Raw genomic sequence first — 57,671 nt, 5'->3', positions numbered from 1 at the left:
TGACTGGCGATACAAAGCATCATAAATATGCAGGGCTGCACCGCCCGGATAACCATAAATATACTCAACGCCTTCATCGCTTAAAGCGCGAATCAGCATATCTCCGCCGGAAAGTAATTCCACCTTTGAGTCCTCTAAAAAGAAACCGTGCGTGTTAACGCACATTAATTACATATACACCGCGCAAAACCAGCAGTGTTTCATTATGATGTACCACATTAGCAGAGCAATAAGACAGCAGCGTAAGCCGTATTAATACCCCGATAACGCTTTTTTGGCGTTGTACCCGATTTCGGCGGTTGACCAAAGACGGATAAAGACAGGTTCCAAGAACTATGCGGCTTCTTGCTCTTGGACCCAAATTAGGATGTTCTCAGGGATTGCCCGAATATCCTGACTTATATTTGGGCTGAATATTCTGACATCACGCGGAATAAAGTCAATAGATATAACAAACTCACTGTTGATATATCATACAATTTATATAGATTATCCTTAATAGATAACAAACGACTGAGCTTTAACCTTATGAAAACACCTAAAATCGCCTTTTTCGCTACCGTAATAGCACTCAACACCTTGCTTTCAGCGAATGCAGTAAGTGATGTCTTTTATAAGTGGGTAGATGAAAACGGAACAACGCATTACGGCAGCAAGCCATCAAAAGAACATCAATCAGACAAAGTCAGAACACAAGGCCGTTCCTCTGGCCCTGTATCTAAAATGGCTCCAAAAGCCCAAGCCTCTGAAACAGAAAGTGCAAGCACTAACTCAGAAGGCACCATTGCTTACGACGCAGAAGAGCTAGCAAAATATTGCACAAGCATGAAAGACCGGCTTTCGCTTATGACATCAAGCAATCAAATAAAACAGAGAAACAAAGACGGCAGCGTCGTCATGCTAAAAGAAGAAGAAAGACAAGCACAAATCAGCGAAATCAAACAAAAGATTGCAGACACATGTAACTGACAGACACTTTCATAAGAATGGCCGACAAGTCATTGACCCCAAAATCAAATAAGATATGTTTGTATTCGAAAATGTGCACTGTTAGCCAGTTTATGACTAACGGCCACATAGAAAAGTTAGGTAGTATTAAATAAAACTATAACAACAGGCTGCTTAGAAGGAGCCAATAATAATGATAAAAAATATACGAATAGCACTATTACTCTCTCTGACCTTAATCCTAGCTTCAGGCTGCTCCAGCTTTGGGTCAGCAATGAAAGCAAGTCCGTCAGGCATTCATGCCATGGGATTTGCGACCATCAGCGCCGAAGACATCGAAGACAAATATACAGACGAAGATTCAAAGTGGTTTGCTTACAAGGGTCTACGCGTTCATTACAAAGATAAAGGCGAAGGCGAACCCATTGTATTGATTCACGGAATTATGTCTTCGCTCCACACCTGGGATGACTGGTCAAAAGAACTTGAAAAAAACTACCGTGTCATTCGTATGGATCTTCCCGGCTTTGGCTTAACCGGCCCTTTGCCCGAAGAGCTTGAATATGAAAAAGGCGAATTCATTGCTTTTCTACACTCGTTCACCACTGCTCTTGAGTTAGAGAAATTTGCATTAGCGGGTAACTCTTTAGGTGGCTACATGAGTGCTCATTATGCTTCGGAGTTCCCGGATCAGGTCAGCAAACTGATTCTACTGGACCCAATTGCGTACCCTCAGGATGTCCCTTGGGTAATCTCTGCAGCAAACCTTCCCGGAATTTGGCACATGTCCAAAAAAGTCGTTCCACCTTGGTTAGTTTCCTTAAACGTTGAAGAAGTTTATGGCGACAAAACCCGAATCAAACCGGAACACATGGAGCGTTACGTCCAGTTAAGCATGCGCAAAGGTAACCGGGAATCCTACGCAGAAGTGCTAAAACTCATTTACGAGAAAAGCCAACCGGGCAGCGAAATATTTCCTTTCCAACAGATCACCGCACCAACCTTGCTTATGTGGGGAGAAAAAGACAAATGGGTTCCGACTTCTCAGATTCCACACTGGGAAAAAGACATCAGTGATATCCAAACGCTTGTTTACCCGGGCGTCGGCCACGTACCTATGGAAGAAACGCCTAAGCAAACCGTTAAAGACGCAATTTCATTCTTAAAGTCTGAACTTAAAATACAAACAGAGACCACCAACCAAGCAGCAAAAAACCAACCAAAAATTGAGAAGGCCGCCACCAATACAGAAAGTTCAACAGAAAACTCAGGCGCTTAAACCTCAAAACCCGCCAATGAGCCTGAAGACTTAAACCTTACAGGCTCATTGACAGTTAAGTTATCAATTTAAGAAAAGACCACCTTACCTTCCACTATGTTTGCCTGAATGGTATCACCAGAGATAAATTCTCCAGCCAACAGCGCCTCAGCCAGTGGGTTTTCAAGGTAACGCTGAATGGCCCGTTTTAAAGGTCTTGCGCCATACACTGGGTCATAACCGGCCTCACAAATGGTCGACATAAGTTCATCCGACAGCTCTAGTTTCAATTCTCGCTCCGCCAAACGCTGGTACAAACGCTCCAGTTGAATGGAAGCAATACCAGAGATTTGATCTCGTGCCAGTGAATGAAATACTACAGTTTCATCAATACGGTTAATAAATTCAGGCCTGAAGTGCTGACCAACCACATCCATCACCATGGCCTTCATTTCTTCATAACTGGTCTCATCCGTTTTGGCTTGAGTTGCCTCCGAACCAAGGTTCGATGTCATCACGATGACCGTATTCCGAAAATCCACAGTTCGGCCTTGACCATCCGTAAGGCGGCCGTCTTCCAGTACCTGAAGCAATACATTAAAGACATCAGGATGGGCTTTTTCTACCTCATCCAACAGCAGTACTGAGTAAGGTTTTCTTCGAACCGCTTCGGTTAAATAGCCGCCTTCCTCATAACCAACGTAACCCGGAGGCGCACCGATCAGTCTTGCCACCGAATGTTTCTCCATGAACTCCGACATATCAATACGAACCATGGCATCTTCTGTATCAAACAGAAAAGAAGCCAAGGACTTACAAAGTTCGGTTTTACCCACGCCGGTTGGCCCTAAGAACAAAAACGAACCATTGGGTCGATTCGGATCAGACAAGCCAGCCCGGGATCGGCGAACTGCGTTTGCCACCGCAATCACAGCCTCATCTTGCCCGACCAGACGCTCATGCAGCGCATCTTCCATCCGCAACAGCTTGTCTCGTTCGCCTTCCAGCATTTTAGTGATGGGGATTCCGGTCCAACGAGAGACAACCTCTGCCACTTCCTCTTCCGTTACCCGGTTTCGTAGCAGCGTCTTTTCCTGCTCCTGGGCTTCGCTGGCCCGCTCTAGCTCTTTCTCCAACATCGGGATCGTCCCGTATTGAAGTTCAGACATTAGCGACAAATCACCGTTTCGTCTCGCCGTTTCCAGATCCTGTCGTGCTTTTTCCAAATCCGCCTTAACCTGATGCTCCCCTTGTAACGACGCTTTTTCAGACATCCAGATTTCTTCAAGATCGGCGTATTCTTTCTGCACATTACTGATAGTGTTCATCAGCTCTTCCAATCGCTTTTTAGACGCTCGATCACTCTCCTTCTTAAGCGCTTCGGCTTCGATTTTAAGCTGGATGAGCCGACGTTCTAGGCGATCAAGATTTTCTGGTTTTGAGTCAATTTCCATCCGAATTCGACTCGCCGCTTCGTCCACCAAATCAATGGCCTTATCCGGAAGCTGGCGATCCGAGATATAACGATGCGATAACTTCGATGCGGCGATGATTGCCGAATCAGTAATCTCTACCCCATGATGCACTTCATAACGCTCTTTCAAGCCCCGTAAAATGGCAATGGTGTCCTCTTCGGTTGGCTCTTCCACCAAAACCTTTTGAAAGCGGCGTTCAAGCGCAGCGTCTTTTTCGATGAACTGACGATATTCATCCAACGTGGTTGCACCGACACAATGCAACTCGCCACGGGCTAATGCTGGTTTCAACATATTCCCGGCATCCATAGAGCCTTCACTCTTGCCCGCACCAACCATAGTGTGCAATTCATCAATGAACAGAATAATTTGACCTTCTTGCTTGGCAAGTTCATTCAGGACGGCTTTGAGACGTTCCTCAAATTCGCCTCGATACTTGGCACCAGCAACCAACGCCCCCATATCCAGAGATAAAACTTTTTTATCTTTTAGCCCTTCAGGGACTTCGCCGTTAATAATGCGCTGGGCCAAACCTTCTACGATGGCCGTTTTACCAACGCCTGGTTCACCAATCAATACCGGATTATTTTTCCGTCGACGCTGAAGAACCTGAATGGTTCTTCGAATCTCATCATCTCGACCAATCACAGGGTCGAGCTTGCCTGACTCTGCTTTTTCCGTCAGATCTACGGTGTACTTATCCAAGGCTTGTCTTTGCTCTTCAGCTTCCGGACTCTTCACTGACTCACCTCCACGCACCTCTTCAATCGCTTTCACCAACGCATCACGAGTTAACCCCGAAGCACGCAGCGCATCCCCGAGCCGACCTTTATCTTCCACCCCAGCCAGCAACACCAACTCGCTTGAAATGTATTGGTCGCCCTTCTGTTGGGCCTCTTTATCCGCACGATTCAACAAACGCCCCATATCATTGGACATATGCACATCGCCATCACTGCCGGATACCGTCGGCAAATCCCGCAACTGAGTCTCTAGTTCTTGTTCGAGTTTAACTAAGTCCCCTCCCGATTTTTTAATGATCGCTTTGAGGCCATTGCCATCATCACGCAACAGCGCACTCATTAAATGCGCTGGTTCAATAAAATTATGATCTTTACCAATCGCCAACGACTGTGCATCAGACAATGCCACTTGGAGCTTGCTTGTTAGCCTATCAATTCGCATAACAATTCCTCTGAAAATAAGCCTTTACGTTAGATCTGACGAATAGGACGTAAACGGCTTAATACCTATGTTAAGGAATTTATTGGGGCAACTATTTTTAGTTTCAAGGGAGGTTTAAGAGAGATAACCAAAAAGATTGATTATTTTTTGATCCAAATCATCGAAGCCATACGACCCGTAGTGCCTTCTCGACGAAATGAGTAAAAGCGTTCGTCTTTCCAAGTACAAAAACCGCCACCAAACACCTGATGGACACCGATTAAGCCTAATCGAATTCTGGCAAGCTCGTACAAGTCGGCATAATATTTACCACGGGATTGGTAATCCGGCTGAAAAGCTTGGTCTGTAGCAGGATGGTGCTCTACAAACTCTCTTCGCACTTCACCGCCCACTTCAAATTGATGACGCCCGATGGCCGGCCCCATCCACGCTAATACGGATGAAGGGGCCACCCCCATGGTTGCCACCGTTTTTTCCAACACGCCCGACGCTAAACCTCGCCAACCGGCATGTGCCGCAGCAACAACAGACCCTTGCTCATCGGTGAATAATACTGGCAGACAATCCGCCGTCATAACCACGCACGGCAAGTTAGCTTCATGGGAATACACCGCATCCCCTTCGCGTACTTTGCCGTCATCCTTTGCTTCGACAACCTGCGTGCCATGCACTTGAGTTAACCATTGCCCCACTCGTTTGAGTCGGCAAAGATGTAAAAAACGAGCCCGGTTTTTTACCACGTTTGCAGGCGAGTCTCCGACATGATCGCCCATATTAAATGAATCATAAGGCGCAGGGCTAAATCCACCAATACGAGTACTGACGCAAGCTTTTACGTGATCCGGAGCGGGCCAATCCGCCCATATGAGACTGGACAAACTTGAACTTGCATCCGTCATACACTCACCTTTAGTTATCTTCTTCAGCCAAACACGCCAACAGTTCCACCATATCTTGCGGTAATTCGACTTCCCACGCCATATCTTCTCCCGTGATTGGGTGAACCAACTCCAAGCGCTTGGCATGCAACGCCTGTCGCTTAAACGACTGAAGCATATTCAAAAGAGCAGGAGAAGCACCTTTCGGAATCCTCATTCTGCCTGCGTATACCGCATCACCAATCAACGGGTAGCCAAGATGAGACATATGGACACGAATTTGGTGAGTACGACCCGTCTCTAGTTTCAGGCGAATGTGTGTATGGTTCTGATAACGATCCATCACACGATAATGGGTGATTGCCGGCTTACCTGAAGCGATAACGGCTTGCTTCATGCGACTCACCGGATGCCTGCCGATCGGCTCGTCCACAACGCCCCCGCCGGTCATGACACCCTGAACGACAGCCTCATACTCTCGCCCCATTTCCCTGGTCTGCAACTGATCAACCAAATCCGTTTGAGCCTCAATCGTCTTTGCAACGACCATTAAGCCAGAAGTATCCATGTCCAGGCGATGTACAATTCCAGCCCTCGGCACAACTTCGATGCCCGGATAATGATACAAAAGCGCATTCAACAAGGTACCGTTATAATGACCTGCTGCAGGATGTACCACCAGCCCTACCGGCTTATTAATCACCAGAATATCGTCATCCTCATAGACAATTTCCAGCGGGATATTTTCAGCTTGCCATTGATTTACGTCTTCTAGCTCGGCTTCAATTTCCAACAGTTCCCCACCCCAAAGTTTTTCTTTGGGTTTGAGTGTTTTACCATCGATGGTCAGCTCTCCGGATTTGATCCAGCCCTGGAGCCGGACTCTTGAATATTCGCTGAACAATTTAGATGCAATTTGATCAACTCGCATACCACTCATATCTTCAGGGACAGTTTGTGACTCAGATATTTGACGGGACATATTTCTAAACTTTTTCCTTCATTAATGACAAAGCAACTTCGACAACAATTTGTGCTTCAAATCTCTGTAACCACGATGCGATGTATGCTTAAATGCTTGACCTAAGTTCTTATTATATCTGTTGACTGTGTATGATGTTAAAAAGATTCTCATTTATTATTGTTTTATTTGCACTTTTGGCTGGTTGCTCCAGCGATGATAAAAAACCGGACGAACCCGAAAAAACAGAATTAGAGTACTATTCTGACGCCCAGGAACTGATGGATACTGAACAACATTTTCAGGCCATCAAAGAGCTGTCAGATCTGGAAAACTATTACCCGTTTGGCCGCTACGCGGAACAAGCCAAACTTGAGCTGATGTTCAACTACATCCGCCTTGATGATTACACTAACGCCCACGCAACCGCCGAGCGTTTTCTGCGCCTGCATCCGAGACACCCAAAAGTAGACTACGCATATTATGTACGTGCTCTCTCAACTTACTACATGACCCGTGGTTTCTTCGATTCTTTCATATCCATTGACCGAGCAGAACGAGACATGGGCATCATTGAAGACGCCTTTACCGAATTCAGTGAGTTCCTGAGCAAATACCCCAAGAGTCAATACGCTGTGGATGCCCGTCAACGGATGCTGCACCTGCGCGACTACCTAGCCAACCACGAAATTTATGCTGCGCGCTATTTAATTCGTCGCCAGGCGTTTGCTGCTGCCGCCAATCGAGGTAAATACATAGTCACCCGATTCCAAGGAACAACGGCTGTGCCAGAAGGCTTAGCAATCATGGTCGAGTCTTATCAAAAACTTGGGCTGGACGACCTTGCAAATGACTCTCTGAGTGTTCTGGTGGCCAATTACCCGGACTATAAAGATCTGGACGAAAACGGCCAACTTAACATTAAAGATGTACACAGCAACGACCAACGCTCTTTCCTGAACATTTTAACCTTTGGATTACTTGGCTAGCATTTAAGCCACAACATAAAACCACATAAAAAAGGGAGCTACGCAGCTCCCTTTTTTATGTTCATCAATCGGTCTCTTCCATTACTCTCCAATATGCCAACCGGACGTAATCGGATAACGGCGATCTTTGCCAAACCCTCTTTGCGTAATGCGAATACCTATCGGTGCCTGACGGCGCTTGTACTCGTTTAAATCCACCAAGCGCACCACACGATAGACTTCATCCTTATTAAAGCCTTTTGCAACAATACCATCCGCGCTGACGTCTTCTTCGATGTACAAGCGTAAAATTTCATCCAGTACATCGTAAGGCGGTAGCGAGTCTTCATCTTTTTGGTCAGGCGCTAACTCAGCAGAAGGAGGCCTGGTGATGACTCTGTCCGGGATGACTTCTGAGAGCGTATTGCGATAGCGGCTCAACTCATAAACCAATGTTTTTGGTACATCTTTCAAAACGTCAAAGCCACCGGCCATATCACCGTATAAGGTCGAGTAACCAACAGCCATTTCAGATTTATTACCGGTAGTTAATACCAAGTAACCTTTCTTATTGGAAATAGCCATCAACAGGACACCCCGGCAGCGTGCCTGTAGATTTTCCTCAGTGGTATCACGCTGAGTCCCTTCAAACTCACTTTCCAGCATGGTCATGAAGGAATTATAGGGTTGCTCAATAGGAATCACGCTGTAACGCACGCCCAGCGTATTGGCTTCAGCTTCTGCGTCATGCAAACTCATTTGCGATGTATATTTAAAGGGCATCATGACAGCTTCGACCCGTTCCGGCCCAAGTGCATCGACGGCCACCGCAAGCGTCAGTGCGGAGTCAATACCACCTGAAAGCCCTAGAACCACGCCTTTAAAACGGTTTTTATTAACATAATCACGAACGCCTGTGACCAATGCCTGATACGCAGATTCGTGATGGGTAACCCCCTCATGCAGTTCTCCGGAAATTTCCAACGAGTCATGCTCCGCCTTCACGGTCAAAGGAATAAGTGCTTCTTCATAAAATGGCCCTTGAGCGACTTTATTCCCTAACGAGTCTATGGCCATTGATGCACCGTCAAACACCAGTTCATCCTGACCACCCACCTGGTTTACATAAAGGAGGCCCACATCATGCTCACGGCACTGTTTCTCTATTAATTGATAGCGCTCTTCCGACTTATTCAAATGAAACGGCGACGCATTAAGATTCAGAATACACTGAGCACCGGCTTCCACGGCCCTCAAAACAGGCTCTGGATGCCAAACGTCTTCACAAATCGTTAACCCAAACGAAATGCCTTCTATATCCAATACCGTTGCTTTACGTTTACCCGGCGTAAAATAACGTTTTTCGTCAAACACCTGAAAATTCGGTAGTTTTTGTTTGTGGTAATGAGCCAATTCAGCACCGGCGTACAACACCACAGCCGAATTATACAAATGACCTTGTTCGGTCAAAGGCAATCCGACAACGGCATACACATCCCGAGGCAGCTCCAATTTCATTCTGTCTAAAGCGGAGTTAATTCGGGTGGTTAAACTGGGCCGAAGCAAGAGATCTTCAGGCGGATAACCGGTTAAAACCAGCTCCGGGAATAAAACAACATCCGCATTATAAAGCGCTTTTGCCTGTTCTACTTTCTCAATTACCAATGAGGTGTTGCCTTCAACATCACCGACCAAAGGGTTAACCTGAGCCATCACTACAGTTAACGCTGTCATTTCTTATCCTTTGATAGTTTTAATAAAGCTGGTGCGCATTGTCTTAAATCTTATACCATTTAGCAAAACAGAATACACAACAAGCTAAAATCAAGACATTCAACAAAAGTGCCAGGGAAATAAACCACGTTATGCCTCAAAAACTATGGCTGCCAAACAGGCGGTTGATTGAAGTTTACAATTATTATCGGTTGCTATTATCACTCAGCTTAGCCATTGCCGTGACTGAGCTGATCAGCACTGACATTGTAGGGGGGCGCTCCCCGGAACTGTACCAGACCACCAGCTACATTTATTTATTCTGCGCGCTCGTACTCACCGCAGTGTTGATGGTGCTGCGAAAGGTTTATATCTGGCAGATCATTACGGCCATCTCCATCGATATCACCTTTCTGACCATTCTTATGTACGCCAGCGGAGGCATTCAAAGTGGTTTAGGTAATCTGGTAATCATCGCAGTGGCGTGTGGAAACATCATCACCACGGGCCGGTTTGGTATTTTGTTAGCGGCCATTGCCACCATCGCTACACTTTACATGGAGTTTTATCTGCAACTTCAACACAGTGCTTCAGCTTCAGGGTATGTACGCGCCGGATTACAAGGGCTGATGTATTTTGGTACTTCACTGCTCATTCAAAACATCACCAAACGCATCGATGAGAGTGAGTCTTTAGCCAAAAAACGCGCCAAGGAAATTATCAACCTGGAACAACTGAACAAGATGATCATTCAACGAATGAGAACCGGCATCATTGTTTGTTCAGAAAACGGCACCATTCACTTAGTCAATGAAGCAGCAAAAGAACTGATGCCTGCCGGAGATCCCAGCAGCCAAACTTTTTATTCCTCAGAACAACTCCCTCCACTGATTCATCAATACCTGTCTGACTGGCGGCTAGGCCTGAAACATCAATTTGCAACCTACACATCCTTAGGCGGACACTCAGAAGTTCGATGCAGTTTTGCGCGCCTGACGTCACACTCTAATGAAATACTCATTTTTCTGGAAGACGCATCAAAACTTAAACGAGAAGCACAACAACTCAAACTGGCATCACTGGGTCGTTTGACCGCTAGCATCGCTCATGAAATCCGGAATCCGCTGGGTGCAATCAGCCACGCGGCCCAACTGCTTCAAGAGTCGGAAGGCCTCGACAAAGCCGACCTCAAGTTGTCTAACATCATCCAAAGCCATTGCTTACGGGTGAACCGTATCATTGAGAATGTATTACAGCTGTCCCGAAGGAAAGTAGAAGCGTCCGACACCATTAATTTATCCTCCTGGCTGCCAGTCTTGTCGCAAACCATCAAAGAAGAAAACAAAGACTGTGAGATTACTTTAACGATCCACCAGGACATCACAGCACAATTCGTGGCGAGCCAACTTGAACAGGTGGTTTCTAATTTAGTGAACAACGGACTGAGATACAGTAAACAAAATACCAATAAATCAACCATTGAATTGGCCACAGATATCGACAAACACAGCGGCCTGCCCTATCTTGATGTGATTGATGACGGTCCCGGCATAACCGAAGCCGAACCTCATAAAGTATTTGAGCCGTTTTACACGACCGACAGTACATCCGGAACGGGGCTGGGTTTATTTATTTCAAGAGAACTCTGTGAACTCAACCAGGCGAACCTCGAATACATAAAACACCCGAATAAGGGCAGTCAATTTCGTATAACTTTTGTCCATCCTGAAAAGATAATTTAAATCATGAATCAACAAGTGCTCGTAATCGATGATGAACCAGATATCCGTGAATTATTAGACATCACATTAATGCGGATGGGCATCGATGCTGTTCTGGCCGAAAACATCACTCAGGCAAAGAATATTCTGGCCAGTCAAAGTTTCGATTTATGCCTGACGGACATGAACTTACCGGATGGAAATGGCATTGAGCTTATTTCGCACATTCAGCAGACAAACCCGAACCTGCCAGTCGCCGTCATTACCGCTTACGGCAGTATGGAAACAGCGGTGTCGGCCCTAAAAGCAGGCGCATTTGACTTCATTTCCAAGCCCGTGGATTTAAAACATCTACGCGATCTCGTCCAGTCTGCATTCAAACTGCCTTCTTCATCAAAAACATCGTCCGGCCCGGCGGAACCCATCTCGAGTGAAGCTAAAACCAATAAAATCCTTGGCAATTCCAATGCCGTCGCATTACTGAGGAAACAAGTAACCAAACTCTCTCGCAGCCAGGCGCCTGTTTACATCCACGGCGAGTCCGGCAGTGGTAAAGAGTTAGCGGCCCGTCTGATTCACGAACTCGGCCCAAGGTCTGATGGCCCCTTCATTGCGGTTAACTGTGGCGCCATCCCGAGTGAGTTGATGGAAAGCGAATTTTTTGGCCATAAAAAAGGGGCGTTCACTGGCGCCACTGAAAATAAAGAAGGTTTTTTCCAAGCCGCCAGTGGAGGTACTTTATTCTTAGACGAAGTTGCAGACCTCCCGCTCGCCATGCAAGTAAAATTACTTCGCGCCTTGCAAGAAAAGTCTGTCCGGCCCGTTGGTGAACAAAAAGAAGTCTCCATCGACGTTCGAATTTTAAGCGCAACACATAAAGATCTCGCCAAAGAAGTCGATGAAGGGAACTTCCGCCAAGACCTTTTTTATCGAATCAATGTGATTACACTGAACGTCCCCTCACTGAGAGAAAGGAAAGAAGATATAGAGCTGTTGGCGTCTAAAATTTTAGAAAAGATTGCTCAGGAATGGCAGATGGATCAAATCCAACTGGACCCGACATCAATGACCGCCCTGAAGAATTATCATTTCCCCGGTAACATTCGAGAGCTCCAAAACATTCTGGAACGGGCCTACACCTTGTGTGAAGGCGATGTCATCAGTCCTGAAGACCTTCAGTTACCCTCCACGACGAACGCTTCAACCCTTGATGAAACACAGGTCGACATTTCGGAGATCGAAGCCTTAGACGATTATTTAGAGTCCATAGAGAAAAAAGCCATTCAACAAGCCCTCGAAGAAACCCGCTGGAATAAAACGGCGGCGGCTAAGCGGCTGGGCATCACCTTCCGGGCACTGAGATATAAGCTAAAGAAACTAGATATGGAATAAATAAGTGCACTAAATTACATACCGTTTCAAATAGTCACCAATCATCATATGAAAAGAGGAACCAGTACTCATTATTATGGGTAGAGAAAGCCATAATAAAAACAAGTGCAGACGACATCTAATATTATGAACAAAAATATTCGCGGTTTTTCTCTACTCGAACTGACTATTGTGATTGCAATTGTAGCTGTTACCGCCTATTTGGCGGCACCATCCTTCAACCAATGGCGAAATAAACACAATGTGGAAACGGCCGTCAGCACCCTCATGGACGCAATCAACTTCACTCGCTATACCGCCATAGAAACCGACAGTACCATCACCTTATGCCCCACCAAAGATCGCCAAACCTGCTCTTCAGACTGGCAAGGGGCAATTATGATTTTCAAAGACTTGGATAAAAACAGAACTCTGGATCAACAAGATGAACTCATTCGGGTAGAAACCTTAAACCTTGATGGCTTCATCAAATCCGAGTCTTGGTTCGGCAGCAACCGATATTTACAAATGACACCAAATGGACTCACCAATAACCAGAACGGCCGATACACCATTTGCCCCAAAAATGGCGATGATCAGCTCGCTCGGCAGATCATCATTAACCGTAGGGGCAAAGCTCGCTTGGCGAAAGACTGGAATCAGGACGGCATCATCGACGGCAACAAAGGCAACCCGATCAGTTGTTCCAATAACGCAGCTTAAATGCCATTATTACCAAGCAATACAGCCTGACTCGGATTCAAGCCTGCAGCCATTACCATGGTGATCGTACGTTAAACTGCCATCGCTTTTGGCACTGGTCGTCAAAGCCTGAGCAACCAATAGATAAGAACGATCTACATTCTCTCCTTCGATCTCAATTTGATAATGCGTAACCTCATCATTACGAGGTATTTGAGTTTCACACACTTGATCCAAGGCTGTGGTCACTTCCACTAAAGAACCCTTTTTGGTTTTAAGCTTTGCTAACTTAATGCCACATGAAACCAAGTACTGCTTCGCAAGTTCTCTTCGGTTTTCAATCACAAACTTCTGATAACTGGGCACCGACATCAACATCAAGATGCCGATGAGCGAAACCACAACCATTAGCTCAATAAGCGAAAAACCCGACTGATCTTGATGACTCAATGCACTCTCCAGGATAAAAGGCGATGAACACGGACAGTGCTCAGCGGGTTAGCAACACAAAGTAGACAGGCGTCTTCGGTTGCCGTCTCGATTTGCTCAACGCTGTATACCTCAAGCCACTGGGATGATCGGTTATGCTTTTGATACACAATATCAAACCGATAAAAGCGCTTTTGGGCCATTAAAGTTTGGGAATGTAATTCCAGGCTCGGCTTGACTAGCGCATTAAACTCTGCATCGAGTGAACGATCTAGGAGCTCACCCCTAATACTCCAATCGGCTTGATTCGATTCACTACATACTAACAATTGATCTGAGTTACCCGCCAAGTCCAGACAATATTGAAGCCCCTGAATTACACCAGAAGAAGACGCCAAAGCCTTAACAAGCCGGGATCTCACACCTCGATATTCTCGCTTTACCGCTAAGCGTTGGTCATAAAATCCGACAATTTTTAATTGAGAAAAAGTGGATTTTCCAACCGCTAAAACCGACGACGTAACAATCAAAAGCAAAAACAACACCCAAAGCAGAACTGAACCACGCTCTCTAGCCATTGGGTAACACCACCAATGTTGTAAACTTTCGCGACATAAAGTCCTCTGGCGAAGACCTCTGCCAGTAATTACTCTTAAACGGATTGCTTTCAATGGGTTTATACGCCGTAACTACGACTCTTAAAGCCACTGGGTTCATTAGCTCGGGATTAAACTCGGACGCACTGACGTATTGATCCGGCACACCATCCAAACGACCGGACTCAAATACAGTTCCCAAAAATGAGCCCTGATCCACTGCGACCTCATAAGATATATCGTCAATACCTTCTGTAATCCAATCCACCAGCCGACCGGACGAGCATTTAAGCTCTTTCCCTCCTAGCTCATACGCTTCAACCGACAGTTGATCCACCACCAGGCTATGACTTATTTTATTTCCCAAACAATTCCTCACTTCTCCAATCAAAGGAAGCTCAGACTGGTAACGCACTATTAAGTCATCACCTGAAAACGAAATTGCAGGCTGATCACCAGTTCCCGCTCCGGCCTTTTCTATATTTATCTCCATGTACCTTAGGACGAAGCGGCCTATCTCATTACTTTCAATCGAAACCTGTTGTGATCTGGTCAAAGACAAAATCGAAATAAACCACTCCGTTGCCGCAACACTCAGCGAAACGGACAACAAAGTTGCTAACATCATTTCAACCAAAGAAAAGCCTGTCTGGCGCTGTGCTACCATACCGGACGCTCAATACAAAATTCAGTGGAAGCACAACTATTCACATCCGCATCGAACCAGGCAACTGCCATACAAATTCCCTCAGGACAAGAAAACACTCTGGCACTGGCTCCGGGAAAGGTGCTTATTAGTGTGTTCGCAAGGTGGGCATGGTCTAAAGAAACCAGCTGTTCTGGAGAGCAGGGGTTGCAGCTGAATGAACTTACACGACTAAGATCATCTATAAGATAGCGCTGACCATTTTCAGAATTGAGATAAATACGTCGAGAGGTTTCTTCAATCAGTTCATAAGCCTGACCTACATAGTAGGCATGATCAATATCACTTTGGGTTTCGATTTGGAGGCGAGCGATGCCTACCACGGAAACCGACACAAGCACCAATGAAACTTGAATCTCTAAGAAGGAAAATCCAGAAGAATTCGGCATAAATCACAGTCCTTTGTGACATATCAGGTGAATAAGTAACCTGAATATAGAGCCGAATTTTTAATATGTAACTCCCTCTTTTTTCGGAAATTACAGCTTTCTTTCAAAAATAATAATTACTGCTTACATGCACCTGGGGCAGTCCCCCCTCCCGGAGGGCTGTATTCCAAAGTTCCGTTTAATCCAATGGTGATCGTTCCACAAATATCAGAGCTCTGACTATTTTTCGGAACCGCTTTCAACTGAAATGAATGCTTATCAGCAGCAGAAATGGTAATTGTATACAGGTTCGTAATTGAATCATCCAGTTCCATGAGTAAAGTCGAACTAGGAGTTCCAGTGTCTCCACCACCCGACGCCAATCCTTTATACGTTGTATTTTCAAAATAATACTGGCGCATTTCCAACTCAAGGGCCGTTAATTGCTCCAGAGCATCTGCTCGATTACCTTGCTGCAGGAACAACTGATACTGAGGGTAAGCAACAAAACCCAGCACACCGATAATAGCTATTGCAATCATCAGCTCAATTAAAGAAAAGCCTTTCTGTTTTTTGAATTGGCTAGTCATTATTTAACTCCTTTAACCGCCGCTTACCCTCTGACGCTGAAATTGATTTCATCTCAATTACTTGTGAGTTAGCAATGTTTTTTCCTAAGAGTAAATTAACTTCAACCCAAGAACCCGTTGAGATAGAAGAACAAGAAACTAATTTTTTCCCCTTTTTATCAAAGCAATTTATTAACTTTGAGACAGGAACAAAACGATCCGACAGCACTAAATGATCTTCGGTAAAAACATCTACCTGCCCAACCAACACCAAGTTCTCCTGAGTTGATTTATCGACAGGAGCGGCATAAGCATTTGCTGTTAACGACAGTAACAGAATTAATAAAAACTTCATGGTAATCTCCTACTTCAGCTCTTCCCATGACATTCTGTCTGGGTACTCACCAAAGATGTTAGATTTAATAAACTCAGGCTTATCAAACGTTGATTGCCCAATGCCTTTATTTCCTAGCACCGTCATTCCTCCTGGCGGAGAGTCCAGTTGGTAACCTGCAATATTTTCATCTATGCCCAAATCAAATACAGCGGCATCAGGGTTCGAACCAAACAATAATGATACAGCCATGGCATAACCAGTGGCACCAAAGGCACATGGGTCTGATTCAGGAATTAACGTGTTAAACAATAAAAAATCAGTAAACAAAATTGGATGGTGTACAACCCGTTCTCCCGCCGCAGGAAGCCTTATATACCACCCCATTTTCTGTCCCGTTGAAGAACCATAGTCAAACGTCGCTTCATCTTCATTTTTAGGTTCAATAAAGCGGACATTAGTGGTCTCACCGTCTACAGAGACTGATTCACTCTTGATCACGCGCTCTGCAAATAAACTGCCATTACCAGATATTGATAACTCATATTGGCTATTAGCATGCATCACCCCATAGAAATGCTCAATATCGGTAGTTTCATGATCACCTTCTGCAATGAATTGCCCAGAGCCAAAAAATAGCAATTGATTTGGCCATGTATCAATTGACGTTTTGACCGGATTATTAACCGCAATCACTTTAGTGGTGATAGGTCTTCCTCCCTCAGTTTTAAAAACAGGGTCAATGTCATTACCGGAGTAGCTTTGTGGAATACCATCCTCGTATGTAACTTGACTGTCAAACACCCACTCGCCCGGCTTACTCGAAGCAACATTAATCGCCCAAATATTACCTTTTAAATCCCCTGCATAAATAAAGTCAGCAGTACCATTACCATCAATATCCGAAATAGAAGCCGCTGACATCCCATTACAGGCATCAGAACAATTACCACTGGTTAACCCTCCGGTTCCAGTATCAAACGTCTTTATTAAAGAGCCGTCTTTAACATCCAAGATAAATATTTTAGCTTTACCGTCTACTGTATTGTGATAACCGTTTGCAACAACCACAACCCAGCGACCATCATTCATCTTTACAATTTTAGGCTGAGGGTAGGTCAGACCTAAACCATTACCAGCTAAAGATGTTTCCCAAAGCACAATCTGACTTGCATCGGATTCTGAATAAGAAGACGGGTTAGTTACATCTAATGCAAAAATACTTTTTCCTCCCGCCCCTAAATTACCAACCAAAACCGTTTTCCAAGTACTGTTTATGTAGGCATCCGCTATTTCAGGCGTGCCATCGACGTAATATCTATGGTTATAAGCCTGATCAACTAAATAATGAAGCCCTCTGTCTGATTCCGTTGAGGCCAATGACGCAGGGACATAAGAAAACAACTCCTCCCCGGTATCTGCATCAAAGGAGTGAAGCATCCCATCATTCGCACCTACAAAAATCATAGGATCACGAGATGACATACTTCTTAGATAAGATAAATAACCAGGTTCAATGAACGAAGGCCAGTTTGACATAGCACCTTGGACAAACACCGGAGTTGAATTAATGATGTCTCCTAGGGCGGTTGATCTATCTCTAAACTTACCCGCAGCTGCGCCCTCATTACTTCTATCGCCTCGTAAATAATCAACCGCATCATTCAAAAAACTGGAAGAACTCGAATAATAAGCAGAATATTTCGAGCTATATAACGACGTCAGGTCTGAAGTGATTTCTGAAGGTAAAGACGAGACTCTGAACGGAACGCCCTTACCCGCTGAGGAGTCATAAGTAATAATTTCTCGTTCCGAGTTTCGATTATCCAATTTGTCACTCGCAGACCAAATAACATCACCAGCTTCTAAATCAGCAGACAATTCTTGAGATATCAACTCACCAGCCCAGCTACCTGAATTAAACTGAGCATAGAAAAAATGCGCATTGTTTTTATAACTGGTCGAATTAAATGCAAGCGCAGACGCAGTACCTGTCCTGCTTTCAATCTCATCGATCGACGCAGCTAAAGCATCAATCAAACTCTGGGGATTTTTAGCACTTAAATAAAGACCTCTACCATTCCAGGCCGCATGCCTCACATCATCAATGGTTGAATCCGTATTACTTGAAGGCTTAGGCCAGGCGAATGATTGATCAGGATTCAGGGGCATCCCGTTCGCGTCTGTCTCTCGTCCAGGCGTTGTGTCGTTCGGTGCGACATCGCCATTAATACCAAACGCTACGGTAAACGTAACCATATGCTGGGCATCATTTTCATCCACGCCATCAATGGTTGGCACTTCATTATCTAAGATGGTATCTAAGTCTGTTGCGTAATATTTCATAGCAACATCTGCCAGCGTACTCGAATAGCTATCTTTATCGGAAGCACGAACTAATGAATTCGAGGATGTTCCATCAATATTTCCTACGTTGGGTGAACTTCCGTTCCAATAACCGTCTGTCATCAAAATTGTATAGTTTTGCTGACAAGATCCACCATCATCTTCACTCTGTATAGGAGAGCTACTTCCTTCAAAATACTGACCCGCTGTATTCAATGCTTGCCTTAAAGGAGTACTTCCGCTTGCTTCAACATCAAATACCTTATTCAACAAGGAAGCTTTATTTGATGCATCTTTCATATCTTTTACGGAATAAAGCTGGCCATCATTAATCGCAGCGAGCCCCATTCTAGCCTCAGAATCAGCTACAACTTCTGAAATCGCTTTCTTAGCAACATTTTGACGCTTTCGATAGTAGGTATACCAGTTTCTAAAGTTTTGCTTCTCATCTGATGTCATCGTGGAATAGAAAACTCTATCATTGTTATCATTGGAGCACTCTCCAATTTCAAACACGCCATCGCCATCATCATTCCATGGTATATAACCGAACGAACTGGAAATTCCAACCGAACTATCGAGATACCCTACCCACGGAGTGTATTCAATATTGGGATCATAAGCTGTAGCATTGTAACCAACACACCACTCAAGCAGTTCATATGCAGAATAACCGTCTTTATCGACGTGAAGCGGGTATGCGGCAGCAAGAGCATCAGGATCATATACGAGACGATCAAGACCTAATTTATCTGGTGTTGAATCTATTGTTCTCCACGAACCATCATAAAGATACACATAATTAGTTCTTGTTTCTAAGTCATAACTTCCAGAGCAGTTTGCAACTTGATCCTTTGTATAGTAACGCCATGATCCATCTTTCTTCCGTCGACAGTATTGATAGGTAAAAGTGTAATTTCCTTCTGGGTAATACTTATTCGCATCAGTTGTTTTCGTTACATCCCAAGCCATACTGCCTGAGTCGTCCACAACAAAATATATATTAGGCTGCACACTAAAGCCCAAAAACAACGGTCTTTCTTTAATGTTTCCAGGAGCTCCATACCCAACATTTACACCAAACATGAACGTTGAAAACAGACCAAAAGATAAAGCTCGTTTTAAATTAATCATACTCACCTCCATCATCGTCTCTAGTATCAAATAGCTAAAGCGATGTGAGAACGTAAAACTGTAGAAGCAAGGCCTTGAGGCCCCCAGCCAATAGCAGAAATTCTGAATACATGTCGACCTTGAGGTTGTCTAGAAGCTTGGTCGTTATACATGTCTCTACCCATGTACTCAATAATGACTCTGGGTTGACGCTCTAAATAAGTTGGGCTGTCTTCATCGTCATCGTATTCAATTTCTATGTAGCTAAAGGTATTAAAGTTACTTACAGCAACCCAAGTGTTATCCAGCCAATGCTGAGGATTACGGTAATTAAAATCCTTCGGAATCAATTCAATGTCCACAAACGTTGGCATAGCCCCTATCACTAGGCTGTAACGCCCTTCTGTTCCGTCGTATAAAGTTGGTATTTGATCCACCGTAGTAACCTCAGTTCGAACCAAGCTTTCGGCCTGTCTAAGAGCAAACTCTGTTGCTTCAAATGCCACCTGTTTAAAACGCGCATTCTGGTTTGCCTGCAAACTGATACTGGTATTTCTTGTGGCGGAGACGCCCCAAATAGTCATAATCAGCATAAGCGCCAAACAAACCATTAACACATTTCCCTGCTGCCGATGGATATACTGAAAAGATTTCTTAGGCTTCATCTTTACATTCCTCGATTGCGAACTTTGAAGATATTCTCAATTTTTTCAGTTTGTGTGCCCGATGATATTTCCAGTGCAACTTTTACAGCCACAATGTCATTTCCCATGTCAGAAGTCGCATCCACAAAATTATCCACGACCCCATCAAAGTTCGTATCCTCACCAAATTCGAGCTGAAAATCCTGAACAAAACGAACCACTTCATTAGATTTCGAAACTGCATCTCCGTTTTCCAAACGAAATAAAGATTTAGTTGCACCACCATCAATCTCGGAGTCTGCGACTACATAAGTAATATGATGAAATCGATTGACCATACCTGCGCCACCTGCAGGATCAAATCCAAAATTTGTAAATGTAGTTTGGGAATTGGAATACCCACTAAAAGCGGTTGTATCGTGGAGTAAAATGGCAATTTCATCATCTGCCGTAAAACCGTAATAACGACTTCCAGAAGTAATTGCTTGCTTAGTAGGGTTAGCGGTTAAAATAAAGGCATGTCCCTTAGCACAATCAGAAATGGTCAGCCAATCTCCGACACTGATTACTGAATTACCTGCGCTGTCGTACACATTCATTGCCTCAACAATCACACCCGCAGTTGCAATCTCAGAGCCTCCCTGAAAGTCCAGAACTCGAATATCCAGATCCTCCTGATAAAACAAACTCAAACTATCCGGGTTAGAGCCGCCTTCAGAACCGTACACGGCAGTCACAAAATTCTCTGCCCCCCCCGTGATATGAGGCTCTGTTCTAACATCTCGTAAATCTTCGTTCTCTTTGACCGTACTCTTAATGTCTGTTATGTCCGTCATAACACACCCTAAGTAACCTGCCTGAGTCAGATCCTCCTTAATAAAATTCATCGCGGTTCTTGCCGTTTCCATGACTTTTAAGGCATCAGCATTTAACTCATAGGTTTCTCCCACTCGAGTAAACAGCCGAATGACAGCCAACATTAAAATCGAAGCAATGACCATCGCCACAAGAATTTCAATTAACGTAAATCCCTGATCTTTTCTCTGCATTATCATGTGAGTCTCCTGAGAAAATTAAGGTAAGACAATGGTTTTCATACAACTTAAATCAACTTTAGGGTTTCCACTACAACCTGTTCCCAAGGCGACATAGCTTCCATCGGTATTTTGGGCTAACTGACGGTCGTCCCACATCACCGTCACCTCGTAATATTCCGTAGAAGTTCCTGCACCATCAACATCTAAAGTAGCCGTTTTTTTTTCAATTTTACCCCTGCCATGAGGCAAGTTTTCGCCTATCATTTTTTCCCAGGCCGCTAACATGTGTTTCACCATTGCATCCCGACTACAACCGGAGCCACAAGACTCAACGAAATGACTTTGATAATTGGAACTCTCCCAATATTTTGCTTCAAAATCATCATAAACAGCATCAATAGATTGCCCGACAGAAAGTTGAGAACGCAGTGCATCGTTCAATAAATTTAAACTCTCCATCGCCTGAGTTTTGTGCATAGCACTGATGTTTTTTTGCATCGAAGTGCTTTGTAAAGCCCCCAAACCAAGCAAAGACACCATCATAATTATTGAAGCTACCAACACTTCAAGCAAAGTAAAGCCACTGTGACAATTATTAGATTTCATCTACGAACCACCCCAATTACCCACTTAATTAAGAACAGTTTTCTTTTGACGAGATAACAGGACTACCAATAGCAGCCATAGCCAGATTTCTGGCTTTATCCCCATTGGCTTCAGCAAAACAAAACTCAATATCTACACTGGCATTCGCAGCACCCTGCTCATCCAAAGTAATTGCACTGATGGTACTCTTAGAGGTAAGTCGGTCGTAATCACCATTAAATTTCAGAATATCTTCACCATTATCAACAATACCGTCAGCATCTATATCATCAAATACAATCCAGCCATTTGCCCACTCTGTGCCACTCGCACCACACTGGTTTTCCACATTGGTTTTCATGGCACAAATAGTAACTGACGACCTCCGCTTAATCGCTTCGCTCTTCGCGAACAAAACAGCTGTTAACGTATCATTAGTTTGCGTTTTAAGTCGTTGTCCTGTAATCAGCTCATTAAAGCCAGGAAAGGCTGCAACTAATAAAGCACCAAGAACACCAAGAGTTACCATTAGCTCAATCAAACTGAAACCTGTTTGACTGCTATATTTGTTAAAGTGATTTTTCAAAGCCATCGCCCTAGTATCAACTTAATGATTTAGTCATTTATCAATACTAAAAGTATATAAACAGGACGTTAAAAGGCTTAGCCATATCAGATTAATGGCTTATTTGCGGGAGCGAGTGGTAAAAAGAAAAACAGAAGGCAGTCAAGGAGATAACTGCCTGTGACGAGCGTCACAATCTTTGCAAAACTAGATCGATTTTGTTGGAATGCGAAGTTCTTTCGGCATCGAGAACACAACATTCTCAGGCTGGCCATCCAGCTCTTCGGGCAAGTCAGCACCTAACTCTTGCAAACGGGAAACAACCCCCTTTACAAGCACTTCGGGGGCCGATGCGCCTGCGGTTATTCCAATGGTGGAGATACCGCTCAACCAAGCTTTTTCAATCTGCTCTGCATCATCAATAAGGTAAGCGGAGCAGTTCATTCGTTCAGACAGTTCACGTAAACGATTCGAGTTAGAGCTGTTCGGGGACCCTACCACTAAGACCAGATCACAGTCTGCCGCCAATTGTTTTACCGCATCCTGACGATTTTGAGTAGCGTAGCAAATATCATCTTTCCGAGGACCTTCAATACTCGGGAAGGTTTCTCGCAACGCGGCAATGACCTTCGCCGTATCATCCATCGACAAGGTTGTCTGTGTCACAAACGCCAGCTTATCCGGGTGATTCACTTTTAAATCATAAGCGTCTTGCTCATCTTCAACCAGATATATATCACCACCGAAGCTGTGATCGTATTGCCCCATCGTTCCTTCCACTTCCGGATGACCCGCGTGCCCAATCAAAATGCACTCTCGTCCGTCGCGACTGTATTTCATAACTTCCATATGAACCTTGGTCACCAAAGGACAAGTTGCATCAAAAACTTTCAAACCACGACGTTTGGCTTCCTCTTGAACCGCTTTGGAGACGCCGTGAGCACTGAAAATCACCAGGTTATCATCAGGCACTTCATCCAGTTCATCGACAAAAATAGCACCACGCTCTTTTAATCCATTCACCACGAATCGGTTATGGACCACCTCATGGCGGACGTAGATAGGTGCACCAAACACATCCAGCGCCCGGTTCACAATTTCAATGGCCCGATCAACACCAGCACAAAAGCCACGAGGGTTCGCAAGTTTTATCTTCATATCGAGAAACTTAAGCCTCAGTTACCTGGGAAGGTTTAACATCAATAATCTTCACTTGAAAGTCTAACGTTTCACCAGCCAGAGGGTGGTTAAAATCTACAATGACTTCATTTTCCAGTACCGACTTCACAACCCCAGGCAGTTCTGCGTTGTTAGCATCCGCAAATGAAATCATCAACCCTGGCTGCAACTCCATATCATCGGCAAACTGATCTTTCTTAAACGATTGAACATTGTTGGGGTTAGATTGACCAAATGCTTTTTCCGGGGTCAAAGTGAAATTGCCTTCATCCCCAGCCTTTAATCCCATCAATACCTCTTCAAAGCCGCCCAGTAAATTTCCATCACCAACCGTAAAGGTTGCAGGCTTGGTCTCAAAGTTTGAATCCACTAACTTGCCATCAGACATCTTGATTGCAAAGTTTAAAGTGACTTCCATGCCTTCTGAAATCTGAAATGTACTCATTAACTTCTCCGAGTAATAAATAATGTATCGATAACCAAAAGTGCAGCACCGATCGTGATGGCTGTGTCGGCCAAATTAAAGGCAGGGAAGTGGTAGACCTCGTAGTACACGTGAATGAAGTCAATCACATACCCATAAGCCATACGGTCGTATAAGTTTCCTAACGCACCGCCCAATACCAGGGCGATGGCCAGGCATTCCCATTTCGAAACTTCTTTACCAAGCAGCAACCAGCCAACCAAGCCGATGGAAACCACACCGGCAATGCCCGCAAAGAACCAGCGTTGCCAACCGCCCTGGTCCGATAAGAAGCTAAACGCGGCCCCATAATTATGCAGCAACGTCCAGTTAAACATCGGCATCACGGGTACAGGTTGGTTGTATTCCAATACGGAACTGGCAACCTGTTTGGTCACATAATCCAAAATGATCACCGCCAAAGTAAACAGCAGCCAAATCGCGCGTTTTTTATGAAACTCAATTGCCATAAATAGCCTTAACTCAATATTTAAGCGAACTTACGTTTCTCACCTTCGCCGTCAATGTTTTCAACACATCGGCCACAAAGTGAGTTATGAGCCTCATGCTTACCCACATCGTCCGTGTGATGCCAGCATCGTTCACACTTCTCTTTTTCTGTCTTGGCAACCTCAACCGACAAACCGTCAATTTCAGTCGCGGTGCCACCCTCGCCCAGCACAATATTGGCCGAAGAAGTGATCAATACGAATCGAAGCTCATCAGCCAACTGATCAAGTACCGACTTTATCGCATCGTTACAATACAGAGTTACTTCTGCAGTCAAACTGCCTTTCACGATATTCTCGTTACGAGCTTGCTCAATGGCTTTGTTGACTTCGGTTTTGATGCCCATCACCTGACGCCAATAAGCATCGTCCAATGACTGGACTTTCAATTCAGGGAAGCCCTGATACCACTCATCCAGGAAGACAGATTCACCAGTTTGTCCCGGCGTAAACTCCCACATTTCTTCGGCAGTAAAAGACAAAATCGGAGCAATCCAACGAGTCATCGCCTGAAGCACATGGTATAAAGCGGTTTGACAGCTTCTTCTCGCCTGACTGTCGGCTTTAGTGGTGTATTGACGATCTTTAATAATGTCGAGGTAGAAACCACCCAACTCAATCACACAGAAATTATGCACTTTCTGATAAATAGCCAGCGTTGCGTATTCATCGTATGCCTTGATGACCTCGTCTTGCAGCTTGATCGCTTGTTCAACCGCCCAGGCATCCAGAGGCAACAATTCATCTGCGGATACCATATCGGTTTCCGGGTTAAAACCATTCAGGTTAGCCAACAAGAATCGAGCGGTATTACGAATACGACGATAAGAATCTGCGGTACGTTTTAAAATTTCATCCGATACCGTCATTTCATTGGAATAATCCGCCGAAGATACCCACAGACGAAGAATATCAGCACCCAATTGATCCACTTTTTCTTGTGGCGCAATCACATTCCCCAAAGACTTAGACATCTTGCGACCGTCTTTATCTACCGTAAAGCCGTGAGTCAAAACGGTTTTATATGGCGCAGCTTCACGCACCGCAACACTGGTAAGCAATGAAGATTGGAACCAACCACGATGCTGATCTGAACCTTCCAGATATAAATCCGCTGGCACGTTTAATTGTTCTCGCTGCTCCAACACTGAAAAGTGGGTCGTTCCTGAATCAAACCACACATCCAGAGTGTCAGTAATCTTGTCGTATTGATCCGCATCTTCACCTAACAAACTCGCAGGCTCCAGATCGAACCAGGCATCAATGCCCCGCTCTTCAACCAAAACAGCCACTTTCTCGACTAATTCTTTGGTTTCTGGGTGAAGCGCACCCGTCTCTTTATGAACAAACAACGTAATAGGAACGCCCCAAGTACGCTGACGAGAAATACACCAGTCAGGACGATCCGTCATCATGGACTCAATGCGGGCCTTACCCCAACCCGGCTTCCAATCCACCGTGTTATTGACTTCGTGCATGGCTTTGTCCAACAGTCCGTTTTCAGACATACTGATGAACCACTGCGGCGTTGCACGGAAGATGATCGGTGATTTATGTCTCCAGCAATGCGGATAACTGTGCACTAAATTGACTTTTTTAAGCAAGGCGCCTTTCTCAGCTAAAATCGCTAAGATGCGGAAATTACCTTTATTCGCTGTGGATAACCCACTTAACTCGAGTGAATCCATGACGTCATTCGTAATGAAGCAACCTTCCGCATTCACCAGCATCAATTGTGAAGAAATACCGAAGTTATTTGACACAATGTAATCGTCTGCACCATGGAACGGCGCAGTGTGAACCGCACCAGTACCTGAGTCTGCCGTCACGTGATCACCGGTAATCACGTGAACTAACTTCCCTTGGGACATACCAGCATCGCTCGGCATGAACGGGTGCTTTAACTTCAGTTGAGCACCAGCATCTTGGGCCTGAACCCAGCCGAAGTCTGCACCTTTGGCATGAGCAACCACAGCATAGCCATCCGCTTCAATACCGTATCGAGCCATAGCGTCCGTAACCAAATCACTGGCTAACACCAACAACTCATTCGCTTCTTTCAGGTGCACCAAAGCGTATTCCAGTTTCGGATGCACAGAAACAGCTTCGTTTGCAGGCAACGTCCAAGGAGTGGTTGTCCAGATTACAATGCTCGCAGCCAGACCAAGGTAATTTTCTTTGCTGTCTTCTGAAAACGTAAAGCGATTCAAAAGCTCATGAGCGTTTTCAAAGGCAAACTTTACATCGATCGAAATGGATTTTTTATCCTGATACTCAACCTCGGCTTCCGCCAATGCGGAACCACAATCCATGCACCAATTAACCGGTTTAAAACCCTGCGTTACGTGCTTATTTTCAACGATCTTACCTAATGAACGAATGATGTCGGCTTCGGTGTTGAAGTCCATCGTCAGGTACGGATTGTCCCAATCCCCCATCACCATCAATCGTTTGAAATCTTCACGCTGGCCATCCACTTGCGTCATCGCGTACTTACGGCATTCAGCGCGGAACGTTGCCGCATCAACCTTATCGCCTGCTTTACCGATTAACTCTTCCACTTTCAGCTCAATCGGTAAACCATGACAGTCCCAGCCCGGCACATAAGGCGCATCAAAACCGCTCAAAGTACGCGCCTTAACAATGATGTCCTTCAATATCTTATTCACCGCATGACCAATGTGAATATTACCGTTCGCATAAGGAGGGCCATCATGAAGAATGAATTTTTCTCTGCCCGCTCTCGCTTCACGAATTTTGTGATACAAACCGGTTTCTTCCCAACGCTTCAGCAATTCAGGCTCACGTTTTGCCAAATTGCCACGCATTGGAAATTCTGTATCAGGTAAGTTCAGTGTCGATTTATAATCAGCCATGCCGTCTATTCCAATAACCTTAAAGGTTCATCTCATAATTTTTTATATTACCCACAACCGTATTAGTTCCAGGCACTTAAATTTTAACCTTGGGACGCAAACCAGGTTGCTGCGTCTGCAATATCTTGTTCAATTTGGGCTTTTAGCGCCTCAATTCCATCAAATTTCTGCTCATTCCGGAGCTTATGACAGAACTCTATGTTTAATTTCGTACCGTACAAACCGTCTACTTCCGGCTGAAAACGTCCATCAATAATATGCACTTCAAGTGACGGTGCAATACCATTCACGGTGGGTTTAACACCTAAATTGGCAACCGCCTCGAACCGGGAAATCTGCTGATCATCACAAGACGAAACTTTTACCGCAAAGACCCCATTAAACGGGGACTTTAAATTTGAGAGCTGGATATTCGCCGTTGGAACGCCCAATTGACGCCCTAACTTCTGACCATGCACAACTTTGCCAGAAATAGCATAACGCCAGCCAAGCAGTCTTTCTGCCAAATCAAAATCGGCATTATTCAGCACTTCCCGAACCAAAGTACTGCTGACTCGTTCCTGCTGATGACTGAAGGTATCCATGCTCACCAGTTCAAAATCATGATCCCCGGATACCTGCTTCAAAAATTCAAAATCCCCGGAACGATCACAACCGAAACGGAAGTCATCCCCAACCACCAGGAACTTAACACCCAGACCATCCAACAATAAAGTTTGAACAAACTCATCTGCGGTCAAAGCCCTTAAGCGATCGTTAAAACTCAAACAAACCACTTGTTCAACACCCGCCTTTGCCAGTTGAGAAACTTTATCAGCAAATCGGGTGATACGACCCGGAGCAGACACAGGATCAAAATACTCTCTGGGTTGGGGTTCAAAAATCACCACAGTAACAGGCAAGTCTAACTTTGCCGCCTCTACTTTTAAGCGGGATATTAAAGACTTATGGCCAGTATGCACACCATCAAAGTTACCTATCGTCGCAACACACCCTCGATGCTCAGGACGAATATTATGTAACCCACGAATTATGCGCATTCAATTCCTTCCAAACCAGTAAAAACAAAAGGCGGCATTATATTACAGCGCACCGCATCTTTACAGAGCAAACACCGTTTAAGCCATGCCTTTAAAGTGTCTAGGCCTAAAGCCACAAATCAGCAACACAACAAAATAACTCAGACCACCGGACACCACCATAGCAGTCAGCCAAAAAACTCGTTCCAGCACGCTGCCGTCATACCAAATCTGAGAGCCAGGCATCAACATCACCAAGACCGCCAACATAGCGCCACAAGACACCAACAGCTTAAATAAATAACTCACAAACCCAGGCTGCCATGCAAACACACCGTCTTTTCTTAGCGCTAAGTACAACCACAGCGCATTCAACCATGAAGAAATGGACGTCGCCAAAGCCAGCCCAACATGATCCAGATGCCAAACCAATAACAAGTTCAACACCATGTTGGCAATCATGGCTCTGATCGCAATTTTGACTGGCGTTTTCGTATCTTGCCTAGAGAAAAATCCCGGTGCTAATACCTTAATCAACATAAACGCCAACAAACCCAACGAGTAAGCACGTAAGCTTGCAGTAATCATAGGGATATCATCCGCCGTCAAAGCGCCATGGAAAAATAACGTTGATACCAGAGGCTCTGCCAATACGATCAATGCCAGCATCGCCGGCACGCCAATCAACATAACCATTCTCACCGCCCAATCCAGCGTCTGCGAGAATGCTCCGGAATCGTCATTAGAGTGCTTTTTCGACAGCGAAGGCAAAATAACCGTCGCGATCGCAATACCAAACACCCCCAAGGGCAGTTCAGTCAAACGGTCCGAATAATACAGCCATGCAACACTCCCGGTTTGAAGAAACGACGCCAGCACCGTATCCAACAACAAATTAATCTGACTGACCGACACGCCAAATAATGCAGGAATCATCAAAGAGACAATCTTCTTCACCCCTTCATGATCTTTACGATATTGAGGCTTAGGAAATAACCCAAGCCCACCTAAGAAAGGCAATTGAAACAACAACTGAACAACACCGGCAATCAAAACCCCATAAGCCAGCGCCATGACAGGCACATCCAAATACGGAGCAATCAACAAAGCAGAACCAATCAAAGAAAGATTAAGCAGCACAGGCGTAAACGCCGGCACAGCAAATCGACCATAACTGTTTAATATGCCCCCGGCAAACGCCGTCAGTGAAATCAGCATCAAATAAGGAAAGGTCAGCCGTAACATATCAACCGTTAAAGCGTACTTGGCTTGATCCGATGAAAAACCCGGAGCAAACACCATCGCCAACACAGGTGCGCCAACCACAGCGATCACTGTCGTAATAAACAACACGCAGCCTAAGGTGCCTGCCACGTGGTTAACTAAATCTTTTACCTGCTCATGGGCTTTTTTTTGTTGATACTCAGTCAGCACCGGCACAAAAGACTGAGCAAAAGCGCCTTCAGCAAACAAACGCCGGAAGAAATTAGGGATTTTAAACGCAACAAAAAAAGCATCCGCGCCTGCCCCTGCACCAAACAGCACAGCCACCACAACATCCCGAACCAACCCAAGAACGCGAGACAGCATGGTCATGACAGCCACCACCGCACTCGACTGCAGTAATCCGGCTTTTTTTACTTTGGTATTCACCGAGTCCTTCGACACCCACATTCCCTCTACTTAACAACACCACACACAACAAGCCACACCATCCCGCACCGCCTGATTACTCACCCGACGACAGAACCAAAACGAGGGCAAAGTATACAGAGATCGACCCGTACATCCAGCCAAAACAAAATTATTATTGACACCCCCTGTTAATAAGGGCATAGTGGCGCGTCAAAAATCTTTCAGTCAAAAATTCTCAGGAGTCAGACACGTGGCTAACTCTCCACAAGCTAAAAAACGTGCACGTCAGGCAGAAAAAAGCCGTCAGCGCAACGCAAGCCTTCGTTCAATGGTGCGCACATACATCAAAAAAGTAAGAGCACAGATTGAAGCCGGTGATCACGCTGCTGCTTCTGCTGCTTACAAAGAAGCACAACCAGTTATCTCTAAAATGGTAACTAAAGGCATTTATGCTAAAAATAAGGCAGCTCGCCTTCAGAGCCGTCTTAATGCACAAGTTAAGGCACTTAATAGCTAATCCGCCATTAAGCTGCTAAATAAAAACCGGCCACAAGCCGGTTTTTTTGTGCCTGATTTATTTAAACACCAGGCAAACCACTAGCCCCCTAAAAACTACATCAAGACCAAGTTATCCCGATGTATCAGCTCTTCTTCACCCAGATACCCCAACACTGACTCAAAACACTCCGACGGGCGACCAACAATCTTTAACGCTTCATCCACACTGTAATTCACCAAACCGTGCGCAACCACTCGCCCAGCCTCATCACGACACACAACCATTTCACCACGATTAAATGCACCCGAAACCCGACGAACACCCACCGACAACAAACTGCGATTTAACTGAGTCAACGCCTTCACCGCACCAGAATCCAAAACCAACTCACCTTTTGCCCGCAAATGCCCAGCCAACCACTGCTTTCTTGCATCCAGCGGCCTGGCATCAGGCTTGAACCAAGTCCCAACAGCTTCTCCAGAAGATATTTTCAGCAAAACATCATCCAAACGACCAGAAGCCACAATGGTGTGCGCACCTGCGCGCGCAGCCAACCTGGCAGCATTTACTTTCGTTGCCATGCCACCGCGCCCTAAAACGCCTGCACCGCCGGATGCCATTTCATCCAAAGAGCCATCACTCGCCAAAGTTTCAGAAATCATTTTAGCATCGGCATTTTTTCTCGGATCTGCAGTAAACAACCCTTGCTGATCCGTCAGAATCACCAATAGATCCGCTTCCACCAAGTTGGCAACCAACGCCCCTAAGGTATCGTTATCACCAAACTTAATCTCATCAGTAACGACAGTGTCATTTTCATTAACGACAGCCACCACCCCCAAGCGAATCAACTCTCGCAAGGTGCTTCTGGCATTTAGATAACGCTGACGATCAGACAGATCATCATGCGTCAGAAGAATTTGAGCTGTATGCAACTTATGGCGCTGAAAATTTGCCTCATAAACCTGCACCAACCCCATCTGACCGACGGCGGCCGCAGCCTGCAACTCATGCATACTTTTTGGCCGATCCGTCATACCCAGCCGCTTCATTCCCTCCGCGACTGAACCAGACGAGACCAAAACAACCTCAATGCCAGATCGAACCAAAGCAGAAATCTGATCCACCCAACCGGCTATCGCCTTGGTGTCCAGCCCCTGACCATCATTCGTTAACAGCGCACTTCCAATTTTCACAACCCATCGGTCTGAACGACCCAAAGATTCACGACTCTCAAATTTCGCAGTCATTTAGCCCTACATCCACCCACAGCGCATCACAATGCAATGCTTCCAGTTCCTATGGGACGTAAATCGACTCCACGTCGTAATCATCATCGTCCCAGTCTTCATCATCAATGCCCGCTTCTTGTGCCGCCGCTCTCGCCGCTCGACTTTCAGCACGCTTCGCCGACCTTAACGCTTCAATTCGCTCTCGACCCTCTTCAGCCATCGCGTCCTGCATCGCTCGCTCAGCTTCTGCGAATTCAGGATCAGAATCAATCTGAGCCTTCAACTCGTCCACAAACTCCATGATGTCGTAACAGAGTAACTTCGTACCCTCGCCATTAATTGCTGTCACCTTATAAACCGGGCCTTCCCACTCCAACTTCTCAAGAATAGAGTCACACAAGGCATCGCGTTCGTCTTCAGGCACCAAGTCAAGTTTATTCAGCACCAACCAACGATCCCGTGAAGCCAGCGTTGGGCTAAATTTTTCCAACTCCCGAATGATGGCCGCAGCAGATTCTGCCGGGTCTGATTCATCAAACGGTGAGACATCAACAATATGCAACATCAAACGAGTACGAACCAAATGCTTCAAAAAGCGAATACCCAAACCCGCACCTTCTGCAGCACCCTCAATCAAACCAGGAATATCAGCGATTACAAAGCTTTTATAAGGTTCAGGGCTGACCACACCCAAATTAGGCACCAACGTCGTAAAGGGATAATCCGCCACTTTTGGCTTTGCTTTGGAGACAGCACGAATAAAAGTCGACTTACCCGCATTCGGCAATCCCAGCAGCCCCACATCCGCCAACACTTTTAATTCAAACTTCAGGTTTCGGGACTCACCCGGCTTCCCTTTCGTGGTCTGACGCGGCGCACGATTCACGCTTGATTTAAATCGCGTATTTCCCAAACCATGAAAACCGCCCTTAGCAACCACCAACTGCTGGCCAGGCTCAGCCAAATCTCCCAAAGTTTCATCGGTATCCAAGTCTATCACGGTCGTGCCAACCGGCACTTTAAGGACAATATCCTCACCACCAATGCCACGACAATCACGACCCATACCGCCTTGGCCGTTTTCAGCTTTATATTTTGGCTGATAACGGTAGTCAATCAAGGTATTCAGATTGTAGTCTGCCTCAACAATAACAGAACCACCATCACCACCATCGCCGCCATCTGGTCCGCCCTTCGGAGCATACTTCTCTCGGCGAAAACTTAAGCAACCATTACCACCATTGCCAGCCTCAACATAGACTTGAGCTTCATCAACAAATTTCACCAAGCACCCCCTGGGCAAACCTTAAAAACAACCAATTACAAATAATATATAACAAAAAAGCCCCGCAAGCGGGGCTTTTCGGACCAACAACCGCCCTAAGGCAGAGTCAGCAGAAGTTATGCAGACGCAACGATAGAAACGTATTTACGGTTCTTTGGTCCACGAACTTCAAATTTCACTTCACCATCTGCAGTAGCAAATAGAGTGTGGTCTTTACCACAACCTACGTTTGTGCCTGCGTGGAACTTAGTACCACGTTGACGAACGATGATATTGCCTGCCACTACATTTTGGCCGCCGAATCGCTTAACGCCTAACCGTTTCGATTCCGAATCGCGACCGTTATTAGTACTACCACCAGCTTTTTTATGAGCCATGATGTCACTCCTTAAAAATAGTTAACCTGAAATCGGACGAATCGATTACGCGTTAATTCCAGTGATTTTCACCTCAGTATACCACTGACGGTGACCCATACGCTTCATATGATGCTTACGACGCTTGAACTTAATGATATTCACTTTCTTGTGACGACCATGCTCAAGAACTTCAGCAGATACTTTAGCGCCTTTCAGCTCTGGCTCACCAATTTTGATTGTTTCGCCATCAGAAACCAGAAGAACGCGATCAAAATCGATAGTTGCGCCAGTTTCAACTTCAAGTTTTTCTAACTTGATGCGGTCACCCGCTTGAACACGGTGCTGCTTACCACCGCTAACAAAAACTGCATGCATTGCATTACACTCCAAAAATAATCTCGCCAAATTAAGATGGCTTCTTACATACCTGTTTCTAAGGAGTTCACTCTGAAACCCCTATTACAGGGAGCACATATCCTGCGGACGAGTTCGCAGGGGCGCTTATTCTATGAGCAACGCCCTACAAATACAAGCCAGTTATTGCATTAAATCAATGAAATCGACTAACAAAGAAGCACAAATAAAGATCACTTAGATACAATAATTTTAAAAACCGCTATACTGCCTTCCTTTATTTTATAACGAACCAAAACAATCGCTGTTCAAGAGCCAGCTTAATAATGCAAAAAAACAATATTTATGCATCGGTCCAATCCGATTTTGAAGCCGTTAATCAGTTCATTCTCGGGCAACTGCATTCCGATGTTCCACTTGTTGTAAAAATTGGCCACCACATCATTGAGTCCGGTGGCAAACGCATGCGCCCGTTACTCGCTTTACTTTCAGCCAATGCTCTTGGCTACCAAGGCGATAAACACATTAAGCTTGCCACCGTAATTGAATTTCTCCATACCGCAACTCTGCTTCACGACGATGTGGTCGACTCTTCCGACATGCGCAGAGGAAAAACAACAGCCAATGCAAAATGGGGCAACGAGCCAAGCGTTTTGGTCGGCGACTTCTTATATTCCCGGGCATTCCAGATTTTGGTAGAAACTGAGAACCTTTCAGTCATGCGCGTATTATCTAACGCCACCTGCGTCATTGCAGAAGGCGAAGTGCTGCAACTGATGAACGTGAAGAACCCGAACGTCTCTGAAGCACAATACATGGACGTTATCTATGGAAAAACAGCCAAGCTGTTTGAAGCCAGTACAGAGTGTGGCGCCCTGCTCAGCACCAATAACACCAACCACATTAAAGCCAGCGCAGATTATGGCCTTAATTTAGGTCTTGGCTTTCAAATCATGGATGACATCCTGGATTACGAAGGTGACGCAACCACCATGGGCAAAAACGTGGGCGACGACCTGGCGGAAGGCAAACCAACTTTGCCACTCATTCAAGCCATGAAAGCCGGCTCCGAAACAGAGGCAAAACTGATCCGCCAAGCCATACGAAAAGGTGGACTGGAAGACATCACCCAAATTCAGCAAATCGTTCATGACTCCGGCGCGTTAGCCTACTGCAAACAGAAAGCATTAGAACTTGCAGACAAAGCTCAGGCCGCGCTAAACATGCTTCCGCAGAACGAACACACTAAAAGCATGGAAGCCGTGCTTGAACTTGCAGTTGACCGCAAACAATAACATTGTCAGCAGAGCATCGAGTTCTTTATGGGTTGACCTTATTGGCATACGCTATCCTGTATGCCCCTCAACCCATACTGCCTGCACTCGCTACTGAATTCCAAAGCTCCACACACACAGCAGCACTGCTTACCACCGCTGTCATGCTGCCCCTGGCAATTGCACCTCTAAGCTACGGCTTTTTTCTCGAAAAATTTCCAGCCAAACACGGACTCATTGCATCCTGCCTGATTATGGCAAGCTGTCATATTTCATTTGCATTGATCACAGACATATCCCAAGCCATAATAATTCGGGCAATAGAAGGCATGACCCTACCAGTCATGCTGACTTCCATCATGACACTACTCACCAGAACCACTCAAAAAGAGAAACTGCAACAAACCCTATCCATCTTCATAGCGTTAACCATTGTCGGCGGCTTAAGCGGCAGAACTGCCAGCATCCTATTCACAGAATACGTAAGCTGGCGAGGAACCTTCATTATTCTGGCCATTTTAAGCTTACTGGCGCTCAAGCCACTACAGACTTTACCAAACCACAAACCCAAGCACCAACAAACCATTAAAAGCAGCCACCTGATTGAGTGCCTGACGCATCCAACCAACCGCTACCTCTACCCATTCATTCTTCTGCAATTTTTTACCATGGTCGCCATTCTGAACTTCATCCCCTTCAGGATTCTTGAAACCTTCAATCAAGACAGTTATTGGCCTGTATTATTGGTGTACAGTTTCTACATAGCCGCCATAGGAACCGCCCTAATCACCATCAAAATGAGAAAGAGCTTTAATCACTTACAAGTATACGGAGGGCTTAGTTGGTTAATAATCTGCTGCATCGGCCTCTGGTGTTTTAGCTTCAACCACATTCTGATGTACTGCCTAGGCTTTACTCTGGTATGCGGCGCCATATTTGCGAACCATTCCATATTCAGCACAGAAGTGAATCAAAACGAAGAAAAGTACTCAGGACTGGCCAACGGAACCTACCTCACCTTCTATTACACTGGCGGGACATTAGGCTCCATTTTACCCAGCGTATGGATAGAGCAGACAGGCTGGAACACAACCTTGCTTTACCTTACCGTTTGCTGCATGGCATCCGCCATCTTGCTCATTTGCTACAAGCGAGCGACGACAAAACACTTACTGCAGCAAAACCACGAACGTTTTTAACAAGCCGATACTAACGAACAATCAATCGGCTTCAGTCTTTGTGATAACAAAGAGCAATTGACACAGAATCTGCGAACCGCAGAGCGTTGGGTTTATCCACCTCAACTTCAGCAAACACCACCCGATCATCACACACAACCAAGTCCAGCAACTCCGCCGTCAAGCACTCCAGCAAAGCAAAGCGATTTTCTTCCACATGACGAATGACAGACTTAGTGATCGGTTTGTAATTGAGCGCATCCTCTATCTCAACCGAATGCGTTGCGCGCTCAGCCAAATAATGAATCTCAACATTCACCACCACATCCTGTTTATTATTAACCTCCTCCTCGTTAATACCAATAAAGGTTCTAAGTCGTAGGTTTTTAATTCGAATTTTAGCAAGCTGACTGACAGACATCTTTTTCCCTGACGTAATGAAGAATAAAACAGATAGCGTATTTATTTTTCATATCATCACATGCAGGAACAGCAAATCAAGTAAGAACTGAGATTTTAACGCACACCCGAATTAACTAAACGCCTCCAACGATGCATCGAATAACGGCAACAACTTTTGCTTGGTCTGAACACGCAGCACCGTCGGCAACACATTCTCCTGAGCACTCTTAACCCCATCCCGAATCACAGAGGGCTTAGTGCTGATCACCTCATAGTCATAATGATCATCCTGCACACTTACTTTCTGCAATTCCGTCAACTCGGCACTCAACAACCGAATTAACGCAAACACCTCATCTTTCACCGACAACTGAGTTGCCTCCCAATATGTATCCTCCAGCACCAAAATAAACTCATCCAACAAGTTTGTGGCTTGGGCAATCGTAATTTTTGACATCCATCACCTCCAACAACACCCTCTTAACAGAAAGTGCACACATCAATTTCCAGTTACTCTAATCCTAGCAGCTCATGCCAAAATTGCCGTAAAGCACGAAAAATACACAAAAAAACCCAGAAAAAGATCAAAAAATAATCAACCACTTAGAAAGTTAATTTTTTTTCACAAAAGGTGTTGACATAAATCTTCAACTCGCTAATATAGGCGGCCTCAGCGGAGGGGTGGCAGAGCGGTTGAATGCACTGGTCTTGAAAACCAGCGTGGGTTAATAGCCCACCGAGAGTTCGAATCTCTCCTCCTCCGCCATTAACGTTCCTCGATAGCTCAGTTGGTAGAGCAGTAGACTGTTAATCTATTGGTCGCTGGTTCGAGTCCAGCTCGAGGAGCCATTTTATGTGGTGGGCGTAGCTCAGTTGGTAGAGCCCCGGATTGTGATTCCGGTCGTCGTGGGTTCAAATCCCATCGTCCACCCCATTCTTTTCTTAACTCAATGATCTACCAACGAATATACCGAGTTAAGCGTCTTTACTTCTTCCTTTTTAGTTACACCAAACGTCACGCCATGACATTTCAGGTGAACTAAATGTATATCCAAGTACCCTATACACTTCTTAGAAACAGAACTTTTAATTACAACCGTAAAATCAATTCATCCATTCTTCGCGTTTTGCTTGGAACCAAAGAAGAAGCTAACCAGCCCATTGCCCACTATCTTTTTCAAAGTAATTGGAAGCACTTACAGCACCTCGATAGCCAGCTAGTAGATTTAGTGCTTGAGGCAGGAACAAAAGAATGCACTCCAGTTCATGACAGTTTTATCGTGAGCACCAAGCATCCTACTTGGTTGGAATCTCAAATTTACGCCGCATATAAGAAAATGACAGGCTTTGAAGCCAAAATAGCTTTAGAAGACACGCCTGATTTGAGCGAATTAGACTCTCAACTCTTGCACTACAAGCAGTAACATTACAGCTCAGCTAAAGCTACAACCCAATTTTTATAGGCTAAGGGTCAACTTTTATATAAGCTTTAATTCCTTTAGGCTCAAAATAATCCTTCAAGCGCTTTGATGTAAGTGAATACCACTGATCAAAATTACCCATTGAAAAAGAAGCTAAAGTGTAAGCGCTAATACCTTCATTAATAGTATCGATAATTATCTCGCCATTTGGCTTATCGAATATCCACCCATTACCTTTAACCTGCTGAATTGTTGACCGAGACAACCTTGGCAAACAAGGGTCAGAACTAACAAACTCTTCCAACTGAGCAATGAAGCGCCTATGTTTTGTTATAGCTTTCCCATCAGTGCTTTCTAGCCTTATCTCAACCCCAATCCTACGAGTTTCTTCAGCATCAATACACACGGCACGAGCGACAGGCATCCCCCTAGTAGTTTTAGTTACATCAAAAGTTAGTCCGTAACTTTGATCTATCTCGACTCGTCTTTTTTCGAGAGTTGTTCCTTCAGGCCATACTGAATACTCATAAAGAGGAAGACCATCGGTTTTATAAACCCTAAAGACCACTTGTCGTTTATCGCGACCATAAGGTTCGTTACTAATCCAAACTCCATCTCTAAAGGTCGTTTCAATGACTTGCTCTTTACCAAAGAAGTTCTTGTAAGCGCACTCACCAATGGTGAATAAACAATGATTATAATCGTCAGCTTTATAGCTATTATTCTTTTTCAGTTTACTTAATTGACCAAATCTAAATCTTTCGTAATCCTTAAAGCTTTCTCTTCCATATTTATCTACTGTTGAAAAATACAAGAAGTCACCATCTACCTTTGTTAAGCGATAAATATAACGCGGGCTTTCCTCTTCTTCGCTATCAAGAGTTAGCATCCTATATTGATACCCCTCTTCAAGATCATGCTTTGCCGTTAAGCGATTATCTGGGGTAAGGACTTGTCCAATATTCGCTGCCACGATTTGTTTAACGCTGGATGGAGTTTTTGCGTCTTTAACATTCATAGAGACACATCCCGTTAATGACAGAAGAATCAAAGCACATAACGAGAGGAATGAGGTTTTGAAATAATTACGTTGAGAGAAGTTACCTAACACCTATAGACTCCAGCTGAATCAGTAAATTTAAACGACATGAATCATACAAGATAAAAACACTAGAACAAAAATCAATACAGAGCTAGTACGGCTTATCTACGCCATAGACCCCACACCCAGCAAAAACTAGCCGTTTTCTCTGAGACCTTCCAAAGTATTACACCTGATGAAGAAAAGAACACCAAGAGAAGTCACCTGCAACTTACAAACAGTGGTCTTGACGTCACACCAAACGTCATATATTTTGTTCCACTAAGATGCAGTTTAGGTGTTTTTGAGCGTTTTACTGCGTCGTAACAAGGTGTGATACAAATTGACTAGAAGTACAGTGGATACTGGGCGTAGCTCAGTTGGTAGAGCCCCGGATTGTGATTCCGGTCGTCGTGGGTTCAAATCCCATCGTCCACCCCGTTTCTTCTCTTAACTCATTGATCTACCAACGAATACACCGAGTTAAGCATTCCTACTTCTTCCTTTTTTATTACACCTTTTGTTACACCAAACGTCACGCCATGATTTTTTAGATGAGCTAAATGTACATCAAAGCACCTTGCCCGCTCTAAATAAGAAAACTATGTTTACAATTGAAAACTCAGGATCACTCACTAAAACACTTAAAAACAAGTAGTGACAACCCTGAGCAAAACTCAATAATCATCTTAGCCGATCAAGCAACTCTTTATATTTACCCTCAATCACTACACTTGTGCCGATTGCATTATCAAATAAAACATAAGTCCCATCGGTATCGGCAATCATCTCACCGGTTTCTGCGACTGCGATTTCCTGATGAATCACAAAACTCTTGTTACCAACGCGGGTTACTTCGGTCGCGATTTCCAGTTCTTCATGGATCAAAGCCGCACGGCGGTAGTTGATATTGATATTCACCACTACCATCGCCAGAGCTTCACCGGTTATTGCTTCAATCACATCTTGCTCTTCAAAAAAACGCCAGCGGGCTTCTTCAAGAAACTCCAGATACCGAGCATTGTTCACATGCCCGTAAACATCCAGATGATAACCACGAACGCACAACTTAGTGGTATGACGCATAAAAAAGCCCCTTATAAGAATAAGGGGCTAACTATAAAGAGGCTTGTTCTAAAATCAAACCAGTATTGATAATTTAATCAACGGTATTGATCCAATCTTCAAATAACTCACGCTCTTGAGTATTCGCTTCTTCCCACCAATATCTCAAATTTTGCAGCGCTGAGTATTTGCCTGGCGCTTGGTGCGCACGGTCTTCAACACCATGAACAACCACTTGAGATTCTCCTTGTACACCCGCCTGAATGGAAGCCACCAACTTATTGTCTTGCGGGATCAACTGCGATATGCCCACAGGCGCAACACCATAACGAGCGGCCTTCGACGCCACTTTTTCACCCGTAGACTTTGCCACCATAGTCACTTCAAAATCTTTGGCATACGCCTTCATCTCTTTTAAGGTTGAAAACTCAGGCACTTTAATTTCATAGACGTCACCCGCTTTCATCACCTGACTGACCAAAACAATGTCGGACGTCACTGTAACGTGGCTGTCAGAGTCCAAATCCCAAAGATTGGAATATTCCAACACCAGCTCATTCAGCCCAGGCAACAGTTTAATTTGGTATGAGTCATCACGAATCATAGGCAGAGCCCGCTTACGGCTATTTACTGCAACAATATCAATCTCTTCTGGCAAGATAACGGTCGCCAACTGATTCTCATCTTTTGGCTCGCCTTTGTAATAATGCACAATCCCATTCGTTGCCAAACACCCCGATAAAACCAACGCAGACATAAAAACAATCAAACAACGAATCACAATACACCCCATATTCAACAGTTCATTAAGAAACCTTCACGTGAAATCACCCTGTTTCACATTTCGCTTGGCATCATATGAAAGTTTTATGACCTATTTGTGACAACCCAAACCAACAACCAAACACCAGACTTATTAAGAAGACGCCGACTTATGTTAATATGCCGCGCAACAGAGAGGGCTAATATGAATTTACATAACATTCGAATCGTGATGGATCAAACCTACCACCCTGGCAATATCGGCGCAGCCGCCAGAGCCATGAAAAACATGGGATTATCCTCTTTATACCTGGTCAACCCCCGAATGTTCCCCAACGAAGAAGCCTCCTCCAGAGCCGCAGGCGCACTCGACATACTTGAACAAGCGACTGTGGTTCAATCTTTTGAAGAAGCGATTCATGATTGCAGCTTAGTGATCGGCACAAGCGCTCGTTCAAGAACTTACCCAAGGCCGGTTTTAAACGCCAAAGAGAGCGCTGAAAAACTCATCACCGAGGCACAACAAGGACCGGTGGCCATTCTGTTTGGCCGCGAGCGAATGGGGCTTTCCAGCCAACAGCTAGAGGCGTGCCAATACCATACAGAAATACCGGCTGATCCCGAATATCCGGTTCTTAATGTTTCTGCTGCGATCCAAATTTTTTGCTACGAAATTTGGCAGGCAAACAACAGTAATTCCATGCAGGTCAAAATAGCCGCCAATGAAAAAGCCTGCTATCCGACTCATCAGGAAACAGAAAGCCTGTACCAACATTTAGAAGAAGTTCTCACGGAAACCAACTTCCTGTTTAAGAACCACCAAGGTGAAGCGATGACGCGCATTAAACGTCTGGTTAATCGAGTGCGCCCCGAGCAAAAAGAGGTTCGCATGATACGAGGCGCATTAAGCGCCATTCAAAAAGCGGTAAGGAAAGATTAAACGATTTAAGGAAAGGCCTGAGCCAGCTCATGGTTGAGTTCCGCATAAGGGTCCGTTTCAACCACCAGCGTTTTCGCAATTTTATCATGCCAGGCCTGCTTATCCTTATCCCAAAGTACCCACAACAACCCCAAACCCAAGGGAATTACAGACAGATAATAAGCAAAATAACGAATAACGTATTGAAACAAGCTGGGCTTTCCACCAGTCACTGCGTCCACAATTTTCATATCAAGCAGCATCTTTCCCGGTGTGGCCGATCGCCAAAGCCAGAAACCCAACACGAATAAAATCGGAAATGCGTAATTCAGAAAGGGGTCTAACCAACCCCATTCTCTCGGTTCATTGATCGCAAAATAAATTCTGCCATAAGCCCACAAAAGCGCCGTCAAGGTAATCATCGACATCAGCAAAAAGTCCAACAGGCTTGCAAATGCCCTTCGGGAGAAGCCTACTTTCTGAGCATCCATAGCCTTTCTTTCCTTATACACAGAGGCGAGTAACCATTCATTAGCCTTCAGCAACATCCAGGCTAGGACAATAAAACGCCTGTGACTTCATCACAACACGAAACACCAACCCCTTTTTCGGTTTGTTACTGTATTGGCGGTGATCGGAAACGTACACATAGTTAGCCCCCACAGACTCCGCCTGATCTATCAGAGATTGCATGGCTTCACGATTCAGACTGGTCGCTTCATCACCAATGGTTTGAATGGCGGCGTCCGCTGTAGCAACCAAATTGCCTTTCGGTGCACAGGCTTTAGGGGGTTCTATTTTATTAACAATCACACCTTTATAGTCCACTTCAGGCGCAGACATCATTATGCATGCCGTTAAGTTAATTCCGACCAAACCTAAAACGAGAGCACGAAGCATCCTTAACCCCTACATATCCATTAGTTCAACAATGACCGTTTTGATTAAAAAGCCAAAAATGCCCAACCCTAAAACGGTAAAAATAATGATAGTACCAAACTTACCCGCGTTCGACTTTTTAGCCAAGTCCCACATAATAAAGAACATGAAGCCAATCAATACCGTTAAACCCGCGATCAGAGCATAATGCTCCATTTGTTCAGGACTCATAATAAGTTTCCTACAGACTGCTTAAAATTGCCGCAATCATACCAAACACCACACAAATAACTAAGACTTAATCAAAAGTCGCTCCACATCCCATATCGTTTTTTATGGCTCCATTGCCACATACCCCAAGTAGCGCCGATGAATTTGTCGCACATACTCCACCGGCTCTTTGCCCCGAACATAACCAAACCGAGCATTTCTTGCGTACTTTCGCTCCGATAACAACAGCATGGCTTTTTCAACATGGCCAAACCAACGATTTCGATCCCAGCCCTTTTGCGCGGCCAACCGTCTTGCATCCAAAACATGACCGTAGCCCGCATTATAACCGGCCAACGCAAATAAGGTTCTTTCCGCAGGTTCGATGTATTTCGGGAATCGCTGCCGCACCCACCCCAGGTATTCTACGCCCACCCGGATATTGACCTCCGGATCGTATAAATTTTCTACCCCGTAATCACGGGCCGTTCTGGGCAGCACCTGCATTACCCCCAAAGCCCCGACATGCGACCGGGCTTTGGGATTAAACCGGCTTTCCTGATACATCTGAGCCACAATCATCCGCCAGTCAAAGTCATGCTGCAGGGCAACTTCTTTAATATGAACATCGTAAGGCGATAACTGCCCGACATCCAACATAGGGTCTCGTCCAAGATAAATACCACGCTCAGTATCAAAGTACTTTTGCCAGGTCACATTGAAGTACAACCCCCGAAAATGAGATTTTATGTAAGCGTTCAGTTTCGCCAGCAGCTGAGTATTCTCTTTCCGCACCACCCAGCCATGCCCTACTTCGGCAGCGACAGAGAAATAAGCCACCAGACCCGGCTGATCCAACAGCTCCCTGGCAGCCAAATGGTCATCCACTACCGTAAAATCAACCACACCGTCGGCCACCAACCCCATGATGTCCGTTTCATCATCAACCACATAGTCTTCCGGAAATACGATTTTAAAATCCGCGCCCTCTTCTTTTAAGGTATTCAGGCGCTTGAGGTACGAAGAACCAGCTTCGACCATCACTGTATGACCACTTAACTGATCGGCCCCTTCGATGCCCAATCCTTTACGCCCCACCAGCACTTCATCCACGACATTGTAAGTCTCGGTAAACTCAACCCCTCTTGCTCTGCGAGATTCGAGTTTGGCCTGAGAGGATGCAACCAAATCCCCCTCTCCGGCGAGCAGTAAGTCAATCATGTCTTCTTTATCTGCCACCACCACATCCAGATAAAGCTTATGATCCTCTGCAAACCGCTTCACCAAATCGTATTCATACCCCATCAATTCGCCACGCCACATAAAATACGAATCAGAACTGTTGCGAGTGATCATGGTGAGGGTTCGGCGCTTCACAATTTCAGGCCAGTCACCCAGGTGAGATGCCTTTGTATTTTCAATTTGATAAAGATGAATGAATTGATTCAACTCATGCAGTAAGTCCTGAGCCTGCAAATGCACCGCCCAGGCAATGTCTTTGGCTTTACCCAATGCCCCCAATGATTTAACAGGAAGCCCCGTCAGTAACCACTCACCGACATTACTATCCACTACCGTAGCAGTGTATTTACCGGAGATCACATCGTCCACCAACGCCTGAGGACTGGCAGAAAATTCTTTTTCCACCAAACTCCATCCCGGCTTTGCTATGTCATCCAACGATTGCTTAAACGAAGAATTCTTAGGCACCACAATGGAACCCAGCGCCAAATCATGAACGTCCTTTAAATCCGCAGACGCCTTAACCACCAGCAACTCTTGCGCATGATCTACCGGCACAGTGAACCCTAAGAGCTTAGCGCGCGCGTCAGTGACCGTCATATTCGCCACAATGACATCCGCCCGGCCACGCAGCACCGTCGACGTCAGCTGAGAAAACTGATCCACATAAATCCAACGAATATCGAGGCCGTTGCGCTCAGCAAATTCAGCCACCATAGCGCGATAATAATTTGCAGGTGTTTTTTGACGAGGCAGGAATTGGTACTCATCCCAACGAGGAGTAACCACCCTTAATACGCCACTTTTCTTAATGGCGTCCAAGTTTCGGATCAGCAAGGGGTTCGCGGAATCGACCGAATTTACCAGAATGGGGCGATCGGCCGGCTCTGAAGAATTTGGTTCATTGTCTGAGTCTGTTTTCCCACATCCCACCAGAAAAAACAGAATTAAATAAACGAAGTAGCGAGACATGTTCAGCATCCTTGTAACAGTAACCTGCATACAGCGAATGCTGAATATAGTTGAAAATCAATAGATTAAAAAGTTACACCTCTGGTGAGAAGTGTAAAATCTAGTTACTTGGTTTCGTTGGCGGCGCGGATAACGGAAAAGCCGAAACGGTTCCGCCCTTAGCTTCCGACACTTTTACAGTGCCTTCCTTTTCCACTTCGTCGATACGAATGATCGACTGCATAGGAATGTAGCTGCGCTTTACACCTGCAAATTCACTTTTAAGCTTCTCTTCGCTTGGGTCCACCAGCAATTGACTTCGCTCACCAAACAAAAACTCTTCAATTTCAATGAAGCCCCAAAGCTCACTTTGAAAGATTTTTGCCGCAAAAACTTCAAACACTTCGTCTTGATTTACAAATATAACTTTAAAAACGGGTTTATCTTGCATCTTGTCACAATCCGAAAAAACACTAACTGATCAACCAAAAAGGGCGCAAAGCATAGCATACTTTCAGACGAGATACTGACCAATTCACTAGGATTTACGTGCATCCTAAAGTACAATGTCGCGCGTTAATTTGGCAGACCGTTTGAATTTGAAAAGACAGTTTATTCACGGGGCGTGATGCCATAAATAAAGCGTTTTAAACAGAGTGAACAAGGTTGGATCACCTCCAACCCTCAACAGCAGGTAACTTTCATGGCGACGAAAAAGCTATTCATCAAAACTCACGGCTGTCAGATGAATGAATACGATTCATCTCGTATGGCCGATCTTTTGGGCGAGAGTCATGAAATGGAGCTTACTGAGAATGAGTCCGAAGCCGATGTCCTGCTGCTGAACACCTGCTCCATCCGAGAGAAAGCGCAAGAAAAAGTATTTCACCAACTGGGCCGCTGGAGAAAACTAAAATCCACTAACCCGGATCTGGTAATCGGAGTAGGCGGCTGCGTAGCAAGTCAGGAAGGCCACGCCATTCAGGAGCGAGCGCCTTTTGTGGACATGATTTTCGGCCCTCAAACCCTTCATCGCTTACCGGAAATGATCGAGTCCAGCAAAGACGGCGAAGTGGGCATTGTTGATATCAGCTTCCCTGAAATTGAAAAATTTGACCATCTGCCAGAACCCAAAGTTGATGGCCCGAGCGCCTTCGTTTCCATTATGGAAGGCTGTTCTAAATATTGTACCTTCTGTGTTGTACCTTACACTCGTGGAGAAGAGGTCAGCCGCCCATTTGACGACGTCATCGCTGAAATTGCCCACCTTGCCGAACAAGGTGTACGTGAGGTAAACCTGCTGGGCCAAAACGTGAACGCTTACATGGGTGAAATGCACGACGGCCGAACAGCCGATCTGGCAGAGCTCATCACCTTCGTTGCGGCCATTGACGGCATTGATCGCATTCGTTACACGACTTCACACCCGGTAGAGTTCAGCGACAGTCTGATCAACGTTTACGCGGACGTACCTGAGCTGGTAAGCCATTTACACTTGCCGGTTCAAAGTGGCTCAGACCACATTCTGATGCAGATGAAGCGAGGCCATACAGCCGTTGAGTACAAATCCAAGATCAGAAAGCTGAGAAAAATCCGCCCTGACATCAGCCTGTCATCAGACTTTATCATTGGCTTCCCTGGCGAATCCCAGTTTGACTTTGAACAAACCATGAAACTGATTGAAGAAGTTGGCTTCGACCACTCATTCAGTTTCATCTACAGCGCTCGTCCAGGCACACCAGCTTCCGATTTGCCTGACGAAACATCGGAAGAAGAAAAGAAAAAGCGCCTTAAAATTCTGCAAGACCGAATCTTACAGAACGCGTTCCAGATCAGCCGTCGCATGGTAGACACCGTCCAGAGTATCTTGGTCACGGATGTTTCCAAACGTGATCCGGGACAATTACAAGGAAGAACAGAAAACAACCGGGTAGTTAACTTCCGATGTGAAGACCACAGCTTAATAGGCAAGTTCGTTGACGTTACCATTCACGAAGCCCTACCCAACTCGCTCCGTGGCGAACTTGTGCTGCCTTGCAATCCTCGTTAAGTACTTCATCGGGAGTCGGCTTCGCCACTCCCGCATTATTTCTCCCGGTTCACCCCAACTGTTCATTCCTCGCCGTTAGCATCTATAATTAAAGTCAGGTTGACACCCCGAGTGAAAGAGGTGTTATCCTTCGACCCAATGTCACGACCATAATCAATTAACGGAGCCGCTTTGAGCACTCAAACACGCAGTCTATCGCTAGAACCTGATAATGCTAAACATCTTGCCAATCTATGTGGTCAGTTTGATCGCCATTTAAAGCAATTAGAAAAACGACTGGACGTATCTATCCGCAACAAAGGAAACGTTTTTCAAGTCAGCGGCCCGGAACAGCCGACGCACTCCGCCTGTGAAATCATTAATCACTTGTACCGAGAAGCGCAAAGCGGCACAGAAATCACTCCGGACTTAATTCATTTATTTATTCAAGAAAGCGGAATGGACACAGCAGAAAACCAAACGGAAGGTTCTAAGTCCTCAGCGGACGTCATCAAAACACCAAAAGCGTACGTCAAACCCCGAGGCAAAAACCAAAAGCTGTATGTGGACGCGATTCGTCAACACGACATCAACTTCGGCGTCGGTCCAGCAGGCACAGGTAAAACCTACCTGGCCGTCGCTTGTGCCGTTGAAGCCTTAATGAACGATGACGTCAGGCGCATTCTTTTGGTTCGCCCCGCAGTCGAAGCGGGTGAAAAGCTGGGTTTTTTACCGGGCGACTTATCTCAAAAAATCGATCCGTATTTACGTCCATTGTATGACGCCCTCTACGAAATGCTGGGTTTCGAGAATGTAGAAAAGCTGATTGAAAAAAGCGTAATTGAAGTCGCACCGCTGGCTTATATGCGTGGCCGAACTTTGAATAACTCGTACATCATTCTGGATGAAAGCCAAAATACCACCCGGGAACAAATGAAAATGTTTTTGACCCGTATTGGCTTTGGCTCCACCGCAGTTATTACTGGAGACGCGACTCAAATTGACTTGCCTCGCGGCTCAAGTTCAGGGTTGCTGCACGTCATCAACGTCTTAAAAGACGTGAAAGGCATCAGCTTTACCCACTTCCTCTCTAAGGACGTGGTGCGGCATCCGCTGGTTCAGCGTGTGGTTGAAGCCTACGAGCGCTTTGAAGACCAACAAGACGCCAAAAACAAATCCTCCAACCAAGAGCAAAACTAAACCTATTTTCTTATGACCTACGTCGATATCCAAAACGCCTGCGACTTTGCAGGCGTTCCGTCCGATGAACAATTCCTGCTTTGGGCCGAATCCGCTCTTAAAGGTCGCCGGGACGAAACTGAGCTCACCATCCGGGTTGTGAATGCAGACGAAAGCCAGGCCCTGAATCATCAATACCGAGGAAAGGACAAACCCACCAATGTGCTGTCGTTTCCATTCGAAGCGCCTGCCAACATTCCTGACTTTCCATTGATTGGTGATTTAGTGATCTGCGCTACTGTGGTAGAACAAGAGGCCATAGATCAAAAAAAGCCTGCAACTCACCACTGGGCACACATGGTCATCCACGGAGTACTTCACCTACTCGGTTACGATCACATTGAAGACAGTGATGCAGAAATTATGGAAGGAATAGAAATTGATATTCTTTCTGGCTTAAACATCCCAGATCCTTATCAGGAAATATAATGAATCTGGCCTTGCCAAGTTGATCGGTTACAGGCTAGGATTCGGATTATCTCCTTTCACCACGAAATAAAATGAACGAAGACCAACAAAACGACAGTCACAGTAGCAAGCCCTCGTGGTTTGAAAAAATTACCAAACCCTTTACCCAGCCTCAGGAACCTGAGTCCAGTAAAGATCTCAAGGAATTGCTCAGGGGTGCTCACAACCGAGGGTTGTGTGATGCTGAAGCACTGTCCATCATGGAAGGAGCGCTGCAGGTCGGAGACATGCACGTCCGTGAAATCATGGTGCCACGCTCTCAGATGACGTTCGTTAGAGCCTCTCAATCGCCTTCTGAAATCTTACCTATCATCATTGAATCCCAGCACTCCAGATTTCCGGTACTGGGCGAAGGTCAGGATGACTTATTGGGCATTCTGTTAGCGAAAGATTTTTTGCCATACCTGGCCAATGGTAATTTGGACCGTTTCAACATCAAAGATGTCCTGAGGCCAGTGAACTTCGTACCTGAAAGTAAACGTTTAAATACGTTACTCCGCGAGTTTCGTTCCGACCGCTATCACATGGCCATTGTCGTTGATGAATACGGCGGACTAGCAGGCTTGGTTACGATCGAAGATGTACTTGAACAAATCGTGGGAGATATCGAAGACGAAACCGACATCGAAGACGATGAAAGTAACATCCGCGCCATGGACGACTCCGAAAGTTTCATGGTCAACGCGCTTACGCCCATTGATGACTTCAATGAATACTTTGACACCACCTACAGTGATGAAGAATTCGATACCATCGGCGGTATTGTCACCAACGGATTCGGCCACTTACCCGACCGAGACGAAGCCATTACGATAGAAGGTCTGAGATTCAAAGTTCTGAACTCCGACAATCGTCAAATTCGTTTATTGGAAGTGACCAGCGACAACGGAAACGACGTCGACGAATAAAATCACAGGGAGTTGTGGTGCTTAAAAATCTGAATATGGACCTTTCCTGGAAAGGTCTGGCTTCACAACTCATCGCCTCAAATGCAAACGGCTTTAAACTTGCTATCGCATTTTGTTTAGGGCTGACACTGCCGCTTTCGTTTGCCCCGTTTGACTATTGGCCCGTGGCCATTTTATCACTGATCGGGTTTCAAGCGCTGGTCACTGGTTTGCCTGCGAAAGCGGGCTTCAAGGTAGGCTGGAGTTATGGCTTTGGTGTATTTGCGGCTGGTGCCTCCTGGGTGTACGTCTCCATTCATGAATATGGCTTCGCACCTGTTCCGTTAGCACTCTTACTCACCTTTCTATTTACCTTCCTGCTTGGTCTGTTCTTTGCGCTTCAGACCTATACCTTTAATCGCTGGTTCGACTTTTCCGACTATAGAAACCTACTGACTTTCCCTGCCATCTGGATTTTGTTTGAGTGGTTCCGAAGCTGGTTTCTGACGGGATTTCCCTGGCTTTATCTGGGCTATGGCCATATTGAAACCTGGCTTGCAGGCTGGGCGCCCGTATTCGGTGTTTTTGGCATCGGTTTTATTACCGTGCTGACCGCCAGCAGTCTGCTTTTGTGCATTAAAAGCGCGATTCAAAACCCAAGCGTCAAAAAACAAGGACTGCCATTGCTTGTCTGCTTGCTGCTGTGGGGCAGTGGATTATTATTAACGAACGTCCAGTGGACAACCTCGAAAGAAGAAATCTCCGTTACTTTAATGCAAGGGAATATTCCTCAAGAAAAAAAATGGCTGAATGAGTACCGCCCTGTAAGCCTCAAGACATACCGGGAGTTAAACAGGAACGTCCACAGTGACTTAATCATCTGGCCTGAAACAGCCATTCCATATTTCAAACACCAAGTCCCTGACTGGCTCGAAGAAACAGAACAATTGTTGCAACCTGACCAAGGGTTGATTACTGGCATCCCTTATCTTCGACCAGACTCAAAAAGATCAAACCCCATTCTGCACAACTCCATTATAGGCATGGGTCAAGCGACAGGCATGTACCATAAACAAAAACTGGTGCCTTTCGGCGAGTACGTCCCGATGCAGGATATTTTAAGGGGCTTAATTCAGTTCTTTAACCTGCCAATGTCTAATTTCCGGCCTGGCCCGGCTCACCAAGAACCCATCAAGTTCCGTGACAGCCTGTTTTGGCCTGCCATATGTTATGAAATCGCCTACCCGTCATTCATTGCCGAAAACATCGGTAACGACCACCCTAGCAATGTCATTCTAACCATCAGCAATGATGCCTGGTTTGGTGACTCGCTGGGCCCCAAACAGCACCTGCAACTGGCTCAGATGCGTGCGTTAGAAAACAGTCGCTATGTCTTACGTGCCACCAATACCGGGTTAACCGCCGTCATCAATGAAAAAGGCATCATTGAAAACGACATGCCTGCGTTTATTGCTGGTGGATTAAGCGCACGAATCGCGCCACAACAAGGATTAACCCCCTATAGCCAATGGACGGACAAGCCAATCCTCGCTTTGGTTTTACTGTCTCTTCTCGCCGCCAAACTGCTTGGGCGCGTCCCCTCTTCCATCAACAACCAACAGACAAACCAGCTTCAAAGTTAAACGCGTAGCGGATATTTGGTTTGTATTTTGTTGGTTACCTATAGTCTTCAAAGCCCCATTTAAGTTAGACTTACACTCTTTTTGGCACCTCTTAATTCATACTGATCGGAATCATAATGGAAGAGCAATACAACCCCCAAACAATCGAGACAGAAGCCCAATCATTCTGGGAAAAAAACCAGTGTTTCAAAGCGGTACACGACGCCAGCAAAGAGAAGTTTTATTGCCTCTCTATGTTCCCGTACCCAAGTGGGCGCCTGCACATGGGGCACGTTCGAAATTATACGATCGGTGACGTAATTTCCCGTTATCAAAAAATGCTGGGCAAAAATGTGTTGCAACCTATGGGTTGGGATTCTTTTGGTCTACCGGCTGAAAATGCGGCTATTAAACACAACGTTGCGCCTGCAAAGTGGACATACGAAAACATCGACTACATGAAAGACCAGCTGAATCGCCTTGGATTTGGTTACGACTGGGATCGTGAAGTTGCTACCTGTCGACCTGAATACTATAAATGGGAACAGTGGTTTTTCACTGAGTTATACAAAAAAGACTTAGTATACAAAAAAACCTCAGCTGTGAACTGGTGCCCCAATGACCAAACGGTACTTGCGAACGAACAAGTCATCGATGGCTGCTGCTGGCGCTGTGATACCCAGGTTGAACGTAAAGAAATTCCTCAGTGGTTTGTTAAAATCACCGATTACGCCGATGAACTGATTGATGACCTGGATAAACTGGACGACTGGCCAGATCAGGTTAAAGCCATGCAGCGCAACTGGATAGGCCGTTCGGAAGGCGTAGAAATGACCTTCCAGGTGAAAGACAGCGATCAGTCCATCGAAATTTATACCACTCGCCCAGATACCGTCATGGGCGTGACTTACGTTGCCGTTGCAGCACAACACCCATTGGCTTTGGCCGCAGCAAAGAACAACCCTACGCTGGCAACGTTCATCGAAGAATGTAAAACTCAAGCGACCGCTGAAGCCGACATGGCCACCATGGAAAAGAAAGGGGTGGACACTGGGTTAATCGCAATTCATCCAATCACTGGCGAAGAAGTTCCGGTATGGTCTGCCAACTTCGTCTTGATGGATTACGGTTCAGGCGCGGTGATGTCTGTGCCGGGTCATGATGAGCGGGATTACGAGTTCGCAAAATCATTTGGCTTAGCAATCAAACAGGTCATTACCTCTGCCGAGGGCGAAGATGTTTCTCTTGAGCAGAATGCCTACACCGAAAAAGGAACCTTGATTAACTCAGGGGAGTTTGACGGATTATCATCAGCCGATGCGTTTCAGAAAATTGCAGCCTGGCTAGAGTCTCAAGGTAAAGGCAAGAAGACGATAAACTATCGTCTGCGTGACTGGGGCGTCAGCCGCCAACGTTATTGGGGCTCTCCGATTCCAATGATGTACGATGAGCAAGGCAACGAGATTCCAGTACCTCTGGATCAACTGCCGGTAGAGCTTCCTGAAGACGTTGAAATGGATGGTGTTCAATCACCGATCAAAGCCGACCCTGAATGGGCCAAAACAGAACATAACGGCCAGCCTGCATTCCGTGAAACGGATACCTTTGATACCTTCATGGAATCTTCATGGTATTACGCCCGCTATTGCTCCGCAGGCAACAACGAGCAAATGTTGGATGAAGAAGCCAATTACTGGCTGCCTGTTGACCAATACATCGGTGGTATTGAGCACGCCATCCTTCACCTGTTATATGCCCGCTTCTTCCATAAACTGCTTAGAGATGCCGGATTTGTTCAATCTGACGAACCGTTCAAGCGCCTACTTTGTCAGGGCATGGTGAATAAAGACGGTTCGAAAATGTCCAAATCCAAGGGCAATACCGTTGACCCTCAGGAAATGATCGAGCAATACGGCGCAGATACGGTACGCCTGTTTATGATGTTCACGGCTCCACCGGAACAAACCCTTGAGTGGAACGACGCTGGTGTTGACGGCGCAAGTCGTTTCCTTAAGCGCTTATGGAAAGCGGTTCATACTCATACTCAATATGAAACGACTACCAAGATTAATGTCAGCGAGCTCACAAAAGAACAACAAGATCTGCGCCGTAAAACGCATGAAACCATTCAGAAAGTTACGGATGACATGGGCAGACGTCAAACCTTCAATACCGCTATTGCCGCCGTCATGGAGCTTAGTAACGCAATCGGTAAGTTTGATGTGATCTCTGACCAGGACAAAGCAGTACTTCAGGAAGCGTTAGAGTCTGCTGTACTCTTGTTATCTCCTATCGTGCCACACATCACACATACCATGTGGCAAGCATTAGGACATGACACCGCAGTCATGAATGAATCATGGCCAGCATTTGACGAAAGTGCGTTAGTCAAATCCGTCATTGAAGTTGTGGTTCAGGTAAATGGTAAGGTTCGAGCCAAAATTGAGGTCGCTCCAGATGCCTCTAAAGACGACGTAGAAAACCTTGCTGTGAACGATGCAAACGTTAAAAAGTTTACCGACGACAAAACCATTCGCAAAGTGATTGTCATCCCAGGCAAATTAGTTAACATCGTTGCAAACTAAGGATAAAAAAAAGCCGGAAACCTCCGGCTTTTTTAATTCAGGCTACTAACGTATCCAGGTATTAATTATGACCGTTGTGAATATGCAACTCCCCAGTATCTTGTCCGTATTTGCTCTGAGCTTACTCCTGAGCGCCTGTGGTTGGCAGCTTCGTGGCTACAATACCGGCTCCGTTCCTATTGATGAGATCAGCATTAATGTTGAAAACATTAATAACCCGGCGTTTGTTAAAGTATTCCGCGAAACATTGGCCAATGAGTACAATATCGCAGTTGTTGAAAACGCAGAAATCACAGCTTCTGTATTACGCGTCAGTGAAAGTAAGCGCGCTTCCTCCAAAGACAGAAATGGCGATGTATCCGAGTATGAGCATACGATTGTCCTAACCCTATCGACGCTTACCCAAGAAGATAAAAAACCACTTCAACAAAACTTCACTAACATCCGCAGACAAAGCTACAACGAGAACAACCTTTTGTCTTCAGACATTCAGGAAGTCAACGCCAAACGCGAAATGTACCAGGAACTTACGCGCCAATACGCCAGTTATTTATCGCGACAACTTCCAGCCAGACCAAAAGCTGAAGAAAAATGATCCTAAAGCACTTTCAATTTCCCCAACACCTGGAAAAAAACCTTCTGCCCATCTACCTGATTCATGGTGATGAATCGTTGATAATTGAAGAGTGCTTAGACCAAATACGTCTTGCTGCCAGACACAAAGGCTACAGTGAGCGTATCGTATTTGACGTTGAAGGCAGCTTTAATTGGAGCGATTTTTCATCGGAAGCGCAGGCAATGTCGTTATTCTCCGAAAGAAAAATCATTGAAATTCGGCTCAATACCGGTAAAGCATCCGATAAAGGGAAAGCCATAGAAGCGTTTTGTGATACAGCCGACGGAGACACTGTCGTCATTATCAGCGCTCCAAGATTGGATAAAAACGTTCAAAAACAAGCATGGTTCAAAAAGGTTGAAAAGATTGGCGCTTCAACCATCATCTGGCCCCTAAAACCCAGAGACGTTCAGGAATGGTCCTCCGCACATTGCCGAAAACAAGGAAAAACAATCCAGTACGATGCGCTTCAACTTCTACTGGAAAAAACCGAAGGTAATCTACTCGCCACAAAACAGGAAATTGAAAAGCTTTGCCTTTCGGTCGATGGGAACGACATTAATCTTGAGACTATGGTGAACTCGATTGCCGACAGTTCCCGATATACAATTTTTGACCTCAGTGATCACTGCCTTAAAGGAGATGTTCGCGGAGCAGCTCATATCTTTAATCATTTAAGGTCTGAAGGCTCAGAAATATTAGCTTTGTCCGGCTTAATCACCAAAGAGATCCGAGCATTAAATGTGCTAAGCCATTACAGTAAAAGCATGTCGATGGATCAGGCTTTTGTAAAAGCCAAAGTTTGGAAAAACAAACAAAGTTTATATCGAACAGCCATCAACCGTCTCAATAAAACCAAGCTTGAAAACTTATTAAAAGCAGCCTCTAACCTCGACTTGGCTGTAAAAGGTATGTCAGATGAAAAACCCTGGCACCTGTTTTTTGAAGTCTGTATGGCACTGGCAGGCAACCAGCAACTAAAGATGCGCAAAACGAACTAACGAGCTTTAAAGGCCGCTTTTTTGAGTCCCATTTTGGTAAACTTATACCGACAAGCTTTGGATGCTTCCTGCAAGGATGTGCGAAACTTGCCATAGGACAGCTCGATCCCGGGAAAAGATTCACCATAAACAGATAAAGAGACACGCTGAACCAAATCGGTGTATCGAGTATTTAATTGCTCAAACTGATCTTTCAGGTCTTTAGCGTCATTTCTGATGTTGGAGATGACATTCGTAAAGTGTTTAATTTTCTTTTCATCCCCTTTCGCAGTAAATTTATCCAGCTGAACCGTGCAGCGAGCCAGGGTATCTTGTTTTTCAACCAGCTTGTGCTTTATATCTTCCAGTTCCGCTTTTAAACGATTCACATCTGTACCAAGATTGATATGTGAAGGAACGTAAGAGTCCGAACCAAGAATACCCACAGACACGGACTCCCTTACATTAGCAGAGCCACCAACCAATTTCGCTTTTCGTTTAGTCGGCCCTCCAACAATTAACTCTTCGCAATCCGTTATTACACAATTTAGCAACTGATCTTTAACGCTGACTTTTCCTCCTGACTTTATCACCACATATTGCAGGTAACGAGCTTCAATATCACCACCGGCTTCAATATGAGCAGAAAAATCAGACGTCCTTTCATGAGTATCATCGCCTTCAATTTTTCTCCCTAATACTCCCTGCTTGATAATGATGTTCCCACCGGCCTTCAACGTCGAAGACTCCACTAAATCTCGAACATGGATATCACCACTGACATCCACTGTTAAACCTTCTCTGACAGGCCCCTGAATCATCACTGTGCCATCGAACTCAATGTTTCCGGTCGTCAAATCTACTGTGCTCAGCACCAGAATGTCATCTACACGAACCACATCTCTCATTCTCATCGGCACACCCTTACGGGTAGCAATCAGCTCGTTCGGGTTGTCTTCTGAAACAACAACGCCTTCAGCAACTTCAAACGGTTTATTCGGTGGTGCAATGGATTGAATCAATTCTCCGTATACATTTTTTCCATCATCACTCTTACGGGCAGGCGTTCTTACCATGACCACGTCTCCGGGGGAAACCGTTTCGATGGCACCAAGGTCATACATGTCGGATGTGCCATCTTCCCTCTCAACGGGCTGAAGCTCTCGATCTTGGAAAGGCGTTACAGCCCAATTGAATTCACAATGAATGCCATTCTTCGCTGGTGTTCCTTTCGCAGCAATGACTGTTGTTTGTGAACCTGCAGTATATGTATTCGCTTTGGCGCAGTACGCCCGAATATTCGAAAGTTGAATACCTTCGATAATGCCTTGCTTTTTAAGATAGGCTAACAGAATTTTTTCAGAAGGGTTATTACCACCAAAGGCAGCAGTAATCACCAACGATGCAGTTAAACGATCTGAACTCACTTCTAGATGAATAGACGCGCTTTTCTTATCCGCTATACGATACCGGAATAGAGTATCTTTCTCAGCAGTAGCGGCGTTTTTAATGAAGTCTTCAACAGCTTGCTTTGCCAAGTCTTCACGGAAAAGGCAGGCTGAATAAGTGCAACTTTTAAATGCAGCCTCAATGGAAGGAAGCGTAGGTGTTTGAATACCTGCAGGTAAAAGAATCTCTACGGACTTCTTGTCTTCCGTGAATTCAAAATCAAACGTAGGATGAATATCCTTTTCTTCCACATTAACCCTCAAAGCTGTTAATTCACAAAGTAATAAATTAGGTACTTAAGAGTTTACATTAGCCTATTACTCATAAAATTTCATCTGACGTACCTATCAATCTAAGTATTTTATCGGCAACTTAAGTCATTACCTTAACAGAACAACTCAGGGAGTTAGGCAGGAAAAGTAAATTTATAAAGTAAAATCGGTTTTAACAACAAAAACCAGAGGGTCATCGTTGATCATAAAACAGCCAGGCAATAAAAAACCCCGATGCGTTAGCATCAGGGTTTTTAG

The 57,671-nt window shown here is 45.3% G+C and carries 56 protein-coding genes and 4 tRNA genes (1 of these 60 only partly in view); 23 read left to right on the top strand and 37 right to left on the bottom strand.

The window, feature by feature from the left end; translation table 11 throughout:
• A protein-coding gene (locus ABD744_RS21490) for an acetolactate synthase 3 large subunit (RefSeq protein ID WP_344800657.1) crosses the window boundary here: on the bottom strand, positions 1–123 show its 5' portion. Its footprint begins 1,596 nt before the window's first position; 123 of the gene's 1,719 nt are visible here — the first part of the coding sequence; the start codon lies at positions 121–123; the stop codon falls past the left edge of the window.
• Between the two features lie 405 nt (positions 124–528).
• Between ABD744_RS21490 and ABD744_RS21485 the strand changes: the two genes are divergently transcribed.
• Positions 529–969 carry a DUF4124 domain-containing protein gene (locus tag ABD744_RS21485; RefSeq protein WP_344800656.1) on the top strand — a complete coding sequence of 147 codons (441 nt, stop codon included), beginning with the start codon at positions 529–531 and terminating at the stop codon, positions 967–969.
• A gap of 172 nt (positions 970–1,141) precedes the next feature.
• On the top strand, positions 1,142–2,227 hold the full coding sequence (locus ABD744_RS21480) for an alpha/beta fold hydrolase (RefSeq protein WP_344800655.1): 1,086 nt from the start codon (positions 1,142–1,144) through the stop codon (positions 2,225–2,227).
• Positions 2,228–2,295: 68 nt separating this feature from the next.
• Here ABD744_RS21480 and clpB read toward each other — a convergent pair whose 3' ends face one another.
• The 3 genes from clpB to rluD form a co-directional block, all read right to left on the bottom strand.
• Positions 2,296–4,866 carry an ATP-dependent chaperone ClpB gene (gene clpB / locus ABD744_RS21475; protein WP_344800654.1) on the bottom strand — a complete coding sequence of 857 codons (2,571 nt, stop codon included), beginning with the start codon at positions 4,864–4,866 and terminating at the stop codon, positions 2,296–2,298.
• A 140-nt stretch (positions 4,867–5,006) separates the two neighbouring features.
• Positions 5,007–5,765 (bottom strand): peptidoglycan editing factor PgeF, encoded by a 759-nt coding sequence (gene pgeF, locus ABD744_RS21470; protein WP_344800653.1) that lies wholly within the window; start codon positions 5,763–5,765, stop codon positions 5,007–5,009.
• Between the two features lie 10 nt (positions 5,766–5,775).
• Positions 5,776–6,726 carry a 23S rRNA pseudouridine(1911/1915/1917) synthase RluD gene (gene rluD / locus ABD744_RS21465; RefSeq protein ID WP_344800652.1) on the bottom strand — a complete coding sequence of 317 codons (951 nt, stop codon included), beginning with the start codon at positions 6,724–6,726 and terminating at the stop codon, positions 5,776–5,778.
• A 131-nt stretch (positions 6,727–6,857) separates the two neighbouring features.
• On the opposite strand from rluD, the gene ABD744_RS21460 reads away from it, so the two are divergent.
• Entirely contained in the window at positions 6,858–7,694 is an 837-nt protein-coding gene (locus ABD744_RS21460) for an outer membrane protein assembly factor BamD (protein ID WP_344800651.1), read from the top strand.
• 81 nt (positions 7,695–7,775) lie between these two features.
• Here the strand turns inward: ABD744_RS21460 and ABD744_RS21455 are convergent, their stop codons facing one another.
• Positions 7,776–9,407 carry an NAD+ synthase gene (locus tag ABD744_RS21455; protein ID WP_344800650.1) on the bottom strand — a complete coding sequence of 544 codons (1,632 nt, stop codon included), beginning with the start codon at positions 9,405–9,407 and terminating at the stop codon, positions 7,776–7,778.
• 131 nt (positions 9,408–9,538) lie between these two features.
• Between ABD744_RS21455 and ABD744_RS21450 the strand changes: the two genes are divergently transcribed.
• The 3 genes from ABD744_RS21450 to ABD744_RS21440 all read left to right on the top strand — a co-directional run bounded on the left by ABD744_RS21450 (position 9,539) and on the right by ABD744_RS21440 (position 13,201).
• On the top strand, positions 9,539–11,128 hold the full coding sequence (locus ABD744_RS21450) for a two-component system sensor histidine kinase NtrB (RefSeq protein ID WP_344800649.1): 1,590 nt from the start codon (positions 9,539–9,541) through the stop codon (positions 11,126–11,128).
• A 3-nt stretch (positions 11,129–11,131) separates the two neighbouring features.
• Positions 11,132–12,499 carry a sigma-54-dependent transcriptional regulator gene (locus ABD744_RS21445; protein WP_344800648.1) on the top strand — a complete coding sequence of 456 codons (1,368 nt, stop codon included), beginning with the start codon at positions 11,132–11,134 and terminating at the stop codon, positions 12,497–12,499.
• Between the two features lie 126 nt (positions 12,500–12,625).
• Positions 12,626–13,201: a GspH/FimT family pseudopilin gene (locus ABD744_RS21440; RefSeq protein ID WP_344800647.1), complete on the top strand. Its 576-nt coding sequence runs from the start codon at positions 12,626–12,628 to the stop codon at positions 13,199–13,201.
• 9 nt (positions 13,202–13,210) lie between these two features.
• Here the strand turns inward: ABD744_RS21440 and ABD744_RS21435 are convergent, their stop codons facing one another.
• The 17 genes from ABD744_RS21435 to murJ all read right to left on the bottom strand — a co-directional run bounded on the left by ABD744_RS21435 (position 13,211) and on the right by murJ (position 30,186).
• Positions 13,211–13,630: a type IV pilin protein gene (locus ABD744_RS21435; protein WP_344800646.1), complete on the bottom strand. Its 420-nt coding sequence runs from the start codon at positions 13,628–13,630 to the stop codon at positions 13,211–13,213.
• Positions 13,627–14,187: a hypothetical protein gene (locus tag ABD744_RS21430; RefSeq protein WP_344800645.1), complete on the bottom strand. Its 561-nt coding sequence runs from the start codon at positions 14,185–14,187 to the stop codon at positions 13,627–13,629. Before ABD744_RS21430 ends, ABD744_RS21435 begins: the two co-directional genes overlap by 4 nt.
• Complete coding sequence (locus ABD744_RS21425) at positions 14,180–14,872, bottom strand: PilW family protein (protein WP_344800644.1); 693 nt, start codon at positions 14,870–14,872, stop codon at positions 14,180–14,182. The genes ABD744_RS21430 and ABD744_RS21425 overlap by 8 nt, the downstream gene beginning before the upstream one ends.
• Positions 14,866–15,300, bottom strand: a complete 435-nt coding sequence (locus tag ABD744_RS21420; RefSeq protein ID WP_344800643.1) for a hypothetical protein — start codon at positions 15,298–15,300, stop codon at positions 14,866–14,868. Before ABD744_RS21420 ends, ABD744_RS21425 begins: the two co-directional genes overlap by 7 nt.
• A gap of 116 nt (positions 15,301–15,416) precedes the next feature.
• The gene (locus tag ABD744_RS21415; protein ID WP_344800642.1) at positions 15,417–15,869 is read right to left on the bottom strand and encodes a type IV pilin protein; all 453 of its coding nucleotides are present in this window, start codon (positions 15,867–15,869) and stop codon (positions 15,417–15,419) included.
• Positions 15,862–16,203, bottom strand: coding sequence for a hypothetical protein (locus ABD744_RS21410; protein ID WP_344800641.1), 342 nt, complete (start codon positions 16,201–16,203; stop codon positions 15,862–15,864). Before ABD744_RS21410 ends, ABD744_RS21415 begins: the two co-directional genes overlap by 8 nt.
• 9 nt (positions 16,204–16,212) lie before the next feature.
• Complete coding sequence (locus ABD744_RS21405) at positions 16,213–19,662, bottom strand: pilus assembly protein (RefSeq protein WP_344800640.1); 3,450 nt, start codon at positions 19,660–19,662, stop codon at positions 16,213–16,215.
• Between the two features lie 26 nt (positions 19,663–19,688).
• Positions 19,689–20,306, bottom strand: coding sequence for a pilus assembly PilX family protein (locus tag ABD744_RS21400; RefSeq protein ID WP_344800639.1), 618 nt, complete (start codon positions 20,304–20,306; stop codon positions 19,689–19,691).
• A gap of 2 nt (positions 20,307–20,308) precedes the next feature.
• On the bottom strand, positions 20,309–21,340 hold the full coding sequence (locus ABD744_RS21395) for a prepilin-type N-terminal cleavage/methylation domain-containing protein (protein WP_344800638.1): 1,032 nt from the start codon (positions 21,338–21,340) through the stop codon (positions 20,309–20,311).
• An 18-nt stretch (positions 21,341–21,358) separates the two neighbouring features.
• Complete coding sequence (locus ABD744_RS21390; RefSeq protein ID WP_344800637.1) at positions 21,359–21,928, bottom strand: prepilin-type N-terminal cleavage/methylation domain-containing protein; 570 nt, start codon at positions 21,926–21,928, stop codon at positions 21,359–21,361.
• Between the two features lie 28 nt (positions 21,929–21,956).
• A complete protein-coding gene (locus ABD744_RS21385) occupies positions 21,957–22,499 on the bottom strand; it encodes a GspH/FimT family pseudopilin (RefSeq protein WP_344800636.1) in 543 nt (180 codons plus the stop codon).
• A 180-nt stretch (positions 22,500–22,679) separates the two neighbouring features.
• Positions 22,680–23,630: a 4-hydroxy-3-methylbut-2-enyl diphosphate reductase gene (ispH, locus tag ABD744_RS21380; protein WP_344800635.1), complete on the bottom strand. Its 951-nt coding sequence runs from the start codon at positions 23,628–23,630 to the stop codon at positions 22,680–22,682.
• A gap of 10 nt (positions 23,631–23,640) precedes the next feature.
• Positions 23,641–24,096: an FKBP-type peptidyl-prolyl cis-trans isomerase gene (gene fkpB / locus ABD744_RS21375; RefSeq protein ID WP_344800634.1), complete on the bottom strand. Its 456-nt coding sequence runs from the start codon at positions 24,094–24,096 to the stop codon at positions 23,641–23,643.
• Positions 24,096–24,584, bottom strand: coding sequence for a signal peptidase II (gene lspA, locus ABD744_RS21370; RefSeq protein WP_344800633.1), 489 nt, complete (start codon positions 24,582–24,584; stop codon positions 24,096–24,098). The genes fkpB and lspA overlap by 1 nt, the downstream gene beginning before the upstream one ends.
• Positions 24,585–24,604: 20 nt before the next feature.
• Complete coding sequence (gene ileS / locus ABD744_RS21365; RefSeq protein WP_344800632.1) at positions 24,605–27,499, bottom strand: isoleucine--tRNA ligase; 2,895 nt, start codon at positions 27,497–27,499, stop codon at positions 24,605–24,607.
• A gap of 83 nt (positions 27,500–27,582) precedes the next feature.
• Entirely contained in the window at positions 27,583–28,539 is a 957-nt protein-coding gene (ribF, locus tag ABD744_RS21360; RefSeq protein WP_344800631.1) for a bifunctional riboflavin kinase/FAD synthetase, read from the bottom strand.
• 78 nt (positions 28,540–28,617) lie between these two features.
• Positions 28,618–30,186 (bottom strand): murein biosynthesis integral membrane protein MurJ, encoded by a 1,569-nt coding sequence (murJ, locus tag ABD744_RS21355; protein WP_344800630.1) that lies wholly within the window; start codon positions 30,184–30,186, stop codon positions 28,618–28,620.
• A gap of 217 nt (positions 30,187–30,403) precedes the next feature.
• On the opposite strand from murJ, the gene rpsT reads away from it, so the two are divergent.
• The gene (gene rpsT / locus ABD744_RS21350) at positions 30,404–30,670 is read left to right on the top strand and encodes a 30S ribosomal protein S20 (protein ID WP_344800629.1); all 267 of its coding nucleotides are present in this window, start codon (positions 30,404–30,406) and stop codon (positions 30,668–30,670) included.
• A gap of 95 nt (positions 30,671–30,765) precedes the next feature.
• On the opposite strand, the gene proB is transcribed toward rpsT, so the two are convergent.
• From proB to rplU, 4 genes are all read right to left on the bottom strand, one after another.
• A complete protein-coding gene (gene proB / locus ABD744_RS21345; protein WP_344800628.1) occupies positions 30,766–31,902 on the bottom strand; it encodes a glutamate 5-kinase in 1,137 nt (378 codons plus the stop codon).
• Positions 31,903–31,951: 49 nt separating this feature from the next.
• Entirely contained in the window at positions 31,952–33,169 is a 1,218-nt protein-coding gene (gene cgtA, locus ABD744_RS21340) for an Obg family GTPase CgtA (protein ID WP_344800627.1), read from the bottom strand.
• Between the two features lie 116 nt (positions 33,170–33,285).
• Entirely contained in the window at positions 33,286–33,546 is a 261-nt protein-coding gene (gene rpmA, locus ABD744_RS21335) for a 50S ribosomal protein L27 (protein ID WP_344800626.1), read from the bottom strand.
• Positions 33,547–33,591: 45 nt separating this feature from the next.
• Entirely contained in the window at positions 33,592–33,903 is a 312-nt protein-coding gene (gene rplU, locus ABD744_RS21330) for a 50S ribosomal protein L21 (RefSeq protein ID WP_344800625.1), read from the bottom strand.
• A 305-nt stretch (positions 33,904–34,208) separates the two neighbouring features.
• Here rplU and ABD744_RS21325 point away from each other — a divergent pair, with 305 nt between their 5' ends.
• Positions 34,209–35,177: a polyprenyl synthetase family protein gene (locus ABD744_RS21325; protein ID WP_344800624.1), complete on the top strand. Its 969-nt coding sequence runs from the start codon at positions 34,209–34,211 to the stop codon at positions 35,175–35,177.
• A gap of 41 nt (positions 35,178–35,218) precedes the next feature.
• A complete protein-coding gene (locus tag ABD744_RS21320; RefSeq protein WP_344800623.1) occupies positions 35,219–36,355 on the top strand; it encodes an MFS transporter in 1,137 nt (378 codons plus the stop codon).
• 31 nt (positions 36,356–36,386) lie between these two features.
• On the opposite strand, the gene folX is transcribed toward ABD744_RS21320, so the two are convergent.
• A complete protein-coding gene (gene folX / locus ABD744_RS21315) occupies positions 36,387–36,755 on the bottom strand; it encodes a dihydroneopterin triphosphate 2'-epimerase (RefSeq protein ID WP_344800622.1) in 369 nt (122 codons plus the stop codon).
• 111 nt (positions 36,756–36,866) lie between these two features.
• Positions 36,867–37,193, bottom strand: a complete 327-nt coding sequence (locus tag ABD744_RS21310; protein WP_344800621.1) for a hypothetical protein — start codon at positions 37,191–37,193, stop codon at positions 36,867–36,869.
• A gap of 218 nt (positions 37,194–37,411) precedes the next feature.
• Here ABD744_RS21310 and ABD744_RS21305 point away from each other — a divergent pair.
• The 4 genes from ABD744_RS21305 to ABD744_RS21290 all read left to right on the top strand — a co-directional run bounded on the left by ABD744_RS21305 (position 37,412) and on the right by ABD744_RS21290 (position 38,160).
• Positions 37,412–37,502 (top strand) — tRNA-Ser (locus ABD744_RS21305).
• A 7-nt stretch (positions 37,503–37,509) separates the two neighbouring features.
• Positions 37,510–37,585, top strand: a tRNA-Asn gene (locus ABD744_RS21300).
• Positions 37,586–37,594: 9 nt separating this feature from the next.
• Positions 37,595–37,670: transfer RNA gene (locus ABD744_RS21295), tRNA-His, on the top strand.
• A 109-nt stretch (positions 37,671–37,779) separates the two neighbouring features.
• A complete protein-coding gene (locus tag ABD744_RS21290; protein ID WP_344800620.1) occupies positions 37,780–38,160 on the top strand; it encodes a hypothetical protein in 381 nt (126 codons plus the stop codon).
• 40 nt (positions 38,161–38,200) lie between these two features.
• On the opposite strand, the gene ABD744_RS21285 is transcribed toward ABD744_RS21290, so the two are convergent.
• Positions 38,201–39,175 carry a hypothetical protein gene (locus ABD744_RS21285; RefSeq protein ID WP_344800619.1) on the bottom strand — a complete coding sequence of 325 codons (975 nt, stop codon included), beginning with the start codon at positions 39,173–39,175 and terminating at the stop codon, positions 38,201–38,203.
• Between the two features lie 429 nt (positions 39,176–39,604).
• Between ABD744_RS21285 and ABD744_RS21280 the strand changes: the two genes are divergently transcribed.
• Positions 39,605–39,676 (top strand) — tRNA-His (locus ABD744_RS21280).
• A 246-nt stretch (positions 39,677–39,922) separates the two neighbouring features.
• Here the strand turns inward: ABD744_RS21280 and ABD744_RS21275 are convergent.
• Positions 39,923–40,324: an acyl-CoA thioesterase gene (locus ABD744_RS21275; protein WP_344800618.1), complete on the bottom strand. Its 402-nt coding sequence runs from the start codon at positions 40,322–40,324 to the stop codon at positions 39,923–39,925.
• A gap of 73 nt (positions 40,325–40,397) precedes the next feature.
• A complete protein-coding gene (locus ABD744_RS21270; RefSeq protein ID WP_344800617.1) occupies positions 40,398–41,084 on the bottom strand; it encodes a DUF2057 family protein in 687 nt (228 codons plus the stop codon).
• A gap of 186 nt (positions 41,085–41,270) precedes the next feature.
• Between ABD744_RS21270 and ABD744_RS21265 the strand changes: the two genes are divergently transcribed.
• Positions 41,271–42,005: an RNA methyltransferase gene (locus ABD744_RS21265; RefSeq protein ID WP_344800616.1), complete on the top strand. Its 735-nt coding sequence runs from the start codon at positions 41,271–41,273 to the stop codon at positions 42,003–42,005.
• Positions 42,006–42,010: 5 nt separating this feature from the next.
• On the opposite strand, the gene ABD744_RS21260 is transcribed toward ABD744_RS21265, so the two are convergent.
• The 5 genes from ABD744_RS21260 to ABD744_RS21240 all read right to left on the bottom strand — a co-directional run bounded on the left by ABD744_RS21260 (position 42,011) and on the right by ABD744_RS21240 (position 45,717).
• The gene (locus ABD744_RS21260; protein WP_344800615.1) at positions 42,011–42,475 is read right to left on the bottom strand and encodes an RDD family protein; all 465 of its coding nucleotides are present in this window, start codon (positions 42,473–42,475) and stop codon (positions 42,011–42,013) included.
• Between the two features lie 40 nt (positions 42,476–42,515).
• Entirely contained in the window at positions 42,516–42,884 is a 369-nt protein-coding gene (locus ABD744_RS21255; RefSeq protein WP_344800614.1) for a DUF4156 domain-containing protein, read from the bottom strand.
• Positions 42,885–42,893: 9 nt separating this feature from the next.
• On the bottom strand, positions 42,894–43,094 hold the full coding sequence (locus ABD744_RS21250) for a DUF2788 domain-containing protein (RefSeq protein ID WP_344800613.1): 201 nt from the start codon (positions 43,092–43,094) through the stop codon (positions 42,894–42,896).
• Positions 43,095–43,196: 102 nt separating this feature from the next.
• The gene (locus ABD744_RS21245; RefSeq protein WP_344800612.1) at positions 43,197–45,287 is read right to left on the bottom strand and encodes an MltF family protein; all 2,091 of its coding nucleotides are present in this window, start codon (positions 45,285–45,287) and stop codon (positions 43,197–43,199) included.
• Positions 45,288–45,387: 100 nt separating this feature from the next.
• On the bottom strand, positions 45,388–45,717 hold the full coding sequence (locus tag ABD744_RS21240) for a DUF1820 family protein (protein WP_344800611.1): 330 nt from the start codon (positions 45,715–45,717) through the stop codon (positions 45,388–45,390).
• Between the two features lie 252 nt (positions 45,718–45,969).
• Here ABD744_RS21240 and miaB point away from each other — a divergent pair, with 252 nt between their 5' ends.
• From miaB to holA, 8 genes are all read left to right on the top strand, one after another.
• The gene (gene miaB, locus ABD744_RS21235) at positions 45,970–47,316 is read left to right on the top strand and encodes a tRNA (N6-isopentenyl adenosine(37)-C2)-methylthiotransferase MiaB (RefSeq protein ID WP_344800610.1); all 1,347 of its coding nucleotides are present in this window, start codon (positions 45,970–45,972) and stop codon (positions 47,314–47,316) included.
• Between the two features lie 171 nt (positions 47,317–47,487).
• Positions 47,488–48,495 (top strand): PhoH family protein, encoded by a 1,008-nt coding sequence (locus tag ABD744_RS21230; RefSeq protein WP_344800609.1) that lies wholly within the window; start codon positions 47,488–47,490, stop codon positions 48,493–48,495.
• Between the two features lie 12 nt (positions 48,496–48,507).
• Positions 48,508–48,963, top strand: coding sequence for an rRNA maturation RNase YbeY (ybeY, locus tag ABD744_RS21225; RefSeq protein ID WP_344800608.1), 456 nt, complete (start codon positions 48,508–48,510; stop codon positions 48,961–48,963).
• A gap of 71 nt (positions 48,964–49,034) precedes the next feature.
• Positions 49,035–49,910 carry a CorC family transporter gene (locus ABD744_RS21220; RefSeq protein ID WP_344800607.1) on the top strand — a complete coding sequence of 292 codons (876 nt, stop codon included), beginning with the start codon at positions 49,035–49,037 and terminating at the stop codon, positions 49,908–49,910.
• Positions 49,911–49,927: 17 nt separating this feature from the next.
• Positions 49,928–51,532 (top strand): apolipoprotein N-acyltransferase, encoded by a 1,605-nt coding sequence (gene lnt, locus ABD744_RS21215; RefSeq protein WP_344800606.1) that lies wholly within the window; start codon positions 49,928–49,930, stop codon positions 51,530–51,532.
• 116 nt (positions 51,533–51,648) lie between these two features.
• Positions 51,649–54,096 carry a leucine--tRNA ligase gene (gene leuS, locus ABD744_RS21210; protein ID WP_344800605.1) on the top strand — a complete coding sequence of 816 codons (2,448 nt, stop codon included), beginning with the start codon at positions 51,649–51,651 and terminating at the stop codon, positions 54,094–54,096.
• 67 nt (positions 54,097–54,163) lie between these two features.
• Positions 54,164–54,691, top strand: a complete 528-nt coding sequence (locus ABD744_RS21205) for an LPS-assembly lipoprotein LptE (RefSeq protein WP_344800604.1) — start codon at positions 54,164–54,166, stop codon at positions 54,689–54,691.
• Entirely contained in the window at positions 54,688–55,713 is a 1,026-nt protein-coding gene (gene holA / locus ABD744_RS21200; RefSeq protein WP_344800603.1) for a DNA polymerase III subunit delta, read from the top strand. Before ABD744_RS21205 ends, holA begins: the two co-directional genes overlap by 4 nt.
• On the opposite strand, the gene ABD744_RS21195 is transcribed toward holA, so the two are convergent.
• Entirely contained in the window at positions 55,710–57,392 is a 1,683-nt protein-coding gene (locus ABD744_RS21195) for a flagellar assembly protein A (protein ID WP_344800602.1), read from the bottom strand. The genes holA and ABD744_RS21195 overlap by 4 nt on opposite strands.
• Positions 57,393–57,671: the final 279 nt, after the last annotated feature.

This window comes from Litoribacillus peritrichatus, from assembly GCF_039537985.1.
Classification (GTDB): domain Bacteria; phylum Pseudomonadota; class Gammaproteobacteria; order Pseudomonadales; family Litoribrevibacteraceae; genus Litoribacillus; species Litoribacillus peritrichatus.
This window is presented reverse-complemented; position numbering and strand designations above follow the sequence as displayed.

What these genes read in the sequence shown, in the direction of transcription:
- ABD744_RS21485 (WP_344800656.1), top strand. Translation starts at nt 529, where the DNA reads ATGAAAACACCTAAAATCGCCTTTTTCGCTACCGTAATAGCACTCAAC.
- ABD744_RS21480 (WP_344800655.1), top strand. Translation starts at nt 1,142, where the DNA reads ATGATAAAAAATATACGAATAGCACTATTACTCTCTCTGACCTTAATC.
- clpB (WP_344800654.1), bottom strand. Translation starts at nt 4,866, where the DNA reads ATGCGAATTGATAGGCTAACAAGCAAGCTCCAAGTGGCATTGTCTGAT.
- pgeF (WP_344800653.1), bottom strand. Translation starts at nt 5,765, where the DNA reads ATGACGGATGCAAGTTCAAGTTTGTCCAGTCTCATATGGGCGGATTGG.
- rluD (WP_344800652.1), bottom strand. Translation starts at nt 6,726, where the DNA reads ATGTCCCGTCAAATATCTGAGTCACAAACTGTCCCTGAAGATATGAGT.
- ABD744_RS21460 (WP_344800651.1), top strand. Translation starts at nt 6,858, where the DNA reads ATGATGTTAAAAAGATTCTCATTTATTATTGTTTTATTTGCACTTTTG.
- ABD744_RS21455 (WP_344800650.1), bottom strand. Translation starts at nt 9,407, where the DNA reads ATGACAGCGTTAACTGTAGTGATGGCTCAGGTTAACCCTTTGGTCGGT.
- ABD744_RS21450 (WP_344800649.1), top strand. Translation starts at nt 9,539, where the DNA reads ATGCCTCAAAAACTATGGCTGCCAAACAGGCGGTTGATTGAAGTTTAC.
- ABD744_RS21445 (WP_344800648.1), top strand. Translation starts at nt 11,132, where the DNA reads ATGAATCAACAAGTGCTCGTAATCGATGATGAACCAGATATCCGTGAA.
- ABD744_RS21440 (WP_344800647.1), top strand. Translation starts at nt 12,626, where the DNA reads ATGAACAAAAATATTCGCGGTTTTTCTCTACTCGAACTGACTATTGTG.
- ABD744_RS21430 (WP_344800645.1), bottom strand. Translation starts at nt 14,187, where the DNA reads ATGGCTAGAGAGCGTGGTTCAGTTCTGCTTTGGGTGTTGTTTTTGCTT.
- ABD744_RS21425 (WP_344800644.1), bottom strand. Translation starts at nt 14,872, where the DNA reads ATGGTAGCACAGCGCCAGACAGGCTTTTCTTTGGTTGAAATGATGTTA.
- ABD744_RS21420 (WP_344800643.1), bottom strand. Translation starts at nt 15,300, where the DNA reads ATGCCGAATTCTTCTGGATTTTCCTTCTTAGAGATTCAAGTTTCATTG.
- ABD744_RS21415 (WP_344800642.1), bottom strand. Translation starts at nt 15,869, where the DNA reads ATGACTAGCCAATTCAAAAAACAGAAAGGCTTTTCTTTAATTGAGCTG.
- ABD744_RS21410 (WP_344800641.1), bottom strand. Translation starts at nt 16,203, where the DNA reads ATGAAGTTTTTATTAATTCTGTTACTGTCGTTAACAGCAAATGCTTAT.
- ABD744_RS21405 (WP_344800640.1), bottom strand. Translation starts at nt 19,662, where the DNA reads ATGATTAATTTAAAACGAGCTTTATCTTTTGGTCTGTTTTCAACGTTC.
- ABD744_RS21400 (WP_344800639.1), bottom strand. Translation starts at nt 20,306, where the DNA reads ATGAAGCCTAAGAAATCTTTTCAGTATATCCATCGGCAGCAGGGAAAT.
- ABD744_RS21395 (WP_344800638.1), bottom strand. Translation starts at nt 21,340, where the DNA reads ATGATAATGCAGAGAAAAGATCAGGGATTTACGTTAATTGAAATTCTT.
- ABD744_RS21390 (WP_344800637.1), bottom strand. Translation starts at nt 21,928, where the DNA reads ATGAAATCTAATAATTGTCACAGTGGCTTTACTTTGCTTGAAGTGTTG.
- ABD744_RS21385 (WP_344800636.1), bottom strand. Translation starts at nt 22,499, where the DNA reads ATGGCTTTGAAAAATCACTTTAACAAATATAGCAGTCAAACAGGTTTC.
- ispH (WP_344800635.1), bottom strand. Translation starts at nt 23,630, where the DNA reads ATGAAGATAAAACTTGCGAACCCTCGTGGCTTTTGTGCTGGTGTTGAT.
- fkpB (WP_344800634.1), bottom strand. Translation starts at nt 24,096, where the DNA reads ATGAGTACATTTCAGATTTCAGAAGGCATGGAAGTCACTTTAAACTTT.
- lspA (WP_344800633.1), bottom strand. Translation starts at nt 24,584, where the DNA reads ATGGCAATTGAGTTTCATAAAAAACGCGCGATTTGGCTGCTGTTTACT.
- ileS (WP_344800632.1), bottom strand. Translation starts at nt 27,499, where the DNA reads ATGGCTGATTATAAATCGACACTGAACTTACCTGATACAGAATTTCCA.
- ribF (WP_344800631.1), bottom strand. Translation starts at nt 28,539, where the DNA reads ATGCGCATAATTCGTGGGTTACATAATATTCGTCCTGAGCATCGAGGG.
- proB (WP_344800628.1), bottom strand. Translation starts at nt 31,902, where the DNA reads ATGACTGCGAAATTTGAGAGTCGTGAATCTTTGGGTCGTTCAGACCGA.
- rpmA (WP_344800626.1), bottom strand. Translation starts at nt 33,546, where the DNA reads ATGGCTCATAAAAAAGCTGGTGGTAGTACTAATAACGGTCGCGATTCG.
- rplU (WP_344800625.1), bottom strand. Translation starts at nt 33,903, where the DNA reads ATGCATGCAGTTTTTGTTAGCGGTGGTAAGCAGCACCGTGTTCAAGCG.
- ABD744_RS21325 (WP_344800624.1), top strand. Translation starts at nt 34,209, where the DNA reads ATGCAAAAAAACAATATTTATGCATCGGTCCAATCCGATTTTGAAGCC.
- folX (WP_344800622.1), bottom strand. Translation starts at nt 36,755, where the DNA reads ATGTCTGTCAGTCAGCTTGCTAAAATTCGAATTAAAAACCTACGACTT.
- ABD744_RS21310 (WP_344800621.1), bottom strand. Translation starts at nt 37,193, where the DNA reads ATGTCAAAAATTACGATTGCCCAAGCCACAAACTTGTTGGATGAGTTT.
- ABD744_RS21290 (WP_344800620.1), top strand. Translation starts at nt 37,780, where the DNA reads ATGTATATCCAAGTACCCTATACACTTCTTAGAAACAGAACTTTTAAT.
- ABD744_RS21285 (WP_344800619.1), bottom strand. Translation starts at nt 39,175, where the DNA reads ATGAATGTTAAAGACGCAAAAACTCCATCCAGCGTTAAACAAATCGTG.
- ABD744_RS21275 (WP_344800618.1), bottom strand. Translation starts at nt 40,324, where the DNA reads ATGCGTCATACCACTAAGTTGTGCGTTCGTGGTTATCATCTGGATGTT.
- ABD744_RS21265 (WP_344800616.1), top strand. Translation starts at nt 41,271, where the DNA reads ATGAATTTACATAACATTCGAATCGTGATGGATCAAACCTACCACCCT.
- ABD744_RS21260 (WP_344800615.1), bottom strand. Translation starts at nt 42,475, where the DNA reads ATGGATGCTCAGAAAGTAGGCTTCTCCCGAAGGGCATTTGCAAGCCTG.
- ABD744_RS21255 (WP_344800614.1), bottom strand. Translation starts at nt 42,884, where the DNA reads ATGCTTCGTGCTCTCGTTTTAGGTTTGGTCGGAATTAACTTAACGGCA.
- ABD744_RS21250 (WP_344800613.1), bottom strand. Translation starts at nt 43,094, where the DNA reads ATGAGTCCTGAACAAATGGAGCATTATGCTCTGATCGCGGGTTTAACG.
- ABD744_RS21245 (WP_344800612.1), bottom strand. Translation starts at nt 45,287, where the DNA reads ATGTCTCGCTACTTCGTTTATTTAATTCTGTTTTTTCTGGTGGGATGT.
- ABD744_RS21240 (WP_344800611.1), bottom strand. Translation starts at nt 45,717, where the DNA reads ATGCAAGATAAACCCGTTTTTAAAGTTATATTTGTAAATCAAGACGAA.
- miaB (WP_344800610.1), top strand. Translation starts at nt 45,970, where the DNA reads ATGGCGACGAAAAAGCTATTCATCAAAACTCACGGCTGTCAGATGAAT.
- ybeY (WP_344800608.1), top strand. Translation starts at nt 48,508, where the DNA reads ATGACCTACGTCGATATCCAAAACGCCTGCGACTTTGCAGGCGTTCCG.
- ABD744_RS21220 (WP_344800607.1), top strand. Translation starts at nt 49,035, where the DNA reads ATGAACGAAGACCAACAAAACGACAGTCACAGTAGCAAGCCCTCGTGG.
- leuS (WP_344800605.1), top strand. Translation starts at nt 51,649, where the DNA reads ATGGAAGAGCAATACAACCCCCAAACAATCGAGACAGAAGCCCAATCA.
- ABD744_RS21205 (WP_344800604.1), top strand. Translation starts at nt 54,164, where the DNA reads ATGACCGTTGTGAATATGCAACTCCCCAGTATCTTGTCCGTATTTGCT.
- holA (WP_344800603.1), top strand. Translation starts at nt 54,688, where the DNA reads ATGATCCTAAAGCACTTTCAATTTCCCCAACACCTGGAAAAAAACCTT.